This is a genomic window from Clostridium sp. MD294 (genome assembly GCF_000364165.2).
GTDB lineage: Bacteria > Bacillota > Clostridia > Lachnospirales > Anaerotignaceae > Coprocola.
This window is the reverse complement of the sequence record NZ_CP097810.1, coordinates 2,191,515-2,249,185: the sequence shown is the minus strand read 5'-3', so window position 1 is coordinate 2,249,185 and position 57,671 is coordinate 2,191,515. Positions and strand designations below refer to the sequence as shown.

General features: G+C 28.7%; 52 protein-coding genes and 1 other annotated feature (2 of these 53 cut by a window edge). Of the genes, 47 read left to right on the top strand and 5 right to left on the bottom strand.

What is annotated here, in order from left to right; all coding sequences use genetic code 11:
- Both C820_RS11185 and C820_RS11180 read left to right on the top strand, forming a co-directional pair.
- Positions 1-298: the final stretch of an immunity protein Imm33 domain-containing protein gene (locus C820_RS11185; protein WP_004033843.1), read on the top strand. Its footprint begins 560 nt before the window's first position; 298 of the gene's 858 nt are visible here — the last part of the coding sequence; its start codon lies off the left edge, out of view; the stop codon is at positions 296-298.
- A 54-nt stretch (positions 299-352) separates the two neighbouring features.
- Positions 353-2,068: an N-6 DNA methylase family protein gene (locus C820_RS11180; RefSeq protein WP_035295493.1), complete on the top strand. Its 1,716-nt coding sequence runs from the start codon at positions 353-355 to the stop codon at positions 2,066-2,068.
- 4 nt (positions 2,069-2,072) lie between these two features.
- Here C820_RS11180 and trxB read toward each other — a convergent pair whose 3' ends face one another.
- Positions 2,073-2,990, bottom strand: a complete 918-nt coding sequence (gene trxB, locus C820_RS11175; protein ID WP_004033847.1) for a thioredoxin-disulfide reductase — start codon at positions 2,988-2,990, stop codon at positions 2,073-2,075.
- 154 nt (positions 2,991-3,144) lie between these two features.
- Here trxB and C820_RS11170 point away from each other — a divergent pair, with 154 nt between their 5' ends.
- From C820_RS11170 to C820_RS11105, 14 genes are all read left to right on the top strand, one after another.
- The gene (locus C820_RS11170) at positions 3,145-3,558 is read left to right on the top strand and encodes a DUF3791 domain-containing protein (RefSeq protein WP_004033848.1); all 414 of its coding nucleotides are present in this window, start codon (positions 3,145-3,147) and stop codon (positions 3,556-3,558) included.
- Positions 3,555-4,667 carry a cobalt-precorrin-5B (C(1))-methyltransferase CbiD gene (cbiD, locus tag C820_RS11165; RefSeq protein WP_004033849.1) on the top strand — a complete coding sequence of 371 codons (1,113 nt, stop codon included), beginning with the start codon at positions 3,555-3,557 and terminating at the stop codon, positions 4,665-4,667. The genes C820_RS11170 and cbiD overlap by 4 nt, the downstream gene beginning before the upstream one ends.
- A gap of 83 nt (positions 4,668-4,750) precedes the next feature.
- Positions 4,751-5,032 (top strand): hypothetical protein, encoded by a 282-nt coding sequence (locus C820_RS11160; protein ID WP_004033850.1) that lies wholly within the window; start codon positions 4,751-4,753, stop codon positions 5,030-5,032.
- A 39-nt stretch (positions 5,033-5,071) separates the two neighbouring features.
- The gene (cobM, locus tag C820_RS11155) at positions 5,072-5,824 is read left to right on the top strand and encodes a precorrin-4 C(11)-methyltransferase (protein WP_004033852.1); all 753 of its coding nucleotides are present in this window, start codon (positions 5,072-5,074) and stop codon (positions 5,822-5,824) included.
- Positions 5,821-6,849: a cobalt-precorrin 5A hydrolase gene (locus C820_RS11150; protein ID WP_004033853.1), complete on the top strand. Its 1,029-nt coding sequence runs from the start codon at positions 5,821-5,823 to the stop codon at positions 6,847-6,849. Before cobM ends, C820_RS11150 begins: the two co-directional genes overlap by 4 nt.
- Positions 6,850-6,871: 22 nt before the next feature.
- Positions 6,872-7,603, top strand: coding sequence for a precorrin-3B C(17)-methyltransferase (cobJ, locus tag C820_RS11145; protein WP_004033854.1), 732 nt, complete (start codon positions 6,872-6,874; stop codon positions 7,601-7,603).
- Entirely contained in the window at positions 7,593-9,557 is a 1,965-nt protein-coding gene (gene cobK / locus C820_RS11140; RefSeq protein WP_004033856.1) for a precorrin-6A reductase, read from the top strand. Before cobJ ends, cobK begins: the two co-directional genes overlap by 11 nt.
- The gene (locus C820_RS11135; RefSeq protein ID WP_004033859.1) at positions 9,554-10,924 is read left to right on the top strand and encodes a cobyrinic acid a,c-diamide synthase CobB; all 1,371 of its coding nucleotides are present in this window, start codon (positions 9,554-9,556) and stop codon (positions 10,922-10,924) included. The genes cobK and C820_RS11135 overlap by 4 nt, the downstream gene beginning before the upstream one ends.
- Positions 10,921-11,907, top strand: a complete 987-nt coding sequence (cbiB, locus tag C820_RS11130) for an adenosylcobinamide-phosphate synthase CbiB (protein ID WP_004033861.1) — start codon at positions 10,921-10,923, stop codon at positions 11,905-11,907. The genes C820_RS11135 and cbiB overlap by 4 nt, the downstream gene beginning before the upstream one ends.
- Positions 11,907-12,950, top strand: coding sequence for a pyridoxal phosphate-dependent aminotransferase (locus C820_RS11125; protein ID WP_004033863.1), 1,044 nt, complete (start codon positions 11,907-11,909; stop codon positions 12,948-12,950). Before cbiB ends, C820_RS11125 begins: the two co-directional genes overlap by 1 nt.
- Positions 12,938-14,446: a cobyric acid synthase gene (locus C820_RS11120; RefSeq protein WP_004033865.1), complete on the top strand. Its 1,509-nt coding sequence runs from the start codon at positions 12,938-12,940 to the stop codon at positions 14,444-14,446. The genes C820_RS11125 and C820_RS11120 overlap by 13 nt, the downstream gene beginning before the upstream one ends.
- Complete coding sequence (locus C820_RS11115; RefSeq protein WP_004033867.1) at positions 14,447-15,094, top strand: precorrin-8X methylmutase; 648 nt, start codon at positions 14,447-14,449, stop codon at positions 15,092-15,094.
- A gap of 18 nt (positions 15,095-15,112) precedes the next feature.
- Positions 15,113-15,373 (top strand): DUF6442 family protein, encoded by a 261-nt coding sequence (locus C820_RS11110; protein WP_004033869.1) that lies wholly within the window; start codon positions 15,113-15,115, stop codon positions 15,371-15,373.
- A gap of 30 nt (positions 15,374-15,403) precedes the next feature.
- The gene (locus C820_RS11105; RefSeq protein ID WP_004033871.1) at positions 15,404-16,111 is read left to right on the top strand and encodes an endonuclease V; all 708 of its coding nucleotides are present in this window, start codon (positions 15,404-15,406) and stop codon (positions 16,109-16,111) included.
- Between the two features lie 41 nt (positions 16,112-16,152).
- Here C820_RS11105 and C820_RS11100 read toward each other — a convergent pair whose 3' ends face one another.
- Positions 16,153-17,115, bottom strand: coding sequence for an ROK family protein (locus tag C820_RS11100; protein WP_004033875.1), 963 nt, complete (start codon positions 17,113-17,115; stop codon positions 16,153-16,155).
- Between the two features lie 214 nt (positions 17,116-17,329).
- On the opposite strand from C820_RS11100, the gene C820_RS11095 reads away from it, so the two are divergent.
- The 15 genes from C820_RS11095 to C820_RS11025 all read left to right on the top strand — a co-directional run bounded on the left by C820_RS11095 (position 17,330) and on the right by C820_RS11025 (position 32,268).
- The gene (locus C820_RS11095; protein WP_004033877.1) at positions 17,330-18,127 is read left to right on the top strand and encodes a GTP pyrophosphokinase; all 798 of its coding nucleotides are present in this window, start codon (positions 17,330-17,332) and stop codon (positions 18,125-18,127) included.
- A gap of 21 nt (positions 18,128-18,148) precedes the next feature.
- Positions 18,149-19,087, top strand: a complete 939-nt coding sequence (locus C820_RS11090) for a hypothetical protein (protein ID WP_004033879.1) — start codon at positions 18,149-18,151, stop codon at positions 19,085-19,087.
- Between the two features lie 25 nt (positions 19,088-19,112).
- A complete protein-coding gene (locus tag C820_RS11085; protein ID WP_004033880.1) occupies positions 19,113-19,805 on the top strand; it encodes a metallophosphoesterase in 693 nt (230 codons plus the stop codon).
- 133 nt (positions 19,806-19,938) lie between these two features.
- Positions 19,939-20,442, top strand: coding sequence for an RNA polymerase sigma factor (locus C820_RS11080; protein ID WP_004033881.1), 504 nt, complete (start codon positions 19,939-19,941; stop codon positions 20,440-20,442).
- A complete protein-coding gene (locus C820_RS11075) occupies positions 20,439-20,906 on the top strand; it encodes a hypothetical protein (protein ID WP_004033882.1) in 468 nt (155 codons plus the stop codon). Before C820_RS11080 ends, C820_RS11075 begins: the two co-directional genes overlap by 4 nt.
- A complete protein-coding gene (locus C820_RS11070; RefSeq protein WP_004033883.1) occupies positions 20,893-21,645 on the top strand; it encodes a hypothetical protein in 753 nt (250 codons plus the stop codon). The genes C820_RS11075 and C820_RS11070 overlap by 14 nt, the downstream gene beginning before the upstream one ends.
- A 199-nt stretch (positions 21,646-21,844) precedes the next feature.
- Positions 21,845-23,452, top strand: a complete 1,608-nt coding sequence (locus tag C820_RS11065) for a flagellar assembly protein A (protein WP_035295499.1) — start codon at positions 21,845-21,847, stop codon at positions 23,450-23,452.
- A gap of 17 nt (positions 23,453-23,469) precedes the next feature.
- Complete coding sequence (locus C820_RS11060) at positions 23,470-25,710, top strand: EAL domain-containing protein (protein ID WP_004033885.1); 2,241 nt, start codon at positions 23,470-23,472, stop codon at positions 25,708-25,710.
- Between the two features lie 127 nt (positions 25,711-25,837).
- Positions 25,838-26,473, top strand: coding sequence for a site-2 protease family protein (locus C820_RS11055; RefSeq protein ID WP_004033886.1), 636 nt, complete (start codon positions 25,838-25,840; stop codon positions 26,471-26,473).
- Positions 26,474-26,515: 42 nt separating this feature from the next.
- Positions 26,516-27,298 carry a segregation and condensation protein A gene (locus C820_RS11050; protein ID WP_004033888.1) on the top strand — a complete coding sequence of 261 codons (783 nt, stop codon included), beginning with the start codon at positions 26,516-26,518 and terminating at the stop codon, positions 27,296-27,298.
- On the top strand, positions 27,279-27,812 hold the full coding sequence (scpB, locus tag C820_RS11045; RefSeq protein ID WP_004033889.1) for an SMC-Scp complex subunit ScpB: 534 nt from the start codon (positions 27,279-27,281) through the stop codon (positions 27,810-27,812). Before C820_RS11050 ends, scpB begins: the two co-directional genes overlap by 20 nt.
- Positions 27,813-27,877: 65 nt before the next feature.
- Positions 27,878-29,050 (top strand): D-alanyl-D-alanine carboxypeptidase family protein, encoded by a 1,173-nt coding sequence (locus C820_RS11040; protein ID WP_004033890.1) that lies wholly within the window; start codon positions 27,878-27,880, stop codon positions 29,048-29,050.
- A gap of 189 nt (positions 29,051-29,239) precedes the next feature.
- The gene (locus C820_RS11035) at positions 29,240-29,953 is read left to right on the top strand and encodes a pseudouridine synthase (RefSeq protein WP_004033891.1); all 714 of its coding nucleotides are present in this window, start codon (positions 29,240-29,242) and stop codon (positions 29,951-29,953) included.
- A 91-nt stretch (positions 29,954-30,044) separates the two neighbouring features.
- Positions 30,045-31,286 (top strand): pentapeptide repeat-containing protein, encoded by a 1,242-nt coding sequence (locus C820_RS11030; protein ID WP_502799882.1) that lies wholly within the window; start codon positions 30,045-30,047, stop codon positions 31,284-31,286.
- 193 nt (positions 31,287-31,479) lie between these two features.
- A complete protein-coding gene (locus tag C820_RS11025) occupies positions 31,480-32,268 on the top strand; it encodes a class I SAM-dependent methyltransferase (RefSeq protein WP_004033893.1) in 789 nt (262 codons plus the stop codon).
- Positions 32,269-32,274: 6 nt separating this feature from the next.
- Here the strand turns inward: C820_RS11025 and C820_RS11020 are convergent, their stop codons facing one another.
- Positions 32,275-33,657 carry an MATE family efflux transporter gene (locus C820_RS11020; RefSeq protein ID WP_004033894.1) on the bottom strand — a complete coding sequence of 461 codons (1,383 nt, stop codon included), beginning with the start codon at positions 33,655-33,657 and terminating at the stop codon, positions 32,275-32,277.
- A gap of 128 nt (positions 33,658-33,785) precedes the next feature.
- Here C820_RS11020 and C820_RS11015 point away from each other — a divergent pair, with 128 nt between their 5' ends.
- Positions 33,786-34,643 (top strand): DUF4397 domain-containing protein, encoded by an 858-nt coding sequence (locus C820_RS11015; RefSeq protein ID WP_004033895.1) that lies wholly within the window; start codon positions 33,786-33,788, stop codon positions 34,641-34,643.
- 60 nt (positions 34,644-34,703) lie between these two features.
- Here C820_RS11015 and C820_RS11010 read toward each other — a convergent pair whose 3' ends face one another.
- Positions 34,704-35,585, bottom strand: a complete 882-nt coding sequence (locus C820_RS11010; RefSeq protein WP_004033896.1) for a DegV family protein — start codon at positions 35,583-35,585, stop codon at positions 34,704-34,706.
- 135 nt (positions 35,586-35,720) lie between these two features.
- Here C820_RS11010 and C820_RS11005 point away from each other — a divergent pair, with 135 nt between their 5' ends.
- A complete protein-coding gene (locus tag C820_RS11005; RefSeq protein WP_004033898.1) occupies positions 35,721-37,859 on the top strand; it encodes a DNA topoisomerase III in 2,139 nt (712 codons plus the stop codon).
- 70 nt (positions 37,860-37,929) lie between these two features.
- On the opposite strand, the gene C820_RS11000 is transcribed toward C820_RS11005, so the two are convergent.
- A complete protein-coding gene (locus tag C820_RS11000) occupies positions 37,930-38,613 on the bottom strand; it encodes a hypothetical protein (protein ID WP_004033901.1) in 684 nt (227 codons plus the stop codon).
- A gap of 162 nt (positions 38,614-38,775) precedes the next feature.
- Positions 38,776-39,030, top strand: a binding site (T-box leader).
- Positions 39,031-39,083: 53 nt separating this feature from the next.
- Here C820_RS11000 and metA point away from each other — a divergent pair.
- The 14 genes from metA to aroD form a co-directional block, all read left to right on the top strand.
- Entirely contained in the window at positions 39,084-40,022 is a 939-nt protein-coding gene (gene metA / locus C820_RS10995; RefSeq protein ID WP_004033903.1) for a homoserine O-acetyltransferase MetA, read from the top strand.
- 401 nt (positions 40,023-40,423) lie between these two features.
- Positions 40,424-41,593, top strand: a complete 1,170-nt coding sequence (locus C820_RS10990; RefSeq protein WP_004033905.1) for a cation:proton antiporter — start codon at positions 40,424-40,426, stop codon at positions 41,591-41,593.
- Positions 41,594-41,978: 385 nt separating this feature from the next.
- Entirely contained in the window at positions 41,979-42,893 is a 915-nt protein-coding gene (locus C820_RS10985) for a magnesium transporter CorA family protein (RefSeq protein ID WP_004033907.1), read from the top strand.
- Positions 42,894-43,065: 172 nt separating this feature from the next.
- Positions 43,066-43,665 (top strand): hypothetical protein, encoded by a 600-nt coding sequence (locus tag C820_RS10980; RefSeq protein WP_004033909.1) that lies wholly within the window; start codon positions 43,066-43,068, stop codon positions 43,663-43,665.
- A 23-nt stretch (positions 43,666-43,688) separates the two neighbouring features.
- Positions 43,689-47,390 (top strand): helicase-exonuclease AddAB subunit AddA, encoded by a 3,702-nt coding sequence (gene addA, locus C820_RS10975; protein ID WP_004033910.1) that lies wholly within the window; start codon positions 43,689-43,691, stop codon positions 47,388-47,390.
- A 13-nt stretch (positions 47,391-47,403) separates the two neighbouring features.
- Positions 47,404-48,291 carry a DMT family transporter gene (locus C820_RS10970; RefSeq protein ID WP_004033912.1) on the top strand — a complete coding sequence of 296 codons (888 nt, stop codon included), beginning with the start codon at positions 47,404-47,406 and terminating at the stop codon, positions 48,289-48,291.
- A 115-nt stretch (positions 48,292-48,406) separates the two neighbouring features.
- Positions 48,407-49,102: a response regulator transcription factor gene (locus C820_RS10965; RefSeq protein ID WP_035295777.1), complete on the top strand. Its 696-nt coding sequence runs from the start codon at positions 48,407-48,409 to the stop codon at positions 49,100-49,102.
- Entirely contained in the window at positions 49,077-51,314 is a 2,238-nt protein-coding gene (locus C820_RS10960; RefSeq protein WP_004033916.1) for a sensor histidine kinase, read from the top strand. The genes C820_RS10965 and C820_RS10960 overlap by 26 nt, the downstream gene beginning before the upstream one ends.
- 56 nt (positions 51,315-51,370) lie before the next feature.
- A complete protein-coding gene (locus C820_RS10955) occupies positions 51,371-52,258 on the top strand; it encodes a YitT family protein (protein WP_004033918.1) in 888 nt (295 codons plus the stop codon).
- A 643-nt stretch (positions 52,259-52,901) separates the two neighbouring features.
- Complete coding sequence (locus tag C820_RS10950; protein ID WP_004033920.1) at positions 52,902-55,049, top strand: PTS sugar transporter subunit IIABC; 2,148 nt, start codon at positions 52,902-52,904, stop codon at positions 55,047-55,049.
- 33 nt (positions 55,050-55,082) lie between these two features.
- Positions 55,083-55,913, top strand: coding sequence for a PRD domain-containing protein (locus C820_RS10945; protein WP_004033922.1), 831 nt, complete (start codon positions 55,083-55,085; stop codon positions 55,911-55,913).
- A gap of 167 nt (positions 55,914-56,080) precedes the next feature.
- Positions 56,081-56,740 (top strand): Pr6Pr family membrane protein, encoded by a 660-nt coding sequence (locus C820_RS10940; protein ID WP_004033924.1) that lies wholly within the window; start codon positions 56,081-56,083, stop codon positions 56,738-56,740.
- Positions 56,741-56,814: 74 nt separating this feature from the next.
- On the top strand, positions 56,815-57,564 hold the full coding sequence (locus tag C820_RS10935) for a hypothetical protein (protein ID WP_004033926.1): 750 nt from the start codon (positions 56,815-56,817) through the stop codon (positions 57,562-57,564).
- Positions 57,565-57,575: 11 nt separating this feature from the next.
- Positions 57,576-57,671, top strand: the 5' end (the start) of a protein-coding gene (gene aroD / locus C820_RS10930; RefSeq protein ID WP_004033927.1) for a type I 3-dehydroquinate dehydratase. The gene runs 675 nt beyond the window's last position; only the first 96 of its 771 coding nucleotides appear in the window; its start codon is at positions 57,576-57,578; its stop codon lies off the right edge, out of view.

Genomic DNA, 57,671 nt, shown 5'->3' with positions numbered 1-57,671 from the left:
TTGGAAAGGCTCAAGAAATTGTTTTGCTACAAATCGTATTATTGTAGAAGGAGAAAAAATTGGTTTTATGTATAGAGATATTCCTAAAAAAGGTAGAGAAGACAGCGGTTGGCGTTTTATTGCAGGAGATGAAAGTAGTGACTATATGGCAGATGAAAAAAATTTTGGACTGTATGACTTAAATTTGCTATGTAATTATGACCCTGATATTATACCATTTTTAAATGCAGAATATGGAAAAGCATATTATAGAGATGAACAAGGAATATTTAGAGAGGCAGAAAGTTCAGAAGAGTAATAAAAACATTGAGATATATTCTCAATGTTTTGCTGTTGTTTGGAGGAAAATGTATTGCATATCATATCAAATGCTACAAAGAAAAATTGGAATAAATTGCATACCAAAAATAATCAAAAATTGACCACACGTGCTAATAAATGTTTGTCACAAAAAAATATTATACCACTAGAATATTTTTGCAATACAAATAATATAAAATATATACAAAATTTATTATATATTGTTCATAGTGAAAAATGGAATATCACATCTATATTATTGTCATTAGGAATTAATTTGTTAAAAAAGGCAAATTTATATCACAAAAAATATGTTCAAAATATATTGAAACAATATCCATATGCTGTTATAACAGAGCTTTTAAATGATACATTGCCTAATGATGAGATAGATATATTAGGAATAATATATCAATGTTTATTGACAGAAGGACAAAAAAATATAACTGGTTCTTATTATACTCCTCATAATGTAGTAAAAAATATGACACATAAATTAGATTTTTCAAAAGGACAAACTTTTTTTGACCCTTGCTGTGGAAGTGGAGCATTTTTATTAAGCTTAAATAATATACAACCCAAACAGTTGTATGGTATGGATAAAGATAATATTGCAGTAATGATTGCAAAAATCAATTTATTGTTAAAATTCCGTGACTATGAATTTGAACCTCAAATATATTGTGGAGATTATTTAAAACAATCCGCTTTACCAAATAATGCTATATTTCATGAGAAGTTTGATTATATTGTAACAAATCCTCCTTGGGGAGCAGCTTCACAATACTTTAGTGATATGACAGAAATTACATCAAGAGAAACATTTTCCTATTTTTTTGTACGTGCTTTTCAGCAACTAAAGCAATATGGAACAATACGATTTTTGTTTCCAGAAGCTATATTAAATGTCAAAAAGCACAAAGACATTAGAACATTTTTATTAGAAAAAGGCTGTTTTCAATCTATTACATTTTATAAAGAATTATTTACAGATGTTACAACAAAATATATTGATATTAACTTTCAGAAAGCAAAACAAAGTAAAAATGTATTGATATATGAACAAAAAAAAATAAAAAAAGTTCCACTTTCTTTTTTTTATAAAACAGAAAATAAAACATTTCGTATTATGGCTGATATAGATATTGAAATTATAGAGCAAGTGAAAAAATATGGAAAATATAACTTAAATGACAGTATTTGGGCATTAGGTATTGTAACAGGAGATAATAAAAATAAATTAAAAGAGGAATATTTTGAAAAAAGTGAAGTAATTTATACAGGAAAAGAAATTTGTCACTATGTTTTAAAACCAGCAAAAAAATATATTATATATGATAGAACACAATTACAACAAGTTGCACCAGAAAAATATTACAGAGCGGAAGAAAAATTAGTATATAAATTTATATCTAAAAAATTAGTATTTGCTTATGATAATACAAAAAGTCTATTTTTAAATAGTGCTAATATACTTATTCCTTCTATACATACCATGTCAATTAAAACAGTTATGGCATATTTGAATTCTGAATTATTTCAATATTTGTATAGTAAAATGTTTGGACAAGTAAAAATATTAAAAGGAAATTTAATACTTTTGCCTTTTCCGCAAATTACACAAAAACAAAACAATGATATAATAGAAATGGTAAATGAATTTTTAAAGGGGGATTATAAAAAGGAGAGTATATTACAGGATATAATATTTCAGAGTTATCAGTTAAATGCAAAACAAATAAAACACATTAAAAAAGAAATACTCTGATAGATTATCTATCAGAGTATTTTGCGATATAGGAAACAGCAGAAACACCTGCTATAGCACCATCTGCACAAGCGGTTACGATTTGTCTAAGAGGTTTTGTTCTGGTATCTCCTGCTACAAAAATACCACCTATATTAGTAGTGCAGTATTCATTTGAAATAATATAACCCTCTGTATTTAATTGTAAAAATTCAGATAAAAAAGCATTATCTGGTTCATATCCTATAGCAATGAATACTCCTGATGTTTCTATATTATTTATGCTGTTATCAACAGTATTGTAGACATCGACGGAAGTAATGGTTTGTTCTCCGTTTATTTTTACAATATTACTATTGTATACTATATTTGTATTATTTCGTGATAAAACTGCATTAATTAATGCTTTTTCTGCTCTGAAACTATCTCTACGATGAACAATGGTTACTTTTTGACATTGATTAGACAAAAAAAGAGCATCTTCTAATGCTGTATTGCCTCCTCCTACTATCACAACTTTTTTATTACGAAAAAAAGCACCATCACAAGTAGCACAATAAGAAACACCTTTACCAGTAAATTCTTTTTCTCCTTCACAATTTAAAACACGTCTTTTTACTCCTGTTGCAACAATCACTGTTTTTGCAGTATAAGTATTTTTTGATGTAGTAACAGTTTTTATTTTATCTAAAAAATTAACAGAAATTACTTTTTCAAATATAATGTTTGCTTTTAAATCAATGGCTTGATGATATAGTTTTTGGGCAAATACAGCACCAGAAATAGATTTAATGGCAGGATAATTTTCAATTTGAGAAGTAATTGCGGCTTGGCCACCATATAAATTACCGTCAAATACCATAACAGAAATGCCTGCTCTTAAAGCATAAATAGCAGCAGTAATACCAGCAGGGCCTGCACCAATAATAATTAAATCTGTCATAAATACACTTCCTCTATATTAAAAAATAAATGTTACATTTTTTATTAGTATAATAAATTATAACAATTTCATACAAAAACAAACTATTTCTTTTTTGTAATATATGGTATACTTTTATAAAACAAAATTTTATTTGATATAAGGAGATATTGATATGAACCAATTTGAATTACTAGTAAATTGCGTAGAAAATTATAGTCATGTTAAAAATGTTTCAAGTGATAAGGTAGCACATTCTTTTTATGAAAAGGGTATTTTTCAACTTTTATTAGAAGGATATGAAATATATTGTGACATGAATGAAGATTTTTTTATAGGTATGATAGATGGATACGTAGAAAATACAACAGATGCAGAAAAAAATGATTATAATAAACATAAAGAAAGACAATCTGTGTTACCTAAAGTATTAAAAGAAATTGCAAAACAATATCACATGACAAAAATAGAAGCTATCAAAGCATTTTATGCTTCTAAAACAGGACAAAATTTTGCACAAGATGAAACAGAATACTACAATAAAACAGCAGAGGAATTAATAGATTGTTATAAAAAGGATATAGAATGATTGAAAAAAATTTAAAAATAGGTTATACAACAGGAAGCTGTGCAGCAGCAGCAGCAAAAGGAGCTGTTACATTACTTCTTTTAAACCAAAAACTTTCACAAGTATCATTACAAACACCAAAGGGAATAATATTACAGTTACAACTACAATGCTGCTATTGGAAAGAACAAAAAACGATTTGTGCTGTCAAAAAATATAGTGGAGATGACCCTGATGTAACAAATGGTATGTTATTATATGCTATGGCAGAAAAAATAGAAGAATATGGTATTGTAATAGATGGAGGAAAGGGTATAGGACGTGTTACTAAAAGAGGATTGCAAAGAGAGATAGGAGAAGCAGCAATCAATAATGTACCTATACATATGATAAAACAATGTGTGCAAGAAGTATGTACATTGGCAGATTATAATAAAGGAATTGCTATTACTATATTCGCACCTGAGGGCGTAGAAATTGCCAAAAAAACATATAATGAAAAATTAGGCATTGTAGGGGGCATATCTATATTAGGAACAAGTGGTATTGTAGAGCCTATGAGTGAACAAGCATTGTTAAATAGCATTAAAGTAGAATTAAATATGAAAGCTATAAATAGTAATGGAACAATTATACTAACATTTGGAAATTATGGAAGTGATTTTTTAAAAAAACATTTTGATATAGATATAGATAATGCTGTAAAAATAAGTAATTTTATAGGAGAATGTATAGATTTTGTTAATACATTACCCATACAGTCACTATTATTAGTAGGGCATATTGGAAAAATGATAAAAATTGCAGGAGGAGTAATGCAAACACATTCTAAATATGCAGATTGCAGAAGGGAAATTATAGGTGTTCATGCTGCTATGGCAGGAGCAGAAAGTGAAATAATTAAAAATATTATGGAAACTGTCACAACAGAGCAAGCACTATTTTTACTACGAGAATATAATGAAGTGATTTTTCAAAAAACAATGCACACAATATTACAAAAAATAATAGAACATATACAGTATAGATTACAGAAAGAAATAGAAATAAATATAATTTTGTTTTCTGAAAAAATGGGTATTTTGGCACAGTCACAAGGTGTAGAAGCATTTTTAAAAAAATATCTATAGAAAAATAATAGAAACATACATAAATACAAAATAGATAGAGTTTTACTCAAAACTATTGAAATAGAATAAAGGAGTGAATTTTTATGAAATTAGAAGAAGACATTCCTGTAACATCTTATAGCGTTATGTTATATGATAAAAACATATATAAAATATATATTATATTAAAAGGAAACAAATATAGTAAAATGGAAATAAAAGCATTTTCTAAAGTGTGTAATATAAACTATATTGAAGCAAGTAAAAAATTAAAAAATAAAAAAAATTTAATAGGAGAAGGAAATGCATATTGGGTAAAAGATATTTTAAAACAATTATCACAGTATGATATTAATTATGAAATTATTCCACCATACTGTTATTGAATTTTATATTAAAAAATGTCAGCAAAGGAGTAATAAATAATGGTACATTTTGTAGGAGCAGGCAGTGGAGCAGCAGACTTAATTACCATAAGAGGACAAAAATTTCTTCAAAAAGCAGATATTGTAATATATGCAGGCTCTTTAGTAAATGAAGAACTGCTTTCAGAAACAAAAAAAGATTGCAAAATATATAACAGTGCTAAAATGACATTAGAGCAAATTTCACAGATATTTATAGAAAATAAACAAAAGGAAATTGTACGCCTTCATACAGGAGATACTTGTTTATATGGAGCAATAAGAGAGCAAATGGATATTCTTTCAAAAGAGGGCATAGCATATGACATTTGTCCAGGAGTAAGCTCTTTTTGTGGAGCAGCAGCAGCATTACAGATGGAATATACATTACCAGATGTATCTCAAACAGTAATTATTACAAGAATGGAAGGAAAAACGCCTGTTCCAGAAAAAGAAGATATTTCAAAATTAGCACAGCACCAAGCTACTATGGTAATTTTTTTGAGTACAGGGCTTTTAGAAGGTTTAGAGCAAAAATTGCAACAAGGGGGTTGTAGTGCTGATATGCCGGCCGCTATTGTACAAAAAGCAACTTGGAAAGATGAAAAAATTGTATATTGCACAGTTTCCACATTAGCACAGTCTGCAAAGCAAAACAATATTACAAAAACAGCATTAATTATAGTAGGAAATGTATTAGGAAAATATTATAAAAGGTCTTTGCTTTATCACCCCCAATTTTCTACAGAATTTAGAAAGGCAGAAGAATTATGAAAGTATATGTCATTTCATTTACAAAAAAAGGAACACTATTAGCACAAAAAATTTGTCAAAAATTAGAGAGAGCAATGTGTTTTTCTATGAAAGTAGTACAAGATGATATTGAAATGGTGACTTCTCTCGAAAAATGGACACAAAAAGCATTTGAAGAAGCAGATGGCATTGTATTTGTAGGGGCTTGTGGCATTGCAGTAAGAGCAATTGCACAATATTTAAAAAATAAGTATCAGGACCCTGCTGTAGTTGTAATAGATGAGAAAGGACAATTTGCGATTTCTCTTTTATCTGGACATATAGGACATGGTAATGCACTAGCGAAAAAGGTAGCAGAAATAACAAATGGAACACCAGTTATTACAACAGCAACAGATGTAAATGGTATTTTTGCAGTAGACACATGGGTAAAAGAAAATGGATTTTTATATCTAAACAAACAAAAAGCACAAAAAGCTATGAAAGAAATTTCTGCAACATTATTAGAAGAAAAAGCAGTAGGATTTGACAGTATGTTCTATTATAGTAAACTACCAAAAGGATTAGTAGCAACAAAAGACTGTGAAGTAGGTATATCTGTTTCAATATACAAACAAAATAAGATATTTCAGCAAACACTTGCACTGATTGCACCTATAGTACATATAGGAATAGGCTGTAAAAAAAATACATCTTTTGAAGAAATAGAACAATGTGTTTTTTCTGTATTGGAAGAAGAAAATATTGCTATAGAAGCTATAGAAGCAGTTGCCACGATTGATTTAAAACAAAATGAAAAGGGATTACTTACATTTTGCCAAAGTTATCAAAAGCAGTTAAATATTTTTTCAACAGAAGAATTGTCTGCTGTAAAAGGAGATTTTACAGCTTCTGATTTTGTACTAGAAAAAACAGGAGTAGACAATGTTTGTGAAAGAGCAGCTTTATGTTCTGCTCAAAATGGGAAAATCATTGTTTCTAAAAGGGCGAAAAATGGTGTAACAGTGGCATTAGCTATGAAAACAATATTGCTTTCCTTTTCATAAACAATATAAGGAGGAAAACATTTTGAATACATTATATATTGTAGGGATTGGAGCAGCAGGAGGACAAACACTCACAACAGAAGCAGTTCACATTCTTTCAGAATGTGATTTAATTGTAGGCTATAGTGTATATATAGATTTAATAAAACAACAATTTCCTCAAAAACAATATTATACAAGTAGTATGACACAAGAAAAACAAAGAGTTATTTATGCAATACAACAATGCCAAAAAGGCATACAAACGGCTATTATATCTAGTGGTGATAGTGGAGTATATGGTATGGCATCACTTGCGTATGAATTAGCAGAAAATACAGATATAGAAATACAAGTTGTTGCAGGTGTAACAGCTTGTTTGAGCGGAAGTGCTGTATTAGGTGCAGTACTTTCTCATGATTTTGTAGTAATTAGTTTAAGTGATTTAATGACATCATGGGAATTGATACAAAAAAGAATTTCACTTGCAGCTCAAGGAGATTTTGTGATTTGTTTTTATAATCCTTCTAGCAAAAAAAGAAAAGACTATTTAAAAAAAGCTTGTGATATAATATTGCAGTACCAAAAGCCAGAAACGATTTGCGGCATTGTAAAAAATATTGCGAGAGAAGGACAACAAAGTTATATTATGACATTAAAACAGTTAAGAGAAACACAGACAGATATGTTTACAACTGTTTTTATAGGAAACAGCCAAACAAAAATAATCAAAGGAAAAATGATAACACCAAGAGGGTATACTTATGGGAATTAACATATTGCTTTTTGGAGGTACAACAGAAGGAAGAAAACTGATGGAATATTTGTGTGATACAAACACAAATATAGATATTTGTGTTGCTACAGAATATGGACAAAAGTTATTACAAAAAAAAGACAATATTAATATATTGGAAGGCAGAAAAAATTTACAGCAAATGATACAGCTTATGAAACAAAAGAATTATCAATGTGTAATAGATGCTACACACCCTTATGCTTTAGAGGTAACAAAAAATATACAACAAGCCTGTCAAAGTGAAAATATAACATATTATAGGTTATTAAGAGAAAGCTGCCATACAGAGTATGGTATTTGGGTAGAAAGTATAGAAAAAGCTGTCGATTTTTTGCAGAATACACAAGGGAATATATTTGTAACAACGGGAAGCAAAGAATTACAAAAATATAAAGAATTACATAATTTTTCTGAAAGAATATATGTGAGAGTACTGCCTTCTGCTGAAGTAATAACACAGTGTCAAAATGATGGCTTAAGTGCCAAACATATTATTTGTATGCAAGGAGCCTTTTCAAAAGAAATGAATGTTGCACAAATGAAACATATCAATGCAAAATATATTGTTACAAAAGAGTCTGGAAATGTAGGAGGATTTCAACAAAAAATTGATGCAGCAAAAGAGGTTGGTGCAGTTGTTGTAATTATAGGAAGAAGAGAAAAACAAAAAGGGTATTTATACTATGATTTAATAGAACAACTAAAAAAGGAATATCATATTTCTGTAAAAAGACAAGTGACGTTATTGGGAATAGGTGCAGGAAGAAATACATTGACACAACAAGCACAACAAGTTTTGAAAAAAGCAGATTGCATTATTGGTGCAAAACGTATGATAGAAACGATAGGAGATACAGAAAAAAATACTTTTATTTGTTATAAAAGTGATGAAATTGCATATTTTATAAAACAAAATACAAATTACAACAATATTGTAGTAGTTTTTTCTGGAGATATTGGTTATTATAGTGGTGCAAAAAAATTATATGATTTGCTTGAAAATGTGACAATCAAAACAATAAGTGGTGTACCTTCCATCTGTTATTTTATGGCAAAATTGCATACTGATTGGGAAGATGCCAAACTAATTAGTACACATGGTCAATATCAAAATATAATAGGATATGTATTACAATATCACAAAACAATTGTACTTTTGGGTAGTGCACATGATGCAGCAAATATTTGCAAAGAAATTTGTAATAGAGCATTAACAAATGTGAAAGTAGTAATTGGTGAGAATTTAAGTTATGAAACAGAAAAAATAACAGAAGGTACAGCAGAACAATTTCAAAATATAGAAACATCATTATTAGCAATATTATATATTGAAAATAATAATACATTACAGAAGATACAAAATATAGGTATAAAAGATGAATGTTTCATAAGAGATGCTGTGCCTATGACAAAAAGAGAAGTACGTACCATTGCAATAAGTTATATGGATTTAAAACAGAATGATATTGTGTGGGACATAGGGGCAGGAACAGGCTCTGTTTCTATAGAAATAGCATTACAATGTCCTTTTGGCATGGTATATGCCATAGAAAAAAAACAACAGGCAATTACATTGCTTGAAAAAAATAAAAAAAAGTGGAATGTTTATAATATGAATATTATTTCTGGACAAGCTCCTGATGTACTTCAAACATTGCCTGCACCAAATAAAATATTTATAGGAGGAAGCAGTGGCACAGCAATGCAAAGTATCAAAATAGCATTACAAAAAAATCCTTCTGTAGAGATTGTAGCAACAGCTATAACATTAGAAACAATACGAGATTTAGAACAATGTTTTTCAGAGTTAGGTATAGAGTATCAATGTACACAAATGAGTGTATCAAAAAGTGAAACAGTAAAAAATTATCACATTATGAAAGCACAAAATACTGTTTTTATATTCTGCGGAAGGAGAACACCAATATGAAAATTCCGAGAATACTTTTCGCTGCACCTGCAAGCGGTACAGGCAAAACAACAATTACTTGCGGCTTTTTAGCAGCACTGAAAAAAAGACAAAAAGATATTATTAGTTTTAAATGTGGCCCTGACTATATAGACCCACTTTTTCATAGTCATATATTAAAAGTGCCTTGCTATAATATAGATACTTTTTTAACATCAGAAAAATGTGCAGTTCAGTTATTTTGTCAAAATGCTTTTGAAAAACAAATCGCTGTTCTGGAAGGTGTTATGGGATATTATGACGGTTTGGCAGGTATTAGTACAAAAGCAAGTACCTATAATATTGCAAAATTAACAAAAACACCTGTGATATTGGTAGTACAGCCAAAGGGTATGAGTTTATCTGTTGTAGCATTGTTAAAAGGTTTTTTGGAATATCAAAAAGATAGCAATATAAAAGGTATATTGTTAAATGGTATTTCAGAAGTGCTTTATAAAAAATATAAAGAAATTATTGAAAAAGAACTACCTATAAAAGTATATGGTTATTTACCTCAAAAACAAGAATTTTCATTACATAGCAGACATTTGGGTTTAGTAATACCTTCAGAAATAGAGTATTTTCAACAAAAAATGAATGATTTAGCAGAACAGATGGAAAAAACAGTAAATTTAGATGCGATAGTATCATTGGCAGAAAGTGCAGAAGAACTCTATTTTTATACTCAAAATAATATTATAGAATATAAAAAATGTCACATTGCAATAGCAAAAGATAATGCTTTTTGTTTTTATTATCAAGATAATATACAATATCTTAAACAAAAAGGCTGTCATATTACATTTTTCAGTCCTTTAGAAGATAAAACACTTCCTCAAAACATAGATGGTTTAATGCTAGGAGGAGGCTATCCTGAATTGTATGCTCAAACACTTTCACAAAATACTTCTATGATAAAAAGTATACAATGTGAAATTAAAAAAGGACTACCTGTATTTGCAGAATGTGGTGGTTTTTTGTATCTACATGAAACATTACAAAATGCACAATGTGAAAAATATGCTATGTTAGGAATAATAAAAGCTGAAGCATATAAAAGTGAAAAATTAAAGCAATTTGGTTATATTACATTACGTGCTAATAGGGATACCTTTTTATGTAAAAAAGGAGAATGTATTAATGCTCATGAATTTCACTATTGGCAAAGCACACAACAACAAAATACTTTTACAGCAAAAAAACCTCTTTCAGAAATAAGCTGGGATTGTATCTATAGTGATGACAATATTTTTGCAGGTTTTGCTCACATTCATTTTTATGCAAATACAAATTTTGCAGATAATTGGATAAAAAAATGTATACAAAGGAGTGAAAATAAAAAGGTATGAAAAAAAATGTCATTATAATGTTGTTAGGATTTTTTTTGGATATGCTTTTTGGTGACCCACATGGAAATTTTCACCCTATTTGTGGTATAGGAAATATCATTTCTAAAACAGAGTATATATTGCGAAATTATTTTGACAAAACGAAAAAAGAAGAAGAAAAGGCAGGAATGTTTTTAGTTATTATTGTATTAACAATAACATTAACTATTACTGCATTATTATTATTTTTAATAAGGATTTTGTCAAAAGGAGCAGTTTTTTTAATAGAAATAATACTTTGCTGGTATATGATTGCCATGAAATCTCTCAAAAAGGAAAGTATGGCAGTATATAAAGAATTAAAAAAAGGAGATTTAAAAAATGCTAGAAAAGCTGTTTCTCGCATTGTAGGTAGAGATACCCAAAATTTGACACAACAAGGTGTTATTAAGGCAACAATAGAAACAGTAGCAGAAAATACTTCTGATGGTGTAGTAGCTCCATTATTTTATATGACATTTTTTGGAGCATTAGGAGGAGTATTTTATAAAACGATAAATACAATGGACTCCATGATTGGCTATAAAAATGAAAAGTATATTTATTTTGGAAAATGTGCAGCAATACTAGATGATATTGTAAATTATATTCCTGCAAGACTTTCAGCAATATTTATGTGCTGTGCAGCAGCTTTATTAGGATATGATAGTAAAAATAGTTTTAAAATATGGATAAGAGATAAAAGAAAACACGCAAGTCCTAATTCTGCACAAACAGAAGCTGCTTGTGCAGGAGCATTAGCAATACAATTAGCTGGAGATGCTTGGTATTTTGGTAAAAAATATACAAAACCTTTTATAGGAGATAAAAAAAGGAATGTTGAAATAGAAGATATAAAAAGAGCAAATAAATTGCTTTATGTTACGAGTGCTATAGCAATAGCAGTATTTTCTATATTTGCAGTATTGGCAGAAAATAAATGGAAAAAGGGGAGAAAAATTTGATGTATCAACATGGAGGAGATATTTATAGCAACAATGTAAAATTAGATTTTTCAGCAAATATTAATCCTTTTGGTATGCCTTATACTGTAAAAAAGGCAGCAGAATATGCTATTGAAAACTGTGTAAATTATCCAGACCCTTATTGTAGAGAACTAACAAAAGGCATTTCCATAAAAGAAAATATAAAACCAGAATATATATTGTGTGGTAATGGTGCAGCAGATTTAATATTTCGTTTTGTATTAGCAAAATCTCCTAAAAAAGCATTATTACTTGCACCTAGTTTTTCAGAATATGAAGCAGCATTAAATACTATAAATTGTACTATTATTTATCATACATTACGAGAAGAATATGGCTATTGTTTAACAGAGCAGTTTTTAAATGAAATTACAGAGGAAATAGATGTTATAATACTTTGTAATCCTAATAATCCCACAGGAGTATTGATTGAAAATAATCTATTATATAAAATAGTATATCAATGTCATAAAACAGATACATTTTTATTTTTAGATGAATGTTTTTTAGATTTTATACCAAACGGAGAAAAAATTAGTTTAAAAGAACAAATCAATTACAACAAAAATAGTATGATATTAAAAGCATTTACAAAAATGTATGGTATGGCAGGGCTGCGTTTAGGGTATTGTATTTGTAGTGATACAACATTAATACAAAAAATGCGTTCTGTCAGTCAGAGTTGGGCAGTTTCTATACCCGCACAAGCAGCAGGCATAGCGGCATTAAATGAAACAGAATTTGTAAAAAAAACAATACAACTAATACAACAAGAAAAACAATATTTGCTTTCAGAATTAAAAAATATAGGCATTTATTGTTATACTCCTTCTGCAAATTATATTTTTTTCAAGGCAGAAAGAGGGTACTATGAAATGTTATTAAAAAAGGGAATACTCATTAGAAGTTGTCACAATTATAAAGGTTTGTGTCATGGTTATTATAGAATTGCAATAAAAACACATGAACAAAATAAAATACTGATAGAAGCATTGAAAGAGGTAAAAAAATGTCAAAAGTAATTATGATACAAGGAACAATGTCCAATGTAGGAAAAAGTTTGATTGTAGCAGGGCTTTGTCGCATATTAAAACAAGATGGATATTCTGTAGCACCTTTTAAATCGCAAAATATGGCTTTAAATTCTTTTATTACAAAAGAAGGCTTGGAAATGGGAAGAGCACAAGTAATGCAATGTGAAGCAGCAGGAATAGAACCTTCTGTATTAATGAACCCTATATTGTTAAAGCCAACAAATGAAATAGGTTCTCAAGTAATATTAAACGGAAAAGTAATAGGCAATTATAGTGCAAAAGAATATTTTGAAAAAAAGAAAAATTTTTTACCAGAAATTAAAAAGGCATATCAAACGTTACAGAAACAGTATGATGTCATTGTAATAGAAGGAGCAGGCAGTCCAGCAGAAATCAATTTAAAAGAAAATGATATTGTAAATATGGGTATTGCAGAACTTTTTAATGCACCAGTGTTATTAGTAGGAGATATTGATAGAGGTGGTGTTTTTGCTCAGCTTATTGGAACGATTATGCTTTTAGAACAAAAAGAACAATATAGAATAAAAGGATTTATTATTAATAAATTTAGAGGAGATGTTACGCTTTTGCAATCTGGTATTGATTTTTTGGAGCAAAAGTGTTGTAAAAAGGTATTAGGCGTTGTACCTTATATGACAGTAGATATTGAGGAAGAAGATAGCTTAACAGAACGTTTTGAACAGAAAAAACAAAAAGCGATTATAAATATTGCGGTAATCCATTTACCTCATATATCAAATTTTACAGATTTTAATAGATTAGAAGCAATACAAGGTGTTTGTGTTTATTATGTTAAAAAAGCAGAACAACTAGAAAATGCAGATATGATAGTATTGCCAGGAACAAAAAATACTATAGAAGATTTACTTTATATTAGACAGCAAGGTTTAGAAAGTGCTATTAAAAAATTAGCAGCAAAAGGTGTTATAGTGTTTGGTATTTGTGGTGGTTATCAAATGATGGGAGAAATCATTATTGATAAATATGGTGTAGAAAAAAAAGGAAATATAAAAGCAATGGGACTACTTCCTGTAAGTACTGTATTTCAAAACAAAAAAACAATGACAAGAGTAGAAGGAAAGTTTTTAAATATTTCTGGTGATTTAAAAGTACTTTCTGGAAAGTATTTTTGTGGCTATGAAATTCATATGGGACAAACACAAATAAAAGATGAAAATTATATTTGTGAAATTATACAAAATAATAATACTATTCAAAAAGATGGTGCAGTAAATCAAAATTGTTATGGAACTTATGTACATGGCATTTTTGATGAAGAAGAAACTGCAAAGGCACTGTTAAAAGCATTGTGTGATAAAAAGGGAATAGAAAGTAAGGAATTGCTGCAGAATACTGTAAATTGGAAACAGTACAAACAAAAACAGTATGATATATTGGCAGAAACAATTAGAAATAGCTTAGATATGGAAGTACTTTATAATATATTAAATGGAGGTGAATAAATGAATATAGAACATATCAATCCTCAGGACATTGAGAAAAGAAGTTTCGAAATAATTACAGAAATCATAGAAAAAGAATATTCAGATAAAATTATACAGAAAGAGCAACAAGCAATTATAAAAAGAGTAATACATACTACTGCAGATTTTGAATATTTGAGTACATTATGTTTTTGCAATGATGCAATACAAAAAGGAAAACAAGCACTTCAAAAAGGAGCTTGCATTGTAACAGATACTAATATGGTAAAATCTGGTATAAATAAAAAATTTGTAGAACATTTGGGTGGTGAAGTATGTTGTTTTATGTCAGATAAAGATGTTGCAGAAACTGCAAAAAAACAAAATATTACAAGAGCTGTTGCTAGCATGGAAAAAGCAACACAATTACAAAAACCACTTATATTTGCAATAGGAAATGCTCCTACTGCACTGATTAAAATATATGAATTAGTGAAACAAAATAAAATAAAACCAGAACTAATTATTGCAGTACCTGTAGGATTTGTAAATGTAATACAAGCAAAAGAGTTAATATTATCTTTATCAGTACCTTCTATTGTAGCAAAGGGACGAAAAGGAGGCAGTAATGTAGCAGCAGCAATATGTAATGCTTTGTTATATGAGTTAATAACAAGAGAAAAATAAAAAGGGGGCTTATATCATATGAAAGAAGAAAAAGAATTAGTAATACATTTAGGTATATTAACATTTTTGGCAGCACTTTTAGGTGTTTCTATTTATCGTATCAAAAAAGGATTAGATACAAAACAAGTATTTTCTGTTTTTTGGGCATATAGTGGAATAGACTATATTGTAAAATATAGAAAATCTAAAAAGAAATATGATATTGTTATGGCGATTTTAAATTTTGCAAATGCAATACTTTTGACATTGCTTCAGTATAAAGAGAATAAACAAAAGTAATTTTTTGTATAATATAAGGAGCAATAGCATATGAAACAATTTAATACAGCAGAGTTTTTAAATTTATCAGAACAGTACTGTATTCAAATACAATATAAATTGTCCTCTAAAGTAATACAAAGTAATTCTATTTCATTAGAAAATATAAAAACAGTAGCAGGAGTAGATATTGCATATTGGAAAGAAAATAATAAAGAAATGGCAGTATGTTGTGTTATAGTAATAGATTTTAATACAAAACAAGTAGTAGAAAAACAACATTTTATAGGAGAAGTAAAATTTCCATATATTTCAGGTTGTTTAGCATTTAGAGAATTACCTCTTATTATGCAAACAGTAATAAAATTAAAATCGAAACCAGATATATTTTTGTTTGATGGAAATGGAATATTACACTCAAGAGGTGTAGGTTTGGCAACACACGCATCGTTTTATTTAGAAAAGCCTACAATAGGAATTGCAAAGAAATATTTTAGTGTAGAGGGAGCTAAATTTGTTATGCCAGAAAATGATATTGGAAAATATTCCAATATTACAAAAGACAACAATATAATAGGTAGAGCTGTTATAACACGTAAAAATGTAAAACCTATATTTGTATCTGTAGGAAACTACATAGATATAGATACTGCAACAAAATTAGTAATACTACTAACAGATAAACAAAGTCATATTCCTATTCCTACAAGATATGCAGATTTAGAAACGCATATCAAGCGAAAAGAATTTAGACAATAAAACAAACCCAAGTATTTACTTGGGCTTGTTTCCACTGATAATTATTCTACTATAGAAGCTGCACCAATAATACCAGCATCATTTCCTAATGTAGCACGAATAATAGGAGGAATAAAAGCTCTCTCTCCAGCAAAGCAATATTTTCTAATATATTCATTTAAAGGGTCTGTTAAATAGCTACCTTGATTACAAACACCACCACTTAATAATACAACATCTGGACGGAATATATTTACCATATTAACAATGCCTTCTCCTAAATATTTAATATAATTTTCTACTACTTCTTTGCCAGCAGCATCTCCTTTTTTAGCAGCATCAAAAGGAGTAATACCATTGATTTCTTCTAAATTTCCATTACAAAGAGTATTTAAAAGAGAATTAGTATATTTTTGTGCGGCACGTTTAGTATCACGAATAAGTGCTGTGGCAGAAGAATATGCCTCAAAACAGCCATGTCTACCACAAGTACAATATTCACCACCAGAAATAATCGTAATATGACCTAATTCTGTGCCTCCAGCATGACCGCCTTCAAATATTTTTCTATTCATAACGATACCGCCACCAACACCAGTGCCTAATGTAATCATAACAGCATTTTCATATTCCATAGCAGCACCACCAACAACTTCCCCTAATGCAGCACAGTTAGCATCATTTGATAAACCCATAGGTAAATCAATATATTTTTTTAATTCTTCTAATATGGGAATATGTTCCCAATTCAAATTTCCTGCAAATACGACAACACCATTTTTAGAGTCAATACAACCAGGACTACCAATACCTAATGCACTACATTCTGAAATAGAAATACCTGTTTTTTCTAATACAAAAAATACTGCATCTGCCATATCTTTTACAATTTCTTTGTAATTACGTTCTGCTAATGTTTTAACAGAATGATTTGCAATAATTTTATGGCTTTGGTCTACAATGCCTACTTTTATGTTTGTACCACCTAAGTCAATACCAATACGATATTTTTTTTCATTTGCCATAGTTTTTACTCCTTCCCTGTTAATACAATATAATATAGTAATAATGTAAAATTGTATCTCCCCTTGTTTTTTATTATAAAATAGATTAAAAAAAAAATCAATATAAACACAGTTTAGGCTTTGTATTGGCTTTTTTAAAAATATGTTGTAAAATAAATGTAGATAATGACGATGAAAATAAAAGAATATATTTTCATCATGGAGGTGTTTTTATATGGAAGTAATAAATTGGAAAGAACTGCTTTATCCTTATCAGCAAACAGTAGAAGAATTGCTTGTAAAATTTCATAGTATACAAAAAGAATGTAAAAATTTGGGTGTCTATTGTCCTATAGAAAATGTTTCAGGGAGAGTTAAAAAAGCAGCAAGTATTATGGATAAAATTGCAAGAAAACAGGTTTCTTATGAGAAAATGGAACAAGAAATTGAAGATATTGCAGGTATTAGAATATTATGTCAATTTGTAGAGGATATTTATAAAGTAATTGATATGATAAAAATGAGAAATGGGCGAGATATGGAAATTGTAGAAGAAAAAGACTATGTAAAAAATAAAAAGCCTAGTGGGTATCAAAGTTATCATATTATTATAAAATATCCTTTAAATACTGCTTTTGGTTATAGAGAAGTAATGGCAGAAATACAAATTAGAACGCTTGCTATGAATTTTTGGGCAACAGCAGAGCATTCTTTAAGGTATAAATATAGTGGAAATATACCGGAATCTATACAAGACAGATTAACAAACTGTGCAGATGCAGCATTTCATTTAGATACAGAAATGTCTACTATAAGAGGAGAAATTATTAATGCACAACAATTAAATGAAATTAAACAAAATTTAGTAAATAATATATTAGAGAATATACAAAATTTGTATTTTGTGGCAAAATTAAATGATATGAATAAAATCAACAAAGAATTTATAGATTTATGGGAGGCAGATGATGTAGATAAATTAAGAGAATTTAATGAAAAATTAAATATTATGGCAGAATTATATCGCATTTAAAAAAAGCAGAAAGGAATTTTTATGAAAAGGGTAAGTGTATTATTAATAACAGCTTGTATTATTATACCATTTGGTATAATAGGGTGTAGTTCACAACAACAATCAAATGTAATAGAAAATGAAGTGCAAAATAATAATCCATTAGATACTTTAAATATGTCTTATTTTGCCCAAACAGAAAATAAGGCTGTTTCAACAGAAAATTTGAATTATACTATTCAAAAAGGATATTATTTAGTAGGAGCAGATGGAAACAATACAACAGAAGTATATTATCCTCAAATTGATAGTGTTAGTATTTTACCAGAAGACACAAAACAAGAGATTTTATTAGAACAAGTAAATAATGATATTGCAAAAACAGTACTTTTAAGAGAAGGTTCTACAAATTTTTTTGCAGAACAAAATACAGTTTCTACTGCAACAGAGGGAGAAAGTAAAAGAGAACCTAAAATTATTACTACGTATTATAGAGTACAAACAGCAAATGAAAAAATAATAAGTGTATTATATGAAGAAAGTATTTCAGCAGTGGGTAGTGCTTTGAATTGTGGAGCAGTAGGAACAACACTCAGTTTAGCAGAAAATAGATTACTTCAGTTAAATGAAATGATTACAGATTTTGATGCTCTGTTAACATTGCTAGAAACAGACCAATTTACACCAATACCATATTATGAAAAAGAAACACCATATTTTAGTAAAGTATTAGAGAATACAAATTATATGAGAGATGAAATACTAGAAATATTAAAAAACAATAATAGAAGAACTTTTTTTACAGAAGGTGATGAAGGAGCAGAAATACTGTGGGAAAAGCGTGTGTTTGATTGGTATTTATGGGATAATAAATTAGTGATGATATATATTGATGATAAAAGTTACTATCAATACAGTATAGAATTAGAAAAAATAAGGGATATTATAGATAATACATTCTATCAAAACTATATTGTATAGATACAATAAAGAGAGGGGGAGCAATATGGCATTATTTGCCATAGGGGATTTACATTTAGGTCTTGGAGTAAATAAAACAATGGATAGATTTGGCAAGGAATGGAAAAATCATATTCAAAAAATAGAAAAAAATTGGAGAGAATGTATACAGCAAAAAGATACAATATTGCTTTTAGGTGATATTTCTTGGGGAATGACAATAGAGCAGACAAAACCAGATTTTGATTTTATAGAAACATTGCCAGGAAAGAAAATTTGTATTTGTGGAAATCATGATTATTGGTGGAGTAATATTTCTAAAATACAAAAAATGTATCATAACATTATATTTTTACGAAATAATAGTATAAAATATGATAATGTTTTTATTTGTGGTACAAGAGGCTGGATTTGTCCTAATGATACCTTTTTTACACCACAATATGAAAAAATATACCATAGAGAAGTAATAAGATTGAAATTGTCTTTAGACGATGCTATGAAAAAAGGAGCAGAACAAATTATTGTACTGCTCCATTTTCCGCCTACCAATGATAAAAAAGAACATTCTGATTTTTTAGAAATTATAAAAAAATATCCTGTAACGCATTTATATTATGCTCATTTACATGGAGAACAGTATTGGCAAAATAGTTTATTAAAAAAGCAGGATATGATATATTATGATTTAGTATCTTGTGATAGTATTCATTTTTGTCCTAAAAAAATACCACTATAATAAAAAATTCAAAAAATTAATTTAGAAAGTTTTATTTTTTTGAAGTTTTTTTACTCTTTCTGTCGTTTTACTTTATAAGGGTGCAAATAAAAATGTAGTTTTAATATTTGGCAGAAAGGGGGAATGCAGAAAGATGACAACAGAACAATGGCAAAAAAGCATAGAACAATATGAAAAGCTAATATTTACCATCTGTTATCAAATGGTGCATGACTATCATGAAGCACAGAATTTAACACAAGAAACATTTCTTTCTGCTTATACCCACAGAGAAAGTTGTCAAATAGAAACTGTAAAACCTTGGCTAGCTCGTATTGCAACAAATAAAGCAAAGGATTATTTAAAAAGTGCATATTTTCGTAAAGAACGTATAGAAATTAGTGAAGGAGAAAAAGACCCGTATCCTTTACCTGAAGTACTATATTTACAGAAGGAAAGTATGCAAAAAATTAAAAAGTACATTTTAAATTTGCAAGAACCCTATAAAATGGTCAGTCGTATGTATTTTTTAGAAGGAAAATCTATTTGTGAAATTGCAAAAATACTACAACGTCCTCAAAAAACAGTACAAACACAAATTTATCGCGGCAGGAAAATATTACAACAAAAAATGAAGAAAGGGGAGGAAAATGAATGACTATTTTTAATCAAAATGGACATATCACAGCAGAAGGTTTTTTTTTATTGGTAACTGAAAAAGCAAGTGAAATGCAAAGGCTGGAATTATCCGAACATCTTTCTTTTTGTGATAGATGCTTAGAACAATACTTAATAGAAATGGAAAAAATAACATTATTAGAAATAGAAGAAAATATTGCGAAACGTGTAATAAAACGAGTGAAACATAAAACAGCTTTTTTAGCTCAAAAAAGATTTGGTACAGCAGTTGCTGCAGCTTGTATTTCAATGATATTATGGACATCAGGAGCGTTTTCTTGGACAACAATGGCACAGCAGTATGATACAGTAGAACGTTTTGAGGAAGAATTAGAAAAATTTAGCTGGCAAAATCAAAATGTACTACACGATGTATCTCAAAAATATCAACAAATTTTAGATAAATTAGATTGGAGGGAGAAGATACCTTATGGAGAAAAATAAATTGCTTGTATTTTTATTTGCTATGGTACCTGGTATGAGTCATATGTATTTAGGTATGTTAAAAAAGGGTGTATTTTTAATGTCATTGTTTTTAGCTCCTATAGGTTTGATTTTTTTGACAAGGGGAGGATTTGAAATTATTAGCTGTATGTTGCCTATAGTATGGTGTTATAGTTTTTTTGATGTTTTTCGCTATAAGGGTGATACCAAAGAAGAAAGATACCAAACAGATACAGAATTTTATCAAAAATTAAAATCTTTTTGTCAAGAAGAAGCAGAGCCAATGTTTTTCAAAAGAAGAAAATTAATAGGACTATTTTGTATCTTTTTGGCTATATATACTTTTGTATACAATATTATAGGATATTTTACAAATTGGTTTGGTAGAATATTTTGGTTTTGTTATGTTGTATTAAGTAAAGTACCAACATTGCTTGTTGTTATTGTTTTACTAAAATTAGGCATTGATTTGTTAAGGTCAGAGGACGACAATTTTGTTGCTTATAAAAAAGACAATAAAAAACAAAAATATTATGAAACAGAATTAAAGAATACTATAAAAGAAGAAGCAAAGCCAGAAGAAAAACAAACTGCTTATGACGAAGAAATAAAAAATGATATAGAAGAAATAAAAGTACAACAACATGATTTACAAATACAGAAAGAAAAAATAAATTTAGAAAAAGGAGAGAAAATAGTAGAACCTATTTTTTTAGAAAAAAGAATAGAAGAGCAATAAAATGTAAAAGGCAGGTATATAACTGCCTTTTGTTCTATTAAATGGATTTTTTAAACAAAATTTAGAGGAAAAAGAGTCCTTTTTTTATTGAAATGTTACTATAGTTATGATATACTGAAATATAAAAACAAGGAGGACACAAAAAATAATAGATAAAAAAGGAAACTACAAAAAATGAGGTAAGAAAGGCGTGATAAATATGAGTGAACGACAAAGCCTATTAGAATGTATGTTGCAAGAGGCTAGTGATATACAACGTGTAGAATTATCTCATGATGAAGTCAAAGCGTTGCTGGCAAAGACACCAGAGTTTGAATTTGATTTAGAAAAGTATGGAGAAATAACAGTAAAAGAATTTTTTAGTTTAATTTTGCAGGAAATGGAAAGTAAAAAAGTACCTGTTGTAAAAGAAACAAAAAATGATTTTGAAGCAAAAAGAAGTATGGTATTTGGAGCATTGCCAGACTCTACTGTAAAAGTGGATTTTGATGAAAACAATGTAAAAATGGGAATTTATATAACACAGCCAAAAATAAGAGGAAAAAAAATACCCCATGAAATGATTTCTAGCATACTAGAAGAATGTGGTGTAACATATGGTATTAAAGAAGCTTATGTAAAACGTTTATCAAGAGCACCTGTTTACAATACCCATTTTATTATTGCAGAAGGAATTCCTGCAGTTGCAGGAGAAGATGGCAAAGTAGAATTTCAATTTAATGTTGGCCAAAAATGGATGCCTAAAGTTGACCCTGTTACCGGTATTGCGGACTATAAAGAGTTGATGCATGTAGAACAAGCAAAAGAAAATGATGTATTGTGCAGAATTACAAAACCTACAGCAGGAAAAGATGGTATAGATGTTTTTGGAAATGTTATTGAAGGCAAAGCAGGTGTAAAGGCAAGAGTTGATGCTGGAAAAGATACTAAAGTAGTAGAAGATGGAGCAGAAACATTGATTGTAGCTTGTGCTGAAGGAGAAATATTATTTAGAAATGATAAAGTTTCCATTAATAAAGTAATGGTTGTAAATGATGTAGATGGTACAACAGGAAATCTAAATTTTATAGGTTCTATTTATGTAAAAGGAAATGTTCATTCTGGTTTTAAAGTAAAGGCTAGTGGTAATATCATTGTAGATGGTGTTGTAGAAGATGCTAAATTATCCTCTAGTAATGATATTGTAGTACGTGGAGGAATTAAAGGAAGCGGTTTATCAGAGATTGAGGCGAGAGGAGAGGTAAGTGCTTTATTTATTGAACATGCTAATGTTTTTGCTAAGAAAAATATTTATGCAGATTATGTGTTGAATTCTAATATAGAGTCAGAGCAGAAAATAAAACTTTCTGGAAAGTATGGTTTTATTATTGGAGGAAAAGCAAAAGCAGTAGAAATTTTAGCATCAGAGGTAGGAAATTCTGCATATAATTTAACAAAGTTAGAAGTTAATTATCCTAAAGAATTAGTTAAAGATATTACTGATACAAAAAAAGAATGGAAAGAGTGTAAAAAAGCAGTAGAAGAGCAAGAAAGAAAAGTAAAATTAAAAGATGCAGAGAAGTTAGAAGAAGCAAAAGTGTCATTATTTCAGACGAGAATGGCAGAAAAACGTTTAGAAACAAAGTTAATACAGTTAGAAGGACGCCTTGCGGAAATAAAGAAAAGTGCAACAATAGGAATTTATATAGAAAAACAATTATATCCTAATGTGACGATTTTAATGGAAAATAGAAACTATCATAATAAAGAATTAAAACAAAAATGTTCTGTTAGGAAAATAGAAGGAAAATGGAAAATTAAATATTAAGGAATTAGGTGAAAAAAATGAAATTTTTAAATAAATTTTTTAAAAAAGAAAATAGATTTTTCATTTATGCTATGATAGTTGTTATTGCTTTGATAGCAGTTGTTACAAAATTTTCCATTTATTATATGGGAATGGCGTTGGAAAAAAACAATGAAATATTATTAAATGAAATTTCACAAGAAGGAGCAGATTTAGTATCAGAAAAAATTTCTTCTGATATAGAAAAACTTAGAGCAGCAGCAAGCATAATAGGAAAAGAAGAAGACCTCTTTTCACAAAAAAATATAGAAGATATTGAAATGCTAGCACAAGATGAAGCATATAACAAAGTGCTTTTGATTGATATGGACGGTAATATGAGAAATTCTGATGGAGAACAGGGAAAACAAGTTACTATCATTGCTAGAGTAAAAAGAAATAATATTGTAATATCAGATGTGACTACAACAGATGCAGGAGAAAATATATTAACAATATCTGTTCCTGTTACACAAAAACAAAAGTTAATAGGTGCTTTAACAGGAGTATATAAAGCAGAAGATTTTTCTCAGATTATGGAAACAACATTATTTGCTGAAGAAGGAGCACATTATATTTTAAAAAATACAGGAGAAGCAGTTGCATTACCAGAAAATGAAGTTTATCCTTTTGGATTTCAATATGAAAATACTTTTGAAGGAAATACCGCATTTTATTCTGTCAGTGAATTATCAAAATTACCTCAAGAAATGAAACAAGGAAAAACAGGTATTATAAGATTTGTTACTGGAGAACATAATGTAAATTATATGTCATATCGCCCTTTGGAATGGAATGATTGGTATTTGATTTCTGTGATACCAGCAGGAAAATATTCTATGAAAAATGTGACAGATATTGTAATAAAATTTGCCTTACTTATTGATATTGTAATAATAATTTTAGCAGCAATTATAATAGCAAATCATAAAGGAAATAAAAAAGTAGTAGGTGGCACAGACACTATTACATCATTAGAAAATAAACAGGAAGTACAAAAATTTTATGAAAACATTAACAAAAATAAAAGTAAAAACAAAAATGGTTATGCATTTGCTATGATTGGCATAGATGATTTTGATATATTAAATCATACATTTGGTTATGAAAAGGGAAGTCAAATTTTAAGAGAAACAGCAGATATTATTAGTACATCATTAGAAAAGGAAGAAATAGCAGCAAGATTGAAAGAGGACTATTTTGGACTTTTACTAAAAGCTAAAAACAAATCAGAAGTAACAAGACGTATAGAAGAAATTATAGCAAATTTAAGTCAAATTAAAATCAGAGAGGGAGAAGCAATATATAATGATGCAATTACCTATTCTGCAGCAATTAATTTATTAAGTGAAAAAGAAAGTTTTGAAACAATGTTACCGAATACTATTGCAATATTGGAATTGGCAAAACAATCTCATGATGAAAAAATATTGTTTTATGACAAAGAATTAAGACAGCAAATTTTACTTCATAATGAATTATTGCCTGATATGCTTGCAGCATTACAAAATAAAGAATTTATTCCTTATTTTGAAATACAGTTTGATACAGAACAAAAAGAATTTATAGGAGCAGAAGCAATTGCAGTATGGAAACATCCTCAGAAAGGCTTTATTATGTCTGAAAATTTTGCGTCTGTATTAAAAACAGCAGGTATATTATTAAATTTTGATATGATATTATTGGAAGAAGTTTGCAAAAAACAAAAAGACTGTATTGATAGAGGACTGGTACCTCTGCCAATAACTGTTAGTATTTCAAGACTAAATATTCATAGAACAGATTTTGTAAACAAATTAAAAACAATTGTAGAGAGATATCAAATATCACCTTCTCTTATAATATTAGAAATAGCAGAACAAGCAATTTATGATGATATTGATAGAAATACAAAAATTATTACAGAGTGTAAAGAATATGGTTTTATGATTTCTATAGCTGATTTTAGTCGTGGATATTCTTTTCTAGATATTATGAGAAGGGTTTCTGTAGATAGTATTAAATTATCAGGCGAATTTTTACCTCAAGAAGACCCTACAGAAAAAGACCGCATTATTATAAAAAATATAATTGATATTGCCAAAGAATTAGGAATACAAATTATAGCAGAACACATTCAGTCAGAAAAGCAAGTAAAATTTTTGAAGGTTATGGGTTGCTCTATTATACAAGGATATTCTTATACTGAGCCAGTATCATCAGAAGAATTAGAAGAAATGATTTTCTATGAAGAAATATAACAATACAAGAAGCTGTTTTTCTAATATAAAAAGAAGAAAAACAGCTTCTTAATTAGATAAGGAAATAAAATAGGTTGATAGGTTTTCCATTGAAAATAGCCTAAATATATTTTATAAGGAGTAAGCTATGTTTTTTAGTAGAAATATATTATTACAGATATTATTTGGTATAATTTCTTTTTTTATTGTTGTAACTTGTCATGAATTTACAAGAGCAGCAGTATCTACTGCATTAGGAGATGTGGTACCTAAAAATGAAAAAAGCCTAACATTAAACCCATTAAAATATACAGAACCAATAGGAGCAATATTATTTATTATTACATTTTTACAAGGATATGGTGCTTTTGGTTGGAGCAAAACAGTTCGCACTAGCCCACTATATTATAAAAATAGAAAAAAAGACTCTTTGTTAGTGGCAATATTGCCTAGTGTAGCAAATATAATATTAGCATTTATAGCATTGATTATTTGGAAAATACTTCCTATTTATAATAGTGCTGTGAGTACATTTTTAAATGTATTAATTTTGTATAATGTATCTTTTGCAGTTTGCAATTGTTTACCTGTACCTCCTATGGATTGTGTTAAAGTACTTTCATTGGTATTACCTGCAAAACAATATTTTACTTATATGCAATATGAAAAAATAATACAAGTTATTTTTATATTTTTACTGGTATTTCGTGTATTTGGTTCTTTATTAGATACGATTTCACTAACAATTATAAGAGGTATGGAAATGTTGCTTTTCTTTTTGTAATATGATACGCTATAAGCAATATTTTAATAAGGAGAAATTGTTGTGAGGAGCATTAATGTACATCTAGAAGCATTTGAAGGGCCTTTTGATTTATTATTTCATTTAATAGAAAAAAATGAAATTGATATTTATGACATTCCTATCGCACAGTTAACAGAGCAATATATTGCTTTTTTAGACCAAGCTGAATATAAAAATATGGATAATATGAGTGAATTTTTAATTATGGCAGCGACGCTCATTGAGATAAAATCAAAATTGCTTTTACCTAAACAAAAACAAGAACAACAACAGCAACAAGACCCAAGAGAAGAGTTAGTAAATAAGTTGTTGGAATATAAAAAGTTTAAAGAAATTACAGAAGACTTTAAAAAGAGAGAAGAAATAGCAGCATTAGTATTATATAAAGAAGCAGATAAGGCAATAGAAAAATTAAAACAAAGTAATGAGGAAAATGTAGATTTAGAAAAATTTTTATGTGGCATTACATTAAACAATTTATACGAAGCATTTACAGAAGTAATGAAAAGACGAGAAACAAAAGTAGATAGAGTAAGAAGTTCTTTTAAATCTGTACAGAGAGATTTATATACTATTGATGAAAAAATAGATTATATAAGAGATTTGTTAATACTTCGTTCTTCTGTTTCATTTTATACTATTTTTCGCTCTGAAGCAGTAAAAATGGAAATTGTTGTAACATTTTTAGCATTGCTAGAGCTGATAAAAATGAAAGAAGTTTCTGTTTCTCAAAAAGAAACTTTTTCAGAAATTTTAATTACAAAAGTAAATGGAAGTGATAATAATGAAATTGACAGAGTTTGAAGCAGTGGTAGAGGCATTGCTTTTTATTTCGGGAGAAGCAGTACCTTTAGCTACTATTGCTCAAACAATAGAACTAGATAAAGCAACAACAAAAGCAATTATTAAGACATTAGCAGAAAAATATGAAACAGAAAAAAGAGGCATACGAATTATAGAAATTGATAATGGTTATCAAATGTGTACTGCAGCAGAATGTTTTGAATTTATTAGAAATATGTATAAAAGTCCTAAAAGGCAAGGCATGACACAAGCACTTTTAGAAACATTAGCAATTATTGCTTACAAACAGCCTATTACAAAGGCACAAATAGAAGAAATTAGAGGTGTTAGTGCTGACCATGCAGTAAATAAATTAATAGAAAAAAATTTAATTTGTGAAACAGGAAGACTAAATGTGCCTGGAAAGCCAATATTATTTGGTACAACAAATGAATTTTTAAGATATTTTGGTTTTAAATCTACAAATGAATTACCTCCTTTACAGGAAGAAGCAAATACTATAATAGATGTGTAAAATTTCCAGATGATTTTTGATACTGATTTGACATACTAATCCAAAAGAGAAAAAAGAGGGATTGTATGAAAAAATTATTCATTTATATGACAGCACTATTTTTATTTTGCCAAACAGCATATGCTTCTGAACCACCTTCTGTTGCAGCAAAAGGAGCAGTATTGATAGACGGAGAAAGTGGTCGTGTGCTTTGGGGTAAAAATGAAACAGAGCCTTTGACAATGGCAAGTACTACTAAAATTATGACAGCAATACTTGTATTAGAAGAAGGTAATCTAGATGAAATGATTACTGTAAGCACAAGAGCAGCAAAATCACCTCAGGTACGTATGAATTTGACAGCAGGAGAGCAAATAAGAGAAGAAGACCTTTTATATGCTATGATGCTAAAATCATATAATGATGCAGCAGTAGCATTAGCAGAGCAAGTTGGAGGAAGTGTAGATGAATTTTGTGAAAAAATGACAGCAAAAGCAAAAGAAATTGGTGCAGAGGATACTGTTTTTGGTTCTCCTAATGGTTTAGATGGGCATTTGACATTTGACCAACATCATTCTACAGCGAAAGATATGGCTTTGATTGCTCGTTATGCACTACAAAATGACAAATTTGTAGAAATTATAAATACACCTTCTGTTACATTACCTATGAAAGGTGGAGAAGGAAAATATTATTATATTACAAATCAAGACCGCTTTTTACAAGAATATCAAGGAGCAATGGGTGTAAAAACAGGTTATACCAATAAAGCAGGACAGTGTTTTGTAGGAGCAGCAAAAAGAGATGATATTATGTTAATTACAACAGTATTAGCAAGTGGTTGGGGAAAAGAAGGAAGAGAACAAAAATGGAAAGACACTAAGGCACTTATGGACTATGGTTTTAATAACTATAAAAAAGAAATTATTGCAAAAGAAGGACAAGAATTGAAACCTACAACGGTGCTGTATTCTCAAAAGGAAAGTGTTCCAGCGATATTAGCAGACGGTTTTGAAGGATTATTTTCACAAGAAGAACTTGATAATATACAGATATATGCTACACAAATAAGTGAAATGGAAGCACCTGTGTTAAAAGGACAAAAATTAGGAACAGCAGAAATTATGTTAGGGAACAGTTGTATTGCCAAAATTGATATTATAGCAGCAGAAGAAGCAGAAAGATATACACTAATACAAATGCTAGAATATTTAACAAAAAAATGGAATGATTTTCCTTTAGATAAAAAATTGAAATAATTTTATATCGTATGGGGAAGGAGTAAAAAAAATAAAAAAACAATTGCAATGATAAGTGAAGAATTTAAAATTATTAAAATGAAATAGCCTAACTACAAAAATAATATAAGTGTTTTACAACACGCATTAATAAGAGGATTAGAAGATATAATAAAAAGTTTATAAAAGTAGTATTTTGGGAGGAAGTATATGGAAATTAGACTGCAAAAGTTTTTGGCAGAAGCAGGTGTTGCTTCTCGTCGAAAAGCAGAAGAGTTGATTGTAATGGGAAAAGTACAAGTAAATGGAAAAGTAATAACAGAATTAGGTACAAAAATAGATACTCAAAATGATATTATATTATATCAAAATAAAAAAGTAGAAATCAAACAAAACTTTATATATATTATGCTTCATAAACCAGAGGGTTATGTTACGACAGTAAAAGACCAATTTCAAAGACCTACTGTAATGGATTTGCTAGGAGATGTTACTGAAAGAGTATATCCTGTAGGACGTTTAGATTATGATACATCAGGATTGCTTTTATTGACAAATGACGGCGATTTGACATATCATTTGACACACCCAAAACATCATATTGAAAAAACATATGAAGCAAAATTGTTTGGAATACCTTCAGAGCATAATATAATACAATTTCGTAGAGGTATTGTAATTGATGGCAAAAAAACAGAGCCAGCAAAATTAGAAATATTGCAAAAAGAAAAAAAATATACCACTGTTCGTATTGTAATACAAGAAGGAAGAAACAGACAAGTCAGAAAAATGTGTCAAGCAATTAAACACCCTGTAGCACAATTAAAAAGAATTGGAACAGGAACATTATTTTTAAAAGATTTGAAAAAAGGGAACTATAGATATTTGACACAAAAAGAAATTAGTTATTTAAAAAGTTTGTAAAGTGTTTTTTTAGTAAAGAAAGGTGAAAAATATGGGGGAAAAGGGAATAAGGGGGTACAAAGTATTTCAGCCTGATTGAACTTGTAGAAATATAAAATTTGAAGTTGGCAAAATCTATGAAGAAAATGTAACACCACAATGTTGTAAAAGTGGTATTCATTTTTGTTTGATATTAGAAGACTGTTTTGCTTATTATGAATTTAATAGCAAAAATAAAGTAACAGAAGTGCTTGCATTAGGTGATGTAGATTTTGATTTGAACACTAGTAAATGTTGTACTAACAAAATTCAAATTGTGAGAGAATTAGACTGGCAAGAAGTCATGAATTTATTAAATATTAATAAAGGCTATAAAGTGTTTCATTCTGATTGGAATTTTAAAGGAATGAAATTTAAAGTTGGCAGAGTTTATAAAGAAAATATAACACCAAAATACTGTGAAAAAGGATTTCATTATTGTTTAAATTTGTTAGACTGTTTAGATTATTGTGTTATTGGAGAAAAAAAAGAATATCGTATAGCAGAAGTTGCTGCATTAGGAGATATTGATTTTTATTCCCTAGGAAGAAAGTGTTGTACCAATAAAATAAAAATAATAAAAGAATTAAATTGGCTAGAAGTGCTTTATATACTCAATATAGGCCAATATACTAAAGACTATCGTAATATTGGAATTGCTAATAAAGGAAATGCTAATGTAGGAGAGTACAATAAGGGAAACTTTAATACAGGAAGCTATAACGAAGGAAGTCGTAATACAGGAAATGACAATATAGGACATTATAATGTAGGAAGGAAAAATATAGGAAGCTATAATATAGGGGCTTACAATATAGGAGCACAAAATACAGGTAGCTATAATATAGGAAGTTTTAATACAGCAAACTGTAACATAGGGCATTACAATACAGGAGAACAAAACAAAGGAAATCACAATACAGGAAAATATAATAAAGGGAACTATAATATAGGAGATTGGAATAAAACTAACTTTTCAAATGGCTGTTTTAATACCATAGAGCCTAAAATTTGTTTATTTGATAAACCTTCTGACTGGACTTATAGAATTTGGAAAAATAGTAAAGCAAATAGAATATTAAGTCGTATCACTTTAACAGAATGGATTTCAAAAGAAAATATGACAGAAGAAGAAAAACAAAGACATAAAGAATTTACTGTGACAGGAGGCTATTTAAAATATTATAATTTTTATGAGGCTTGCCAAATATGGTGGAAAAGTCTAAGTGATAGAGAAAAAAATATTATTCAATGGATACCTAATTTTGATGCTGCTATATTTAAACAAATGACAGGAATTGATATAAATAAATAAAAATAGATTTATAAAATACAAACAGCAAATGTTATTGATTATTTATAAAATTGATAAATTTCTGTTTGTATTTTATTTTTTATCAATTTAGTATGATTTATTGCTTGCAATTTATAGTATAATGTGTTATTATTTAGTTAGCATATAGTAACCAATATTACTATAAATTAACTAAAAAGGAGTGATTTCTGAAATGAAAATATTATATGGTGTAGAAGAAACAATGTTAATTCCTCTTGTTATTAAAGCAAATGAAACAATGAGAAAAAAAGCAAGAATACAAGATAAAAAAGCAGTAGAAATAATACAGAAATTACAAATAGACACACAAAAATATGATAAGTTTATGAGTCATGAAGGTGTTGTAGCAAGGACCATATTGATTGATAAAGCATTAAAATCTATATTACGTCAAATACCAGATGCTGTATGTATATGTATAGGTTGCGGATTAGATGCTCGCTTTGAAAGAGTAGACAATGGAAAAATCATTTGGTATGATTTAGATTTGCCTAATGTCATAAAGTGCAGAAAGGAATATTTTGTACAACAACAAAGAGTACATATGATAGCAAAATCTGCTTTAGATGCGTCTTGGACAGAAAATGTAATAAAAAATAAAACTACAATATTTATTATAGAAGGATTATTGATGTATTTTAATGAAAAACAAGTGAAGCAACTTCTTACTATTATATGCAGCCATTTTAAAAAGAGTATATTACTTTTAGAGGTATCTTCTCCTTTTCTTTATAAAATGAGCAAATATCATGATACTGTAAAAAATACAGATGCTGTATTTCAATGGGGAATTTCTTCTGGAAAAGAATTAGAAAGTTATGTTTCTGGATTAAAATTAGTAAGTGACACAAGTTTTAATGAAGAAATGAAAAAATATTCTTTCAGGGGAAGACTTTTTGCAACATTACCTTTTATAAAAAATATGAATGACCGTTTAGTTATTTGTAAATATAAACAGTAAAACCGTTTAAGCGGTTTTACTGTTTTCTACATTATCAGATAATGTAGAAAGAATTTTTCTAAACTGTATATAAAATAGTATTGATGTAGTAGTGATAGAAATGCTATCTGCAACAGGTTCTGCTAAAAATATAGAAAATACTTTATTTTCAAAAAATAGTGGTAATATATAAATAAGTGGTATCAATAATATAATTTTTCGAAGCAATGCGAGAAACATAGATACTTTTGCTTGCCCTAATGCTAGAAAAGACTGCTGGCAGCCAATTTGAATACCCATAATACAAGAAACTCCCATAAAAATACGTAAAGCCCAACAAGAAAAAGAAATTAGTTCAGAAGAATTTGTAAATATTCTAACAAACAAATGCGGAAATAACATAATAATAAGCCACAATGTAAAACTATAACAGAAACAAGAACATAATAATATAAATATTGTTTTTTTAACACGTTGTTTTTGTTTTGCACCATAATTAAAACTAACAATAGGTTGTGCTCCTTGTGTCAATCCTAATAATGGCAACATAGAAAACTGCATAATGCTTGTTAATATTGTCATAGAACCAACAGCTAAATCACCACCATATTTTTGCAAAGAAGTATTTAAACAAATTGTTAAAAGACTTTCTGTAGATTGCATAATAAAAGGAGAAATTCCTAATGCCAGTATGGAAAAAAGTAATTTTTGTTCTATTTTTAAATATTGTTTTTTAATACGTAATTTTGTATTTTTACCTGTTAAAAAACGCATTACCCAAATAGCAGAAACACATTGTGATAAAATTGTAGCAAAAGCTGCTCCTTTTACGCCCATATCAAAGCCAAATATTAATATAGGGTCTAATATTATGTTTAATATTGCACCAATCATTACTGTGGACATACTTGTTTTAGCAAATCCTTGAGAAGTAATAAATGTATTTAATCCCAGTGAAATCTGTACAAAAAGCGTACCACAGACATATATTGTTAAATAATCAGAAGCATATTGTATTGTGTTTTCGCTTGCACCAAAAAAGGAAAGTAATGTATTTTGAAAATAAAATATAAAAGCCATTAAAAAAATAGATGTTACAACAAGAGAAGTAACACAGTTTCCTAATATTTTTTCTGCTTTTTGTATATTTTGTTTTCCCATTTCTATAGCTGCAAGAGGAGCACCGCCCATACCTATCAAGCCGCTAAAAGCTGAAATTAATGTAATAATGGGAAATGTAATACCAACACCTGTTAGTGCCATAGAGCCGATTTCTGAAATATGACCAATGAACATACGGTCTACCATATTGTAAAGTACATTTATAATTTGAGCAGTGATAGAGGGAAGTGCAAGACGAAATAAAAGCTTTACTATATTTCCTGTAGCTAATATATTTTGCTGCTCCATTTTATTCATCTCCTTAAAGCTAATATTGATTTTATTATATCCAAACAATAATAAACTTGTCAAATATATGCACTAAATTTTAAAAAAGACATATATTAGCAGTATCAACAGAAAGTAGGTGGAATAATATGGATGAAGATACTAATATGACAGAAATGGAAGGAATGGAAACTAGTGCAGATATGATTATGCCTTTACCTTTAACAGAAGAACAAATTGACAATTTAACAGAGGAAAATTATACAACAGAGGTTTCAGATGTTGATTTTGCAGGAGAACAAGACAACGATATAGGTAGGGCAATATTTCCAGGAAATTCTTTTTTTCCGGGCAACAATAGACCAAATACTAATATTACAATCATTCCTATTATACCAGGTGTCACAAGATTTTCTTATATTCGTTTTTTAAATGCAAATTCTTCTCAAACTCCTATAGATATTTACATCAATGGCAGAAAAGTTGCTTCTTATCTAAATTATAGAGCATTTACAGAATATATGAAAGCTTTTCCAGGATACTATCGTATTGTAGTGTTTAGAGCAGGTACAAGAAGAAATCCAATTAGCGTTTCTCAAATTAATGTTATTGCAAATAGAATTTATACAGCAGCTTTTATAGATACTGGTATTAATAATGAATGGCAAATGATAACAGACAATACAAGAATATTAAATCAAAATAGAGCATTTGTGAGATTTATACAGCTTTCCTATACTGCACCACTTATGGACGTTTATATAGATAATAGATTGGTTTTAAGTGATTTAGATTTTCAAGAGGTAAGTCGTTATCTTTCATTGGCACCAGGCAGGCGAAATCTAAAATTAAAAGTTGCTACTACAAATAGAACAATATTGGAAGACCCTAATATGTTTTTAAGAGCAGGAAATTCTTATTCTGTTTATATTGTAGGAGATAGTAACAGCAGAATGGGATTACAAGTATTAGTTCCTTTAGAAGGCACAAGCTATTTGTCATTTTAAAATATAGATTAGGAAATGTTCTGTTTTTAAACAGAACATTTCCTAATTGCTATGATAGTTTTATACAAAATGATATTTTTTAATATAACAAATACCTAATGCAGTAGGTCCAGCATGAGCACCTATTGTAACACCTACTTGAAATGGAATGTCTAGTATATCATAACAATGGTTACACTGTTGTAATGCTTGCTTTAATTCTGTAGCTCTATCCATATTTTGGGCGGAAACAATACAAATTTGATATTTTTCTGCTTCAGAACCAATTTCTTTTTCTGTCATATCTATAATAGTTTTTATAGCTTTTTTAAATCCTCTTACTTTTCCAGCAGGACTTAATTCTCCATTTGCCATAACAATAATAGGTTTTATATTTAATATTGTGCCAGCCAATGCACTCGCTTTTCCTATACGACCACCTTTTTGAAGATAGTCTAAACTTTCTACTGTAAAATTAATTTTTGCTGTATCACGTAAATATTCTGTACAATGAACTACTTCTTCAAAAGAATAGCCAGCACACTGCATTTGTGCCATTTCATAAAGTAAAAGGCCCTGTCCGCCTGTTGCTTGACGAGAGTCTATAATTGCAATATTTCTATTAGTATAGTTTTCTAGTAAAATATTTTTAGCATTTAATGCACTTTGAAAAGAGCCACTAAATTTAGAACTTAAACAAATACAAATAATATCTTTATTTCTTTCTAATGCTGGTGTAAAAGCATCTATATAATCTTGTATAGAAGGTAATGATGTTTTAGGAAAAACATTTTTTTCTACTATTTTTTGATAAAAATCTTGTGCTTTTAGTTCTAAAATCTCTTTATAATATGTTTCATCGCCCAATGAAACAGAATATGGAATGATGCCAATATCATATTGTTCTGCATAGAAGGCGGGCAAATCGCAGGAACTGTCTGAAAAAAGTTTATAATTGGGCATAAAGCACCTCCAAAAATATTTTTTATGTTATTTATTTTATAAGCAATAGGCATAACTGTCAATGCTATAATCCTATTTGCATAAAAAGTGACAACATGCTATTATGGCATTAACAAAGAGTAAGGAGGAAAATATATGGGCAAAATATTAGTAGTTGCAGAAAAGCCTTCTGTAGCAAGAGATATTGCACGTGTTTTGCAATGCAAAAAAAAGGGAGAAGGCTTTTTATATGGAGAAAAATATATTGTTTGTTGGGCAATAGGGCATTTAGTGACATTAGCAGACCCTGAAGAATATGACGATAAATATAAAAAGTGGAAAAAAGAAACATTACCTATATTGCCAGAACAAATGAAATTAAAAGTAATAAAAAAAACAGCACCTCAATTAAGAATATTAAAAAAGTTAATGAATAGTAAAGAAGTAGACAGTTTAATCTGTGCTACAGATAGCGGCAGAGAAGGAGAGCTGATATTTCGATATATTTATGAAGCTGTAAATTGTAAGAAATCATTTCAAAGATTATGGATTTCTAGCATGACAGATATTGCAATAAAAGAGGGATTTTTAAAATTAAAAAATAGTCAAGAATATGATAATTTATATGTTTCTGCAAAATGTCGTGCAGAAGCAGATTGGCTTGTAGGTATGAATGCCACAAGAGCATACACATTACAATACAATGCTTTATTAAGTATAGGAAGAGTACAAACACCTACACTTGCTATTATGGTGCAAAGACAAAAAGAAATTAATGATTTTGTACCAGAAATTTATTATGAAGTAGAAGTAACATATGAAAATTTTAAAGGAATTTGGTTTGATAAAAAAGAAACAGAAACAAAAATAAAAAAGTTAGAGCAAGCAGAAAATATTATTCAAAAGGTAAAAGGAAAAAGTGGGATAATATCCAATATAGAAGAAGAACAAAAAAAAATGTCCCCTCCATTGCTTTATGATTTAACAGAATTACAAAGGGATTGCAATAAAAAATTTGGATTTTCTGCACAAAAAACACTTTCTATAGCACAAAGCTTATATGAAACAAAAAAAGCAATTACATATCCTCGTACAGACAGCAGATATTTGAGTGATGATATGAAATCAAATATTCAAAAAATATTGAAAAAATTAAGAGAAATAGAACGTTATGATGAATATGTAAAACAGATATTGTCATTAGAAGCATTACCTTTAGGAAAACGTATTATTGACAATGACAAAGTAACAGACCATCATGCAATTATACCTACAGATGCAAAAATTAACTATGAAACTTTAACAGAAGAACAAAAAAAAGTATATAATACTATTGTTATTCGTTTTTTGTCTGTATTTTATGAGCAATATATATATAAAATAACAAAAGTTATTACTGTGATAGAACAAGAACATTTTATATCAAAGGGTACAACAATATTGCAACAAGGCTGGACAGCAATATATAAAGCATTAGATTTGAAAAAAAAGGAAAATAAAAAAGAGGAAACATTGCCAGAATTAAAAAAAGGGCAACAAGTAACTGCAAAACAATTAAAATGCAATAAAAAGAAAACACAACCTCCAGCATTTTATACTGACAGTAGTTTGCTTTCTGCTATGGAAAATGCAGGTCGTTTTGTAGAAGACGAAGCATTAAAAGAACAAATGAAAGAAAACGGACTAGGAACGCCTGCTACAAGAGCAGCTATTATAGAAAGACTTCTTACAGTAGGATATATTGAAAGAAAAGGCAAAACACTTATACCCACTGAAAAGGGAATGAAATTAATAGAAATTGTACCAGAACAGTTAAAATCTCCTCAAACAACAGGAAAATGGGAAAAAGGACTGTGTTCTATTTCAAAAGGTAAAATGACAAATGAAAAATTTATGACAAGTATTAAAAAATATGTTTATTTTTTAATAGAAGCATCTGAACATAAAAATGAAAATGTTATATTTGAAAAAGAAACAAAAAAAGGAAAAAAGAAAATAAAAAAATTAGGAGTTTGTCCTCTTTGCCAAAAAGGCAATATACTAGAAAATACAAAGGCTTATTATTGCAGTGAATGGAAAAACGATTGTAAATTTACAATATGGAAAAACAGTGTAGAACAATATGGTGTTACATTAAAAAATAGTATGATTGAAAAACTGCTAATAGAAAGAAAATTAAAATCTGTTTCTATTACATTGCCTCAAACAGGAGAAAAAGGAAAAGCAACATTACTATTAAGTCCAGATAATTCAGGAAGATTGGAAATAATGGATTTTAACAAAACAAATACATAATATAATGGAAACTATGTAAAAATATTTGCAGCAAGTAAAGCTACCAAAAGGTATATTACTTTTGGTAGTTTTACTTTTTGTAATAAAATACAATTGTTTTTTGATATTCTATTCCTTTAGTGTTACATAATTTATAAAAATCATCTGTTTTACCATTTCTTTCCCACATAAAATAAATATTATATAATTTTATATAATATTCCAATTCTGCTATAAGTGATGGAGCAACTGACTTTTCTGAAAGAATTTTATTTGCAATATATATAGTATGTTCAAAGTCAGAATTGCTAATTGTGCAATATTCTGGAAAGTGGTGCTGTCCCCACCATAAATACTTTAGCTGTTCATTAAAGTAAAGCTCAACTGTTTTTGGGTCACACTGTTTATGTTTATATGCTTGTTCTAATATGTTATATGTATTATTTTCATAATTAGTATCATATGTATTATAATACTCTCCAAAAATTTGAAATGCCCATCGCATTTGGGGCATTTTATTTTTTTTGCATTCTTGAAAGAAATAGTGATTAAGCAGTTCTCTTATTTGAAATGGCAAATTAGTGTCAGGAAATTTTACTTCATCAATATATTCTTTACAAAACTGAAATAGTATATTATCTGCTTCACTTTTAGTAACATATGATTTAAAATACTTAGTAAATTCAAATAAAGAGTAATTTGCTTGTTTTTTCAGTCCTTTACTATATAAATTCCAGTATTTTTGAATTTCTGTAATAAATTGCTTATAATCCAATGTAAAACACCTCAATTCAAATAGTGTAAATTTTGATTTATAGTTCTAATTTTAATACTATTTGTTTTTATATGCAATATACTACATATGCAATATACTACTAAAGAGGAATTTTTAAAACAAGGGAATTGACAAATTTAAAAAATTGTATTAAAATAAATTTTAAACGTAATGATGGAGAAAGTAAGCTTGTGAAATCTTTCAGAGAGCCTTGAAATATGGTGGGAAAAGGCAGAAGAAACAGTGCTGAAAATGGCTCTTGAATGGTGTACCGAAACCTTTTAGGTCTAGGCTACAACAGGTTCGCCTGTTACAGCGAAACGGTATTATCCTTTATAAAAAGGACGTACTGAAATGAGGTTTTCTGTTTTTTTCAGAAAATGAAGTGAAGTGGTACAGCGTTAATACGCCTTCATAGGAAAAATCCTGTGAAGGCTTTTTTATTATTTAAAATATAGGAGGAAAGTAATATGCCAATTAGAATACCAGATAATTTACCAGCTAAAGAAATATTAGAAAGGGAACATATATTTGTAATGGGAGAAGAAAGAGCATTTCATCAAGATATACGCCCTTTAGAAATTGCAATATTAAATTTAATGCCATTAAAAGAAACAACAGAAACACAATTATTACGTCTTTTAGGAAATACACCTTTACAAATTAATATCATATTGTTATTTCCTAAAAATCACCAAACAAAAAATACTGCTCCAGAACATTTAAAAGCTTTTTATCATAGTTTTGATGAAATAAAACATAAAAAATTAGATGGAATGATTATTACAGGAGCACCTGTAGAAGATTTACCTTTTGAAGAAGTAAATTATTGGGAAGAATTAAAAGAAATTATGGAATGGTCAAGAAAAAATGTGACATCTACTTTGCATATTTGTTGGGGAGCACAAGCAGGACTTTACTATCATTATGGAATACAAAAGCACAATTTGTCTGAGAAAATGTTTGGCGTTTTTGCTCATACAGTACGAGTAAAAAGTGCTGATTTAGTAAGAGGTTTTGACGATGAATTTTATGCTCCTCATTCTCGCCATACAGAGGTAAAATTAGAAGATATTTATAAAGAACCAAAATTAGAAGTACTTTCTGCATCAGAAGAAGCAGGACTATACATTGCATCTTCCCGTCACGGAAGTCGTATTTTTGTTATGGGACATTCAGAATATGACCCTCTTACATTAAAAGAGGAATATGTAAGAGATTTAGGAAAAAGAAATGATGTACCTTTTCCAAAACATTATTTTGAAAACGATGACCCAAATAAACAACCTGTTGTGACATGGAAAAGTCATAGTAATTTATTGTTTTCTAATTGGTTAAATTATTATGTTTATCAAGTAACACCTTTTGAAATTGAAAGGGTAGACGGAACTCCTGAATATAAAAAATAAAATTTTAATTATTACAAGAGAGTGACAAAAGTAATATCGCTCTCTTATTTTTGTGTAAATATTTCAATAGTATAAAAAATAATATACAAAAATAATAATAAAAAAATATTAATTTCAAACAAAATAAATAGATTTTATTTTTATTATTGTTATTTTTGACATTTATTTGTTTCATATTATAGAATATTTTTTCAAAAAAATAACACTATAAATTTATATAGGCCGTCAATATGTGGTATAATACAAAAATGCCTTAGTATTTCCTAAATTAATTGTAGGTATAACAGATATAGAATGTCTATTGTGAAGGGTAAATAATATAGATATGATATGTTATCAGTACAAGTAAATAGGAACATTTTTATGAGATGTATCATAAAAATGAAAAGGGAGGAAAAAATATGCAATCCTATGATTTTTTATTCGTGTCAGCAATTATTTTATTATCAACAAAAATATTTGGCTTATTATCTCAAAAGGTACATATGCCACAAGTTGTAGGAGCTTTGACAGTAGGAATTATATTAGGGCCAGGTTGTTTAAATATTTTAGCAGAAACAGACTTTTTAATGAAAGCGGCCGAAATTGGTGTTATTTTTCTGATGTTTCAGGCAGGACTAGATACAGAATTTGAAGAATTAAAAAGAACAGGAAAAGCTTCTTTTATTATTGCTCTTATTGGTGTAATTGTACCATTTTTAGGAGGAACAATAGTTTATTTATTATTTTTCCGCTCTTCTACTATAACAAGTATAGATTTATTAAAAGGGTGTTTTGTAGGTGTTATTTTAACAGCAACATCTGTTAGCATTTCTGTAGAAACACTAAAAGAAATGGGAAAACTAAAAGGAAAAATAGGCACATCTATATTAGGTGCTGCAATTATTGATGATATTTTAGGAATTATTGTATTGACTATCATTACAGGGGTAACTTCTCCAAAAGAGAGTAGTATTATGACAGTACTTATCAAAATATTATTGTTTTTTATTTTTGTTGGTATTTGTGCCTTTATTATTCAAAAAACATTAAAACGTTTTCCTAATATTTATCCTACAGGAAAAAGACGTACAGCAATTTACTCTGCCGCATTTTGTTTGATAATGGCTTATTGTTCAGAAGTATATTTTGGCGTTGCAGATATTACAGGAGCTTATTTTGCAGGTCTAATATTGTGTAATTCAGGAGAAATCAGAAATTATGTTGCAAGAAGAATGAGCATTGTATCTTATATGTTTTTTACACCAATATTTTTTGCAAGTATAGGAATGAAAACTGTATTAAGTGGCATGACATCTTCTTTACTGTTATTTTCGATTGTATTACTTATTGTAGCAATATTATCAAAAGTAGTAGGTTGTGGATTAGGTGCAAAAATGTGTGGATATACAAATAGTGAAGCACTTTCTGTAGGTATTGGCATGGTATCTCGTGGTGAAGTAGCATTGATTGTAGCGCAAAAAGGCTCTCAAGCAGGTTTGATTGCTCAAGATATGTTTCCAGCAATTATATTTGTAGTTATTATTACAGTATTATTGACACCAATATTATTAAAAGTACAAATGAAATAAATTTACTAATAAAAAGGTATAACTAAGGCAAAAATAAAGTGAATATAATAAAGTAAGGCTAGTGTAATTAAAAAATTACACTAGCTCAGCGTGTCGATAAAGTCGACACGCTAAGTCGAAAACAGGTTTTCGACTTGTTTAAATAGAAGTATAAACAGCTTGTTCCATGGGCTTAAAAGCCTTGAAACTCGCTGTTTTCCTCAGGCGGGCAAAGCTCGCCTTGCGGATTAGAATGGGGAGTCGCACTCCCCATACCCCTTGCTTTTTATGGCAAAATGAGGTTTTTTGACAGACTGGGCTAGTGTAATTAAAAAATTACACTAGCTTTTTTGTCGTTATAATAAAAATAGAAAACGGATATACTAATAAAGAAAGGTTGATGCTCATGTTTTATGTATTTTCAGAAGGAAAAGTAGAACAAACAGAAAAAATAGAATATCCTCCTAAAAAGGGAATAAGTGTGATAGGAATGTTTCACCAAGAGCAATGGCAAGAAATCACACAAAAATATCACATTAGTTATACACCATTACAACAAATTTCTAAATATGCCTATTATGAATGTTTAGATGGTTTTGATTTTGTATGTATAAATGTGATTGACTACCAAAATTTATATGGGGGACAAAGAAAAGTATTATTTTATTTACAAAAAAATTGTTATATGATTTTTTCTGATGAACCTACAAAATGGAAAAAAATAATAGAAAATATTATAGTTATGTTAGGAGAAAAAAACACAAACAATAGAGTGCTGATAGAATTTATTACAAAGTTAATAGGAAACGATATTACAATATTTGATGATTTAGAAAAAGAAATAGTAGAATTAGAACAGGCACTTATTACAACACAAAAAAGAGATTGTGTAAAAGAAATTATATCTTTACGTAAAAAGTTAATGATATTAAAAAAATATTATGAACAAATATTAGATGTTTTAGAATGTTTATATGAAAATGAAAATCATATTTTTGATGAAAAGGCCATAAAATGTTTTGATAGGCTTCAAAAAAAGACAGAAAGATTTTATGAAAATATATTAAATTTAAGGGAAGCTGTAACACAAGTAAGAGAGTCTTATCAAGCACAAGTTGATATTAACTTAAATTATACCATGAAAATATTTACGGTAATTACTACTATATTTTTACCTTTAACACTTATTGTAGGGTGGTATGGTATGAATTTTGATATGCCAGAATATACTTGGAAACATAGTTATGCTATGGTAATTGCTTTATCGGTAGGAGTAGTAATTGCTGGTATAGCATTTTTCAAAAAAAAGGGGTGGTTCTAAAAATATTGTATTAGCTTTTTTGGCGGCATAGAGAGTTTTAATTTATAAACTGTAATATGAAATAGTATTGTATAAAGCTTTGTCATATATTGCGACAAAAAAAGTTGTATATTTATTATTATTTTTAGTATAGTGTTTATGGTAATAAAAACAGATGTAAGGGGGACAAGTCGTGTTTGACTATATCACAACACTTTATCAAAAAAAACCAAAAAAGCAGGAGATTGTAAAAGAGAATATTGAAGAGCAAAAATATTTTTTTTTAGAAAGAGCTGAAAAATTAGAAAATTCTTTTTATGAAGCATTTTTTGAACATTCTATTGAAAATGCTGTTGCAGATGCTTATGAAATATTTTTAGAAACAAAAACAGAATATAATTATTTTGAGCAAAGACTAACACAACTAGATGAAGAAAAAGGAAGAAGATTTTTAAAATTAGTAGCAATATACCACAGTATACGTCTTTCTCGTATTAAAAGAAGAAAATTGAGATGGAGAGAAATGAAACAAAATTTATATTATGTATTTCAACTCAATGATACAGAAAAAAAGCTAGCAGAAGCTTTATATAGCTGTGCCAAAATTGGCGAAAGTTGTTTTTCTGATTTGTTCGCAAAAACAACTGCAAGATATATTTTTGGTTCTCATACTCTTTCACCATTTTCATTGGCATTTATAGAAAATTTTTGTTATAATTCATTTAACAGTTTTATGTCTTCTTTTACAAAATATCTTTCTGTAAATGTAAGATTAAAAAAGGTGACAAACTGATTTTTTTAAATGAGGTGACAAAAATGTGGACAAAGGAACAACAAAAAGCCATTGATACAAGAAATTGTAATCTTTTAATTTCCGCAGCAGCAGGTTCAGGAAAAACAGCTGTACTTGTACAACGTATTATTTCTATGATAACAGATAAAAATAATCCTATTGATGTAGATAAACTTCTTGTAGTAACATTTACAAATGCAGCAGCATCAGAGATGAAACAAAGAATTGGAGATGCTATAGCAAAACAATTAGAAAATAATCCTCTTGATGAACATTTGCAAAATCAGTTAACAAATTTGAATAGAGCTGATATTAAAACAATACATTCTTTTTGTTTACAAGTAATAAAAGAAAACTATTATAAACTAGACATTGACCCTGTTATGAGAACAGCAGATGAAACAGAAATAAAACTTTTAAAACAAGAAGTTATAACAGATTTGTTTGAAAGATTATATAGTGAAGAAAATACAGAATTTTATACATTAGTAGAAATGTTTGGAAATGATACAAAAGATGATAAATTAAAAGAATTGATATTAAATATTTACGATTTTTTATTAGGTTGTCCAGAACCGTTAAAGTGGCTGGAAGAAGCAATAGAAATGTTTCATTTGTCAGAACATAATACATTAGAAAATACTATTTGGGCAGAAATATTACATCAAAAAATGACAGAAGAAATAAATATGATATGTTATTATTTAAAATGTGCTTTAGAATTAACACAATACGAAAGTGACTTTGAAACATATGCACAATATTTACAAACAGAATTAGAAATGGCGGAGAATTGCAAAAAACAATGTTCTCTGCCTTTTCGTCATGCAGAAACAGCTATTAGACAAGTATATTTTGATAAACTGCCTGCCTACAGAGGAGAGCATAAAGATATAAAAGAAAAAATCATTGATTTTAGAAATAAGGCGAAAAAAACATTTGAAAATTTACAGAAAAGTATTTTTCCTTATACTATACAAACAATGGAAGAACATATGAAACAGCTATATCCTATAATGAAATATTTAGGAAATGTAATAAAATTGTTTATGGAAGAATATAAAAATGTAAAAAAAGAAAAAAGAATATTAGATTTTGGAGATTATGAACACTTTTGTTTAGAGATACTTTTAGAAAAAGGAAGTACACCAGAAAATATATTACCTACAGAAGCTGCAATAGAATTGCAGAAAAAATATGAGGAAGTATTTACAGATGAGTATCAAGATAGCAATTTAATACAAGAAATGATATTATCTTCTGTTTCTAAAAAAACTATAGGAAAATATAACCGTTTTATGGTGGGAGATGTAAAACAAAGTATTTATGGTTTTAGATTAGCTATGCCTGAAATTTTTATGCAAAAATACAATGAATATGCATTAGAAGAAGGAAAAGAACAAAAAATATTACTTTCTCAAAATTTTAGAAGCCGTGAAAATATATTACATGGTATTAACTTTATATTTCGCCAAATAATGTCTGAGCAAGTAGGAGGACTAACATATGATGAAAATGCTGCATTATATGCAGGAGCGAAATTTCCACCATTTCATGGAAATTGTGGAGGAGATAACGAAATTATATTATTAAATTTACAAAATAGAACAGAAGAAGAGGAATGTGAGGATATTTTAGAAGAATGGAGTCAAGCAGAAAAAGAAGCATTTATTATTGCAAAACGTATTAAAAAAATGATGACAGAAGAAAATTATCATATTTTGGATAAAAAAACTGGGCAATATCGTACTGTAGCATTTCGTGATATTGCGATATTACTGAGAAGTAGTAAAAGATGGAATGGAATTTTTGACAGTATTTTTATAAAAGAAGATATTCCTTTTTATGCTGAAACTTCGTTAGGGTATTTTGAAACATTGGAAGTTATGACAATATTAAATCTTTTGCAATTATTGGATAATCCTATACAAGATATTCCTTTGCTTTCTGTATTACATTCTCCTATATACCATTTTACAGCAGAAGAATTAATGCAAATTAGAATGATGAGTGAAGAAAAAGAAGATAGCTACTATGATTGTATAAAAAAATGTATACAAGAATATGAGCAAAATACAATACAACAAGATATGAAAGTGATTGCAGAAAGATTGAAAATAGTATTTGATAATATTTCTAATTGGAGAAAAAAAGCAAGAGAAAGTTCTATTAGTCAATTGCTTTGGTATCTTTATGGAGAAACAGGATATTTTGACTATGTAGGTGTTACAGCGGGAGGAAAATTAAGACAAGCAAATTTACGTTTTTTAATCAAAAAAGCAGAAGAATATGAAAAAACAAGTTTAAAAGGATTATTTCATTTTGTAAGATACATTGAAAATATTAAAAAAGCAGAAGATACTTCTGGATCAGCCAAATTACTGAATGAAGGAGAAAATATGGTACGCATTATGACAATACATAAAAGTAAAGGCTTAGAATTTCCTGTTGTTTTTGTTTCTGATATGGGAAAAAATTTTAATATAAGCGATTTAAAAAAAGATGTATTGTTAGACCATAAAATAGGTATTGGTGTAGATTATATGGATTTGGAACAAAGAGCAAAATATACTACTTGGGCAAAAGAAGCAGTAAAACTAAAAATAAAACAAAATAATATTTCTGAAGAAATGCGTGTGCTTTATGTTGCACTTACTCGAGCAAAAGAAAAGCTAATATTGACAGGAAGCATAAAAGAAAAAAATATTGAAAAATGGTGCAGCTATGAAAGTACACAAAAAGGAATGTTACCGTATTATAAAATGGCACAAGCAAGTAATTATTTGGATTGGATAATGCCAGCAATATTAAATCATAAAGCAGGAAAAGAATTTTTAAAAAAATATGGTTTTTACTGTGACAATACTGTAGTGTTGCAAGATGCTTCTCAGTGGAACATTACATTAGTAAATGAGCAACAGGAAAATGAAAATGAAGCAACACAATATGAAAAACAAAAGAAAATAATGGACTATTTTGAACAGTGGAATAATGAAAAAGATTATAGTAATAAAAGAAATCAAATTTTTGATGCTTTAGATTGGAGATATGCACAACAGCTTTCTACTACACTACAGACAAATATTACAATTTCTGAAATTAAAAAAAAGTGGCAAGAACAAATCGGCTTATTACAGCAAGAACAGCAATGGAATATTACTATGAAACTGCCTAAATTTGAAAAAGAAGCAAAAAAATTAACTGCAGCAGAAGTTGGTACAGCAACACATACTTTTATGGAACAATGTGATATTAAAAAGCAATATACAAAAGAAGAAATTATAAAACAAATTGCTTCTTTAGTAGAGCAAAATATACTATCTGAACAAGAAGCAAAAGCATTAAATGTAAATGAAATAACAAAATTTTTTCAATCTGAATTAGCTCAAAGAATACGAAATGCAGATGTTGTTGAGCAAGAAAAAAGATTTTCTATGCTTATGGAAGCAAGTGAAATTTTTCCTCAAAAAGAATATGAATTAATAAAAGATAGTGTTATGATAAATGGTATTATAGATTGTTTTTTTGAAGAAAATGGACAAATTGTATTAATAGACTATAAAAATAATAGACTGTGGGGACAAAAAACTGCTGATACATTAAAAAAACAATATGAGATACAAATGAAATTATATAAAAAAGCATTAGAAAAAGCCACTGGAAAAAATGTAAAAGAAGTTTATTTATATTCTTTTGCATTAGGAGAAGCACTTTTGATACAATAATAGGGGGAAAAATATGGCATATGTATTAGTAATATTATCGGGTATTTGCTGGGGGTCTATAGGGCTGTTTACAAAAAAAATTATGGTTGTGGGATTTACAGAAATAGAAATGCTTTTTACAAAAATGCTAATAGATACGATTTTAATGATACCGATATTATTATTAAAAAACAAAAAATTATTTTGTTTGCATAAAATAACAGATATACGTTATTTTATAGGTACAGGTATTTTGAGTTATACATTTTTTAACTGGTGTTACATGAAAGCAATAGGACAAACAAGTTTAGGTGTAGCAGCAGTACTATTGTATACAGCACCTGTTATTGTTATGATTTGTTCACTATTTCTTTTTGGAGAAAAATTAACAAAATTGAAATGCTTTGTAGTAGTAATGACATTTTTAGGCTGTGTTTTTGTAACAGGTGTTTTAGACACAAAAGAAGTTACTTATACAGCAAAAGGGATATTATTTGGTATTTGTTCAGGCATTGGTTATGCTTTGTATAGTATATTTAGTATGTTTGCTCTTAAAAAAGATTACCATTCTTTAACTATTACATTTTATACTTTTGTAATGGCGGCAATAGCTACATTTTTTTTAGTTCACCCTTTAGATTTATTACAAAAGGTAGTACAACAAAATGTTTTGTTTGATATGCTTTTGTTTTCTGTTGTAACAGCACTTATCCCTTATATTTGCTATACAAAGGGACTGAGCAATATGCCTGCAAGTCAAGCTTCTATACTTGCTACAATAGAACCTGTAGTAGCTGCACTGATAGGTATTATATTATTTAAAGAAGATACTTCTTGGCAAAAAATATTAGGTATTGTACTTGTATTAGGTGGTGTTATTATTCGTGTAATAGGAAAAAAAGAAGTAAAACAAAAAATGTAAGAATTTTTTAAGAGAACTATTTATCATTTTTAAATTTATGTTGTTATAATAATGATAAGGTGCTTAAATAATTATTACAAGGAAGTGAAAAATGCAAAGGAGGGGCTTTATGGAAATGGAAAAGTTTAATATATTGGTGTGTGATGATGAAAAGTCTATTGTAGATGCTATTGAAATTTATTTAAAACAAGAAAACTATAATATTATAAAGGCGTATAATGGAGAGGAAGCATTGCAAGCACTAGAAGAAAATGAAATTCATTTGATACTTTTAGATATTATGATGCCTAAATTAGATGGCTTAAATACGACAATTAAAATTAGAGAAAGACTGAATATACCTATTATTATACTATCTGCAAAATCAGAAGATACTGACAAAATATTAGGACTAAATTTTGGAGCGGACGATTATATTACAAAGCCTTTTAATCCTTTAGAATTGTTAGCAAGGGTAAAAAGTCAAATGAGAAGATATACTACATTAGGTAGTATTGCAGAAAAAAGTAACATCATCAAAATAGGAAGTTTGGAGCTAGACAAAGATGCCAAAGAAGTACGTGTAGAAGGAGAAAAAGTAAAATTGACTGCTACAGAATATGGTATATTACAACTTTTAATGGAAAATGCAGGAAAGGTATTTTCTATTGACCAAATTTATGAAAATGTTTGGAAAGAACTTTCTTTTGCACCAGAAAACACTGTTTCTGTACATATTAGAAGAATAAGAGAAAAAATAGAAATTAATCCAAAGGAGCCAAGATATTTAAAGGTGGTGTGGGGAATTGGCTACAAAATCGAAAAAAGCTAGACAATATTTGACTAGAACAAAGATTTTTGCAGCAATGATATATTTTGTAGGTGTGTTAACACTATACTTATCAGGTATGGTATTTTTAAATATTAGTCAAAACTGGCATTTTCAAGCTGTGGCTACAAATAGCTATTATGAAACACAAAATTTTAGAATACGTTTTGATAAATTGTTAAACAATGTGATTAATATATCTATCTATTATAAAGATGAAAATAGTATTGAAACAGGAGAACATCTTTCTAGAGAAGATTTATTAGCAAGTTTTAAAAACTATTATGGTGTAATAGATGGCGTAATTACACAAAGTACAGAAGTAAATGATACTTATGATGGTTTAATTGTGAAAAATACGATACCAGAAAATTTAAAAAATAATTTTGAAGAATATAAAACATTAGTAGAAACTCGTTTAGCACAATACAGAAATATGTACATACAAAATCAGCTCGAAAGTTATCGCAACATGAAAAGAGAAATGAATGATTATGAAAATTTCTTTTATTATTTGGAAGACGAAAATGGTATAAAAATATCAAGTAATATTTCAAAAGAAGGTATCTCTAATATGACAAGAAGCATTATATTAGAAGGTGGTTTTTCTATTGATAATTTAGGATATTATAAAGAATACCATAATGAAGTATTAGAAAAAAGCAATTGTAAACTTTATGCAGCAGTAAGAGAACCGCTTCTTCCAGGAGATGCTTTTTATAGAGAACAAGAAGAATTTTATATGATAAAAAGAAGTTATCCTATACTAATTGGTGTTTCTATAATAGCGTGTATTGCTATTGTTGCATCACTATTATATTTAATCAGAGTGGCAGGACAAAAGCAAAAAGGCGGAGAAATAGAATATATGGTAGTAGATAAAATATATAATGACATTCATGTTATACTATTTATAATATTCAATTTTATTGCTGGTATGGCAACATTAACGCTTTGCAGTATTATATTATATAATAGTACTTATTATTTATGGACATATATTTTTTCTACGTTGTTAGGAGCATTATTTATTGTATATAGTACTGTTTGGCTAAGTTTTACAACAAGCCTTTCTAGGCAAATAAAGGGCAGGCGTTTTTTTAGCAACACTACAATAGCTGTTATATTGCAAAAAGTTAGTTATTTATTTAGCGGTAAAACATTTTGTGGCTGGATTGTGTTTTTACTTATGGGGTATGGCATGGCAAATTGTATTATGACAATGTTTTTATTGAGTGCTATACTTTATAGTAACACAAGCATTGCATTATTTTTACTACTATGTATACTTTTGTTTAATGGTGTAGCAGCAGCATTTTGTGCAAGAGCATTAGGTTCTCTCACAAAAGTGATGATTTCTGCAAAAGAAATATCAAGAGGAAATTTAGCTTATGAATTAGATTTGAAAAAGATTTCTCCTTCTTTCAAAAATTTTGCAGAAGATGTAGCTAATATACAAAGTGGTTTTAAAAGAGCAGTAGAAGAAGCAGTGAAAGGAGAAAGAATGAAGGCAGAGCTTATTACAAATGTATCACATGATTTAAAAACGCCTTTGACTTCTATTATTACCTATGTAGATTTGCTCAGAAAAGAAGAACTAGACAATGAAAAAGCAAAAGAATTTGTGAGTGTGCTTCATGATAAATCTTATCGCTTAAAGCAGCTAATAGAAGATTTAATTGAAGCAAGTAAAGCATCTAGCGGAAATTTAACTGTCACAAAAGAAAAAATAAATTTAAAAATGCTTTTGATACAAGCAATAGGAGAATTAGAAGAAAAAATAAAAAAAGCAGGTCTTATTATAAAAATTAACTGTGAAGAAGAAATAAATATTTATGCAGACGGCAGACATATGTGGAGGATATTAGAAAATTTAATATCAAATATTATTAAATATTCTATGGCAAACTCTCGTGTTTATGTAGATATTTTTAAAATGGATAATATGGGAGTATTGATTATAAAAAATATTTCTGCTACTTCTATTGATGTTACTCCAGAGCAACTAATGGACCGTTTCGTAAGGGGAGATGTTTCACGTACAACAGAAGGTTCTGGATTAGGTTTGTCTATTGCTAAAAGTCTTTCTGAAATACAAAATGGAAAATTTGAAATTAATATTGATGGTGATTTATTTAAGGCAATTGTTATGATGCCTGTTTGGATAGAACAAAATACAGAAGAAATAGAACAGATAGAACAAACAACAGAATAACAACTTTAAAAACTGCTTTTATCTGTTGAGAAAATATAAGAGGAGGAGATAATATTATGTTACATACCATTAGAACATTTATTGCAAGATACATTATGATTACAGTAGGAATTATATTTGTTTCAATAGGATTAGAAGTGTTTTTGATACCAAACCATATTATTGATGGTGGAATTACAGGCATTTCTATTATGCTGAGCTATTTGACAAATATTCCTTTAAATATTATTGTTGTAATACTAAATATTCCTTTTATGTTTGTATCATCAAAACAAATGGGAAAACGTTTTGCAATAGGATATTTATATGCTATGGCAGCACTCTCTGCTGGTTTGATATTGGCAAAAAATTTGGAAAGTATTACACAGGACACATTGCTTGCTACATTGTTCGGTGGTGTATTATTAGGTATTGGTGTGGGACTTGTGATACGATATGGTGCTTGTATGGACGGAACAGAAATGGCAGCGATATTGATAAGTAAAAAAACAAATACTTCTGTGGGACAATTTGTACTGATTTGTAATCTTTTTATATTTACAGTGGCAATATTTATATTTGGTTTTGATAGAGCAATGTATTCTCTTGTGGCTTATTTTGTTGCATCAAAATTGATAGACACTGTTGTAGAAGGTTCTAATCAGGTAAAAGCAGCATTAATTGTAACAGAGCAACAACAAGCAGTTTCACAGGCAATATTAAAAAATTTAGGAAGAACTGTAACCAAAATGGAAGGCGAAGGTATGTTCAGTGGTAAAAAAGCTGTATTGTATGTTGTATTAACTCGTGTAGAAGTGACAGAATTACGTACTGTAATAGAACAAGTAGATATAGAAACAAATAGTCCTTCTTTTGTGACTATTTTAGATGTTTCAGAAGTAATGGGAAATAATTTAATGAAATATGGAAAGCAGCAAAACAAAGGGCTTCCACGTATACTATAAATATATAATTGAAAAAAGTACTTGTTTTTTAAACCAGTACTCAGCGTGTCGATAAAGTCGACACGCTAAGTCGAAAACAGGTTTTCGACTTGTTTAAATAGAAGTATAAACAGCGAGTTCCATCGGCTTAAAAGCCTTGAAACTCGCTGTTTTCCTCAGGCGGGCAAAGCTCGCCTTGCGGATTAGAATGGGGAGTCGCACTCCCTATACCCCTTGCTTTTTACAGCAAATGAGTTTTTTTGACAGACTGAGTACTTGTTTTTTAAACCAGTACTTTTTTATTGTTCTGAGTAATAAAATAGAAACATAATAACATCAAATATATATTTTAAAGTTAATAAAAACAATTTAGTAAGATATAGAAAAAAGTAAAAAAGGATTGACAAATAGAATATGATTATGCTATATTAAAGTAAATAGTGTGTTACTGTTCAAGCAGGCATTAACTATCCAAAATATATTATTAAATTATTTTGGGTATTAATGTCTTTTTTTGTACTAATTTTTTGTTTTCCTAGGTTCAAATGAAATTTTAGTACAAAAAGGGGCATAATACACATAATACAAAGGAAGAATGATATTTATTCTTCTCTGCATTATAAAATTTTTATTTATTATTTTATAATAAAAGGAGCGATATCACATGAAAGATAAGATTTTTGGAGTATTACAAAGAGTTGGACGTTCATTTATGTTACCTATTGCAATATTACCAGTAGCAGGTTTATTTTTAGGCATTGGTGGTTCTTTTACAAATGCAAATATGATTGAAGCCTATGGTTTAAGTGGTATATTAGGAGAAGGAACATTTTTATATGCAATACTTTCTGTATTAAATAAATGTGGTGACATTGTATTTGCAAATTTACCTATATTGTTTGCTATGGGTGTTGCTATTGGTATGGCAAAAAAAGAAAAAGAAGTTGCAGCGTTGGCAGCAGCGATAGCATTTTTTATCATGCACTCCGCCATTGGAGCAATGCTTACTGTAACAAATGCAGCAGCAACATTGCCAAATGGTTCTATTAGTTCTGTTGTTGGTATAGAGTCTTTGCAAATGGGTGTATTTGGTGGTATTATAGTAGGATTAGGTGTTGCAGCATTGCACAACCGTTTTTATAAAATAGAATTACCACAAGTATTATCTTTCTTTGGAGGAACAAGGTTTGTACCAATTATTTGTTCTATTGTTTATTTAATTGTTGGCATTGTTATGTTCTACATATGGCCTATCATACAGCAGGGTATTTATGCTGTAGGTGATGTAGTAAGAAGTTCAGGCTATGCAGGAACATTAATTTATGGTATTATGGAAAGAGCATTAATACCTTTCGGTTTGCACCATGTATTTTATTTGCCTTTCTGGCAGACAGCAGTTGGTGGTACAGCAACAATAGATGGCAGTTTGATTGAAGGTGCACAAAATATATTCTTTGCACAATTAGCAAGTCCTAATACAACAATATTTGATGTAGAAGCAACGAGATTTATGGCTGGTAAATTCCCACTTATGATATTTGGTTTACCAGGAGCAGCACTTGCTATGTATAAAACAGCAAAACCAGAAAAGAAACAAATTGCAGGAGGTTTGTTACTTTCCGCAGCATTGACATCTATGTTGACAGGTATTACAGAACCATTAGAATTTACATTTTTATTTATTGCACCTATATTGTATGCAATTCACTGTTTTTTTGCAGGTTGTGCCTATATGCTTATGCACATTTTTAAAGTTGGCGTTGGTATGACATTCTCTGGCGGATTGATTGACTTGACATTATTTGGTATTATGCAAGGTAATGCAAAAACAAATTGGATATGGGTTGTAATAATAGGTATTGCTTATTTTGTAGTATATTTCTTAGTATTTACTTTACTAATTAAAAAATTTAATTTTAAAACACCTGGTAGAGAAGATGATGATGTTGAAACAAAACTGTATACAAGAGCAGACGTAAATGCAGCAAAAGCAGGCGGTGCAGCAGGAGCAGCAACAAGCGGTGTAGATGCAGTTTCTCAGTTGATTTGTCAAGGTCTTGGAGGAAAGAAAAATATTTCTGACGTAGATTGTTGTGCAACAAGATTAAGATGTACAGTAGTGGACTCCTCAAAAGTACAAGATGCACTTTTGAAACAATCTGGAGCAGCTGGAGTTATTCATAAAGGATTAGGTGTACAGGTTATTTATGGTCCAAAAGTTACTGTAATTAAATCGAATTTAGAAGATTATTTAGCAAGTCCAGCAAGTGATGTGGAAGCACCAGTTCCAACACCACCTGCACCAGAACCAGAACAACAAAAAACAGAAAGTAAAGCACAAACAATAAATAAAAAGGAAGAAGTATTTAGTAGTTATGTAGAAGGACGTATGGCAGACATTAGTGAAGCACCAGATGAAGCTTTTGCAGGAAAACTTATGGGAGATGGTATTGTAATGTTCCCAAAAGGAAATATTGTATATGCTCCAGCCGATGCTACAATAGAAACAGTATTCCCTACAAAACACGCAATAGGATTAAAGACAAAAGAAGGTACAGAAATATTACTTCATGTTGGTATTGATACTGTTAAATTAGATGGTAAAGGATTTACTGTATTTGTAAATGATGGAGATACAGTGAAAAAAGGCGATAAGCTTATGGAAGTAGATTTAAACTATATTGCAGAAAATGCAGCATCTACAGCAATTCCTATGGTATTTACTAATTTAGAAGAAGGTCAAGAAATTGTTTGGAAATATAAAGACAAAACAGAATACCAAGCAAATGAAGATATAATCATAATAAAATAATAAACAAAAGGAAGTAGAGGAAGCAGGGGAAGTATGTTTAAAATTTTAAAAGTTTTAAATAATAATGGTATATTGGTTATAGATTTAGATAGCAAACAAGAATATATATTTCTTGGTAAAGGGGTAGGCTTTGGCAAAAAAGTAAATCAAAATGTAAATAGTATTGATAATGCGAAAGCATATTGTTTTACAGAAGAGCAATCAAGACAGAATTCTATTCATACCATAAAAAGTATTTCTCCTGTTTTTATTGAAATTGCAGCTAGTATTATAGAAGAAGCAGAAAAGAAATTTGGTGCTGTAGATAATAATATATTGCTGGCTTTAGCAGACCATATTGCTTTTGCTATAAAACGTATGCAAGAAGGTATAGAATTAAAAAATCCTTTTGCAAAAGAAATTAAAGTACTTTTTGAAGAAGAATATAGTGTAGCAAAAATGGGTAGAGAGTTTATAAAAGAAAAAATTGGTGTCGAAATTAACGATGATGAAGTTGGTTATATTACACTTCATGTTCATACTGCTTTAACAAGAGAACATGTTGTGCAAAGTATGGACATTGCTCGTATGATACAAGAAGGAATACAAAAAATTGAAATGGAATTAGGCACAATTTTAGATAATGAAACCATTTCTTATACTAGACTACTAACACATATGAAATTTATGATATTACGTGTAATCAATGAAGAAAAATTACATTTAGACATGACGTCTTATGTTTTAGACAATTTTCCAAGCTCTTTTGATTTGGCAAAAAGGATTTGCAAAGAATTTGAAAACATTACAAAAAAACCTTTTCCTGATATAGAAATAAGTTATTTCGCAATACACATTGAACGTGTAAAAAGTGTAGATGAATAATAAACCCCCCTTATTTATAAAAGCTATTGACTATACTGTCAGTAGCTTTTTTTGTCGTATAAGCAAGTAATAATTAATTAAGGAGATATTTTTGTAGTACAAAGTTTATAGTATTTTTTACCATAATTTGGTATGATAAAAGAAATGAAAAAAGGAGAGAGATTTTTATGGACAAGCCATATAAAAGTGTAAAAAAAACATTATATAGACTTTTTTTAGTAATAGGGTGTGGCATAGGACTTTTTATAAAATTGGGTTTATATCAGGGTAAAATAAAATGGTATACGTTAATGTATTATACAAATTGGAGCAATTTTTTTGTATTTGTATTATTTTTGTTTCTTCTGTTATTTCCAGAATATAACAATAGTAAAAAATTACTTAATATAAAAGGTGGTGTCACAATGATGATGCTACTTACAGGGTTTATATATCATTTTCTGTTAAATGGAAGAGATTTTAATATGGAGCCAATTACAACAACAAAAGGATTAGGTAGCTTTTTACTACATTACTATACGCCTTTTTTGGTTTTTTTAGATTGGATTTTATGGGATAAAAAAGGAATGTTTTTTCAAAAAGCAGCATTTTTTTGGACAATAATACCTTATATTTACATGGTGTTGATATTTTGTATAGCATCTAAGGGAAGTTTTATACCAAATCAAAATACAAGCTATCCTTATAAATTCATTGCAGTAGATTTATTAGGTTGGGAAAGAGTAGTTGTAAATATAATTGCATTAAGTGCTTGTTATATTGCAGCAGGTTATGTTTATGTTATATTTGATAAATTATTGTCAAAAGCAATGCAACATAAAAGATAATATACAAGTATTAAGAAAAACTATTTTTCTGCCGAAAAATAATAAAAGGGCAATATTGGAAAGGTGGAAATGGTATGAAAAATATAACAGGTATCACAAATATTAATAGTCTTTTAAATACAATGAAAATGCAGCATTTATGGGAAATGAGGAAACAAGACCCAGAAAGAGCTAGAATTGAAAAAGAGCAAAAACAGAAACAAATTTCTCAAAAAATATCAGATATTCGTACAAAGTTAAAATTTGGAAAAAAATTAACAGATAAAGAATTAAGGCTTTTAAGAGAGCACGCACCAGAGTTATATAAAAAAGCGGAGGCAGTACAACAAGAAAGAAAAAATTTTAAAGAAGCACTAAAAAATTGTAAAACAAAAGATGATGTACAAAGATTATTTTCACAAAAAATGCAGTTTTCTATGTCTATAGCAAAACAAGACCAAGAAATGGCAGAATATCTTACATCTGCATTGCAAGAAGAACATACCCATTTTACTAAAACAGACAGTTATAAAGATATGAAATGGGAGACAGAACTAACAACAGAAAAAACAGAAAAGACATCAAAAAACAAAAAAAGTACTAAAACAAATAATACAGAAAAAATTTATCAATCTGTTTTGAAAAGAGCAGAACAAGTAACTGCAGAATATGATATATCAGAAGATGGTACAGCATACAAAAAAGAACAAACTATTTCTTCTACTGAACAAAACACAAAAGCCACAATAGATACTTCTTCTGCAACATTTAAACAGGCATATAATAACTATCAATCATTAAGCGAAACGACAGAAACAAAAAGTAATATCAAAAAAAGAGTATAAGGAGAATTAATATGAAAAGTGTTACCATTGGTAATATAACAATAGGAGAAGGTATCCCTAAAATTTGTGTTCCTATTGTAGGCGTTACGGAACAGGACATATTGCAG

Bases quoted from the DNA above. Each gene is read 5' to 3' on its own strand.
- cbiD (WP_004033849.1), top strand. From the start codon at position 3,555: ATGATTGAAAAAAATTTAAAAATAGGTTATACAACAGGAAGCTGTGCA.
- cbiB (WP_004033861.1), top strand. From the start codon at position 10,921: ATGAAAAAAAATGTCATTATAATGTTGTTAGGATTTTTTTTGGATATG.
- C820_RS11005 (WP_004033898.1), top strand. From the start codon at position 35,721: ATGGGCAAAATATTAGTAGTTGCAGAAAAGCCTTCTGTAGCAAGAGAT.
- C820_RS11150 (WP_004033853.1), top strand. From the start codon at position 5,821: ATGAAAGTATATGTCATTTCATTTACAAAAAAAGGAACACTATTAGCA.
- C820_RS11105 (WP_004033871.1), top strand. From the start codon at position 15,404: ATGAAACAATTTAATACAGCAGAGTTTTTAAATTTATCAGAACAGTAC.
- C820_RS11160 (WP_004033850.1), top strand. From the start codon at position 4,751: ATGAAATTAGAAGAAGACATTCCTGTAACATCTTATAGCGTTATGTTA.
- C820_RS11035 (WP_004033891.1), top strand. From the start codon at position 29,240: ATGGAAATTAGACTGCAAAAGTTTTTGGCAGAAGCAGGTGTTGCTTCT.
- C820_RS11115 (WP_004033867.1), top strand. From the start codon at position 14,447: ATGAATATAGAACATATCAATCCTCAGGACATTGAGAAAAGAAGTTTC.
- C820_RS11090 (WP_004033879.1), top strand. From the start codon at position 18,149: ATGAAAAGGGTAAGTGTATTATTAATAACAGCTTGTATTATTATACCA.
- C820_RS11040 (WP_004033890.1), top strand. From the start codon at position 27,878: ATGAAAAAATTATTCATTTATATGACAGCACTATTTTTATTTTGCCAA.
- C820_RS10965 (WP_035295777.1), top strand. From the start codon at position 48,407: ATGGAAAAGTTTAATATATTGGTGTGTGATGATGAAAAGTCTATTGTA.
- addA (WP_004033910.1), top strand. From the start codon at position 43,689: ATGTGGACAAAGGAACAACAAAAAGCCATTGATACAAGAAATTGTAAT.
- C820_RS10945 (WP_004033922.1), top strand. From the start codon at position 55,083: ATGTTTAAAATTTTAAAAGTTTTAAATAATAATGGTATATTGGTTATA.
- C820_RS10955 (WP_004033918.1), top strand. From the start codon at position 51,371: ATGTTACATACCATTAGAACATTTATTGCAAGATACATTATGATTACA.
- C820_RS11025 (WP_004033893.1), top strand. From the start codon at position 31,480: ATGAAAATATTATATGGTGTAGAAGAAACAATGTTAATTCCTCTTGTT.
- metA (WP_004033903.1), top strand. From the start codon at position 39,084: ATGCCAATTAGAATACCAGATAATTTACCAGCTAAAGAAATATTAGAA.
- C820_RS10970 (WP_004033912.1), top strand. From the start codon at position 47,404: ATGGCATATGTATTAGTAATATTATCGGGTATTTGCTGGGGGTCTATA.
- C820_RS11135 (WP_004033859.1), top strand. From the start codon at position 9,554: ATGAAAATTCCGAGAATACTTTTCGCTGCACCTGCAAGCGGTACAGGC.
- C820_RS11170 (WP_004033848.1), top strand. From the start codon at position 3,145: ATGAACCAATTTGAATTACTAGTAAATTGCGTAGAAAATTATAGTCAT.
- C820_RS11125 (WP_004033863.1), top strand. From the start codon at position 11,907: ATGTATCAACATGGAGGAGATATTTATAGCAACAATGTAAAATTAGAT.
- C820_RS11095 (WP_004033877.1), top strand. From the start codon at position 17,330: ATGGAAGTAATAAATTGGAAAGAACTGCTTTATCCTTATCAGCAAACA.
- C820_RS11100 (WP_004033875.1), bottom strand. From the start codon at position 17,115: ATGGCAAATGAAAAAAAATATCGTATTGGTATTGACTTAGGTGGTACA.
- C820_RS11060 (WP_004033885.1), top strand. From the start codon at position 23,470: ATGAAATTTTTAAATAAATTTTTTAAAAAAGAAAATAGATTTTTCATT.
- C820_RS10935 (WP_004033926.1), top strand. From the start codon at position 56,815: ATGAAAAATATAACAGGTATCACAAATATTAATAGTCTTTTAAATACA.
- trxB (WP_004033847.1), bottom strand. From the start codon at position 2,990: ATGACAGATTTAATTATTATTGGTGCAGGCCCTGCTGGTATTACTGCT.
- C820_RS11075 (WP_004033882.1), top strand. From the start codon at position 20,439: ATGACTATTTTTAATCAAAATGGACATATCACAGCAGAAGGTTTTTTT.
- C820_RS11055 (WP_004033886.1), top strand. From the start codon at position 25,838: ATGTTTTTTAGTAGAAATATATTATTACAGATATTATTTGGTATAATT.
- C820_RS11120 (WP_004033865.1), top strand. From the start codon at position 12,938: ATGTCAAAAGTAATTATGATACAAGGAACAATGTCCAATGTAGGAAAA.
- C820_RS10940 (WP_004033924.1), top strand. From the start codon at position 56,081: ATGGACAAGCCATATAAAAGTGTAAAAAAAACATTATATAGACTTTTT.
- C820_RS11080 (WP_004033881.1), top strand. From the start codon at position 19,939: ATGACAACAGAACAATGGCAAAAAAGCATAGAACAATATGAAAAGCTA.
- cobM (WP_004033852.1), top strand. From the start codon at position 5,072: ATGGTACATTTTGTAGGAGCAGGCAGTGGAGCAGCAGACTTAATTACC.
- scpB (WP_004033889.1), top strand. From the start codon at position 27,279: ATGAAATTGACAGAGTTTGAAGCAGTGGTAGAGGCATTGCTTTTTATT.
- C820_RS10985 (WP_004033907.1), top strand. From the start codon at position 41,979: ATGTTTTATGTATTTTCAGAAGGAAAAGTAGAACAAACAGAAAAAATA.
- C820_RS11085 (WP_004033880.1), top strand. From the start codon at position 19,113: ATGGCATTATTTGCCATAGGGGATTTACATTTAGGTCTTGGAGTAAAT.
- C820_RS11065 (WP_035295499.1), top strand. From the start codon at position 21,845: ATGAGTGAACGACAAAGCCTATTAGAATGTATGTTGCAAGAGGCTAGT.
- C820_RS10990 (WP_004033905.1), top strand. From the start codon at position 40,424: ATGCAATCCTATGATTTTTTATTCGTGTCAGCAATTATTTTATTATCA.
- cobK (WP_004033856.1), top strand. From the start codon at position 7,593: ATGGGAATTAACATATTGCTTTTTGGAGGTACAACAGAAGGAAGAAAA.
- C820_RS11010 (WP_004033896.1), bottom strand. From the start codon at position 35,585: ATGCCCAATTATAAACTTTTTTCAGACAGTTCCTGCGATTTGCCCGCC.
- C820_RS11015 (WP_004033895.1), top strand. From the start codon at position 33,786: ATGGATGAAGATACTAATATGACAGAAATGGAAGGAATGGAAACTAGT.
- C820_RS11020 (WP_004033894.1), bottom strand. From the start codon at position 33,657: ATGGAGCAGCAAAATATATTAGCTACAGGAAATATAGTAAAGCTTTTA.
- C820_RS10950 (WP_004033920.1), top strand. From the start codon at position 52,902: ATGAAAGATAAGATTTTTGGAGTATTACAAAGAGTTGGACGTTCATTT.
- C820_RS11110 (WP_004033869.1), top strand. From the start codon at position 15,113: ATGAAAGAAGAAAAAGAATTAGTAATACATTTAGGTATATTAACATTT.
- C820_RS11070 (WP_004033883.1), top strand. From the start codon at position 20,893: ATGGAGAAAAATAAATTGCTTGTATTTTTATTTGCTATGGTACCTGGT.